The organism is Desulfosarcina sp. (assembly GCF_046496365.1).
In the GTDB taxonomy this organism is placed as follows: domain Bacteria; phylum Desulfobacterota; class Desulfobacteria; order Desulfobacterales; family Desulfosarcinaceae; genus Desulfosarcina.
In genome coordinates, this window is the sequence record NZ_JAWOHB010000086.1 from 1 (window position 1) to 40,431 (window position 40,431).

At 56.8% G+C, this 40,431-nt stretch carries 34 protein-coding genes and 2 pseudogenes; 16 read left to right on the forward strand and 20 right to left on the reverse strand.

What is annotated here, in order from left to right; translation table 11 throughout:
* The 3 genes and pseudogenes from R6V78_RS07020 to R6V78_RS07030 form a co-directional block, all read left to right on the forward strand.
* Nucleotides 1-313 (forward strand): annotated as a pseudogene (locus R6V78_RS07020) (alanine dehydrogenase); the annotation flags it as partial.
* A gap of 209 nt (nucleotides 314-522) precedes the next feature.
* Nucleotides 523-1,218, forward strand: a complete 696-nt coding sequence (locus R6V78_RS07025) for a GntR family transcriptional regulator (RefSeq protein WP_410288625.1) — start codon at nucleotides 523-525, stop codon at nucleotides 1,216-1,218.
* A gap of 29 nt (nucleotides 1,219-1,247) precedes the next feature.
* Nucleotides 1,248-1,925, forward strand: a complete 678-nt coding sequence (locus R6V78_RS07030; protein ID WP_410288626.1) for an HAD family hydrolase — start codon at nucleotides 1,248-1,250, stop codon at nucleotides 1,923-1,925.
* A 245-nt stretch (nucleotides 1,926-2,170) separates the two neighbouring features.
* Here R6V78_RS07030 and R6V78_RS07035 read toward each other — a convergent pair whose 3' ends face one another.
* The 11 genes from R6V78_RS07035 to R6V78_RS07085 all read right to left on the reverse strand — a co-directional run bounded on the left by R6V78_RS07035 (nucleotide 2,171) and on the right by R6V78_RS07085 (nucleotide 14,379).
* A complete protein-coding gene (locus R6V78_RS07035) occupies nucleotides 2,171-3,940 on the reverse strand; it encodes an acyl-CoA synthetase (protein ID WP_410288627.1) in 1,770 nt (589 codons plus the stop codon).
* A 152-nt stretch (nucleotides 3,941-4,092) separates the two neighbouring features.
* Nucleotides 4,093-5,625, reverse strand: a complete 1,533-nt coding sequence (locus R6V78_RS07040; RefSeq protein ID WP_410288628.1) for a B12-binding domain-containing radical SAM protein — start codon at nucleotides 5,623-5,625, stop codon at nucleotides 4,093-4,095.
* Complete coding sequence (locus R6V78_RS07045) at nucleotides 5,622-7,484, reverse strand: ABC-F family ATP-binding cassette domain-containing protein (protein ID WP_410288629.1); 1,863 nt, start codon at nucleotides 7,482-7,484, stop codon at nucleotides 5,622-5,624. Before R6V78_RS07045 ends, R6V78_RS07040 begins: the two co-directional genes overlap by 4 nt.
* Nucleotides 7,485-7,770: 286 nt before the next feature.
* Nucleotides 7,771-8,430, reverse strand: a complete 660-nt coding sequence (locus R6V78_RS07050; protein WP_410288630.1) for a cytochrome b/b6 domain-containing protein — start codon at nucleotides 8,428-8,430, stop codon at nucleotides 7,771-7,773.
* Between the two features lie 2 nt (nucleotides 8,431-8,432).
* The gene (locus R6V78_RS07055) at nucleotides 8,433-10,067 is read right to left on the reverse strand and encodes a tetrathionate reductase family octaheme c-type cytochrome (RefSeq protein WP_410288631.1); all 1,635 of its coding nucleotides are present in this window, start codon (nucleotides 10,065-10,067) and stop codon (nucleotides 8,433-8,435) included.
* A gap of 34 nt (nucleotides 10,068-10,101) precedes the next feature.
* On the reverse strand, nucleotides 10,102-11,250 hold the full coding sequence (locus tag R6V78_RS07060) for a rhodanese-like domain-containing protein (RefSeq protein ID WP_410288632.1): 1,149 nt from the start codon (nucleotides 11,248-11,250) through the stop codon (nucleotides 10,102-10,104).
* Between the two features lie 80 nt (nucleotides 11,251-11,330).
* The gene (locus tag R6V78_RS07065; protein WP_410288633.1) at nucleotides 11,331-11,675 is read right to left on the reverse strand and encodes a cytochrome c family protein; all 345 of its coding nucleotides are present in this window, start codon (nucleotides 11,673-11,675) and stop codon (nucleotides 11,331-11,333) included.
* Between the two features lie 55 nt (nucleotides 11,676-11,730).
* Complete coding sequence (locus R6V78_RS07070) at nucleotides 11,731-12,078, reverse strand: hypothetical protein (RefSeq protein WP_410288634.1); 348 nt, start codon at nucleotides 12,076-12,078, stop codon at nucleotides 11,731-11,733.
* A complete protein-coding gene (locus R6V78_RS07075; RefSeq protein ID WP_410288635.1) occupies nucleotides 12,072-12,203 on the reverse strand; it encodes a hypothetical protein in 132 nt (43 codons plus the stop codon). Before R6V78_RS07075 ends, R6V78_RS07070 begins: the two co-directional genes overlap by 7 nt.
* Nucleotides 12,204-12,280: 77 nt before the next feature.
* Nucleotides 12,281-12,568, reverse strand: coding sequence for a hypothetical protein (locus tag R6V78_RS07080; RefSeq protein ID WP_410288636.1), 288 nt, complete (start codon nucleotides 12,566-12,568; stop codon nucleotides 12,281-12,283).
* A gap of 101 nt (nucleotides 12,569-12,669) precedes the next feature.
* Entirely contained in the window at nucleotides 12,670-14,379 is a 1,710-nt protein-coding gene (locus R6V78_RS07085; protein WP_410288637.1) for a DUF3373 family protein, read from the reverse strand.
* A 242-nt stretch (nucleotides 14,380-14,621) separates the two neighbouring features.
* Here R6V78_RS07085 and R6V78_RS07090 point away from each other — a divergent pair, with 242 nt between their 5' ends.
* The 11 genes and pseudogenes from R6V78_RS07090 (at nucleotide 14,622) to R6V78_RS07140 (ending at nucleotide 26,471) form a co-directional block, all read left to right on the forward strand.
* The gene (locus tag R6V78_RS07090) at nucleotides 14,622-15,989 is read left to right on the forward strand and encodes a sigma-54 interaction domain-containing protein (protein WP_410288638.1); all 1,368 of its coding nucleotides are present in this window, start codon (nucleotides 14,622-14,624) and stop codon (nucleotides 15,987-15,989) included.
* Nucleotides 15,990-16,202: 213 nt separating this feature from the next.
* Nucleotides 16,203-16,595, forward strand: coding sequence for a helix-turn-helix domain-containing protein (locus R6V78_RS07095; protein WP_410288639.1), 393 nt, complete (start codon nucleotides 16,203-16,205; stop codon nucleotides 16,593-16,595).
* Complete coding sequence (locus R6V78_RS07100) at nucleotides 16,588-17,751, forward strand: homoserine O-acetyltransferase (RefSeq protein WP_410288640.1); 1,164 nt, start codon at nucleotides 16,588-16,590, stop codon at nucleotides 17,749-17,751. The genes R6V78_RS07095 and R6V78_RS07100 overlap by 8 nt, the downstream gene beginning before the upstream one ends.
* Nucleotides 17,735-18,361, forward strand: a complete 627-nt coding sequence (metW, locus tag R6V78_RS07105; RefSeq protein WP_410288641.1) for a methionine biosynthesis protein MetW — start codon at nucleotides 17,735-17,737, stop codon at nucleotides 18,359-18,361. Before R6V78_RS07100 ends, metW begins: the two co-directional genes overlap by 17 nt.
* Nucleotides 18,358-18,819 (forward strand): MOSC domain-containing protein, encoded by a 462-nt coding sequence (locus tag R6V78_RS07110; protein WP_410288642.1) that lies wholly within the window; start codon nucleotides 18,358-18,360, stop codon nucleotides 18,817-18,819. Before metW ends, R6V78_RS07110 begins: the two co-directional genes overlap by 4 nt.
* Nucleotides 18,820-19,144: 325 nt before the next feature.
* Nucleotides 19,145-19,408 (forward strand): phosphoribosyl-ATP diphosphatase, encoded by a 264-nt coding sequence (locus R6V78_RS07115; protein WP_410288643.1) that lies wholly within the window; start codon nucleotides 19,145-19,147, stop codon nucleotides 19,406-19,408.
* Between the two features lie 99 nt (nucleotides 19,409-19,507).
* Nucleotides 19,508-20,356, forward strand: coding sequence for an ATP phosphoribosyltransferase (gene hisG, locus R6V78_RS07120; RefSeq protein WP_410288644.1), 849 nt, complete (start codon nucleotides 19,508-19,510; stop codon nucleotides 20,354-20,356).
* 187 nt (nucleotides 20,357-20,543) lie between these two features.
* On the forward strand, nucleotides 20,544-20,960 hold the full coding sequence (locus R6V78_RS07125; RefSeq protein WP_410288645.1) for a rhodanese-like domain-containing protein: 417 nt from the start codon (nucleotides 20,544-20,546) through the stop codon (nucleotides 20,958-20,960).
* A gap of 58 nt (nucleotides 20,961-21,018) precedes the next feature.
* Nucleotides 21,019-21,522: pseudogene (locus tag R6V78_RS07130) on the forward strand (thioredoxin domain-containing protein); the annotation flags it as partial.
* Nucleotides 21,523-23,221: 1,699 nt separating this feature from the next.
* The gene (locus tag R6V78_RS07135; protein WP_410288646.1) at nucleotides 23,222-23,713 is read left to right on the forward strand and encodes a SoxR reducing system RseC family protein; all 492 of its coding nucleotides are present in this window, start codon (nucleotides 23,222-23,224) and stop codon (nucleotides 23,711-23,713) included.
* Nucleotides 23,714-23,855: 142 nt separating this feature from the next.
* Entirely contained in the window at nucleotides 23,856-26,471 is a 2,616-nt protein-coding gene (locus R6V78_RS07140; protein ID WP_410288647.1) for an ATP-binding protein, read from the forward strand.
* A 52-nt stretch (nucleotides 26,472-26,523) separates the two neighbouring features.
* Here the strand turns inward: R6V78_RS07140 and mutY are convergent, their stop codons facing one another.
* Nucleotides 26,524-27,633 carry an A/G-specific adenine glycosylase gene (gene mutY / locus R6V78_RS07145; RefSeq protein ID WP_410288648.1) on the reverse strand — a complete coding sequence of 370 codons (1,110 nt, stop codon included), beginning with the start codon at nucleotides 27,631-27,633 and terminating at the stop codon, nucleotides 26,524-26,526.
* A 203-nt stretch (nucleotides 27,634-27,836) separates the two neighbouring features.
* Between mutY and R6V78_RS07150 the strand changes: the two genes are divergently transcribed.
* The gene (locus R6V78_RS07150; protein ID WP_410288649.1) at nucleotides 27,837-29,546 is read left to right on the forward strand and encodes a response regulator; all 1,710 of its coding nucleotides are present in this window, start codon (nucleotides 27,837-27,839) and stop codon (nucleotides 29,544-29,546) included.
* Between the two features lie 167 nt (nucleotides 29,547-29,713).
* Here R6V78_RS07150 and R6V78_RS07155 read toward each other — a convergent pair whose 3' ends face one another.
* The 8 genes from R6V78_RS07155 to R6V78_RS07190 form a co-directional block, all read right to left on the reverse strand.
* Complete coding sequence (locus R6V78_RS07155; protein ID WP_410288650.1) at nucleotides 29,714-31,486, reverse strand: sigma-54 interaction domain-containing protein; 1,773 nt, start codon at nucleotides 31,484-31,486, stop codon at nucleotides 29,714-29,716.
* 105 nt (nucleotides 31,487-31,591) lie between these two features.
* A complete protein-coding gene (locus R6V78_RS07160) occupies nucleotides 31,592-31,786 on the reverse strand; it encodes a hypothetical protein (protein ID WP_410288651.1) in 195 nt (64 codons plus the stop codon).
* Between the two features lie 99 nt (nucleotides 31,787-31,885).
* Nucleotides 31,886-33,235 carry an NADP-specific glutamate dehydrogenase gene (gene gdhA / locus R6V78_RS07165; protein WP_410288652.1) on the reverse strand — a complete coding sequence of 450 codons (1,350 nt, stop codon included), beginning with the start codon at nucleotides 33,233-33,235 and terminating at the stop codon, nucleotides 31,886-31,888.
* Nucleotides 33,236-33,462: 227 nt separating this feature from the next.
* Complete coding sequence (locus R6V78_RS07170) at nucleotides 33,463-35,046, reverse strand: FMN-binding glutamate synthase family protein (RefSeq protein ID WP_410288653.1); 1,584 nt, start codon at nucleotides 35,044-35,046, stop codon at nucleotides 33,463-33,465.
* A 281-nt stretch (nucleotides 35,047-35,327) separates the two neighbouring features.
* Nucleotides 35,328-36,086, reverse strand: a complete 759-nt coding sequence (locus R6V78_RS07175; protein ID WP_410288654.1) for an ANTAR domain-containing protein — start codon at nucleotides 36,084-36,086, stop codon at nucleotides 35,328-35,330.
* Between the two features lie 86 nt (nucleotides 36,087-36,172).
* Nucleotides 36,173-37,318, reverse strand: coding sequence for an NAD(P)-dependent oxidoreductase (locus R6V78_RS07180; protein WP_410288655.1), 1,146 nt, complete (start codon nucleotides 37,316-37,318; stop codon nucleotides 36,173-36,175).
* Between the two features lie 18 nt (nucleotides 37,319-37,336).
* Nucleotides 37,337-38,089: a 16S rRNA (uracil(1498)-N(3))-methyltransferase gene (locus R6V78_RS07185; protein WP_410288656.1), complete on the reverse strand. Its 753-nt coding sequence runs from the start codon at nucleotides 38,087-38,089 to the stop codon at nucleotides 37,337-37,339.
* 244 nt (nucleotides 38,090-38,333) lie between these two features.
* Nucleotides 38,334-39,482: a ribonuclease D gene (locus R6V78_RS07190; protein WP_410288657.1), complete on the reverse strand. Its 1,149-nt coding sequence runs from the start codon at nucleotides 39,480-39,482 to the stop codon at nucleotides 38,334-38,336.
* A 122-nt stretch (nucleotides 39,483-39,604) separates the two neighbouring features.
* On the opposite strand from R6V78_RS07190, the gene R6V78_RS07195 reads away from it, so the two are divergent.
* A partial coding sequence (locus R6V78_RS07195; RefSeq protein ID WP_410288658.1) for a TGS domain-containing protein occupies nucleotides 39,605-40,431 on the forward strand: 827 nt, incomplete at its 3' end.

A 40,431-nucleotide genomic window follows, 5' to 3' on the forward strand; every position in this document is an offset into this window, starting at 1 on the left:
CGACCAGGGGGGCTGTTTCGAGACCTCCAAGGCGACCACCCACGGCAATCCCACCTACGTGGTGGACGGGGTGATCCACTACTGCGTGGCCAACATGCCCGGTGCGGTGGCCAAGACCTCAACTTTGGCCTTGACCAACGCCACCTTGCCCTATGCAGTCCAGATCGCCAACAAGGGCTGGAAAAAGGCCATGCTGGCAAACGAAGAGATCCGGTTGGGCGCCAACGTGATCGACGGCAGGGTCACCTACCGCGCCGTCGCCGAGGCGTTCGACCTCGAATACACCCCTGTGGAAAAAATGATCGGCGGCTGAACCGAGAGCCATTGCGGGCAGCTCACCGATAGTCCTTCTTTTTGTGAGGGGATGCCGGGCCAGTACCGCGATTTGCAGCGTGGTAATGGCCCAGTGCATCTTGCGACCTCCCAATCATTGTGTCAATGAATCCAGTTGAAGATAAAATGTATCGCACGCCCATTCGAAGATGGTTAAATTAGCTATATTAAATTAACCGGGGAACAAAGATGGAAGGCCTGATAGAAACCAGATCGCTGCGGGAGCAGGTATACGAGTATCTAAAGGGTGAGATCCAGGCCGGAAGACTGGTACCCGGTTCATTCATCAACCTCAATGAAATCAGTACGCATCTGGGTGTCAGCAAAACACCCTTGCGAGATGCGATCATTCAGATGGAATGTGAAGGGTTTGTCTCCATCCTACCGCGCAGGGGCGTATTGCTTAACCGATTGACGCTGGAAGAGATTAAAGATGTTCTGGAAATTGTCGGTGCCCTCGAAAGTGCAACCATTCGGTCGGTGTTCGACAAAATTACTTCCAGCCACATTAAAAAGATGGAAAAGCTTAACCGAGAGATGCGCTTGTGCATCCAAAAAAAATCCTTTGAAAGTTTTGACCCCCAGTACTATGCGCTGAACATTGCCTTTCACGATGTGTTTCTTGAACTGTCTGATAACGCTGCCATGAAACATTTGATTGGAACCATGAAACGGCGGCTTTATGATTTTCCCCGCCTGGCTTATATGAAAAACTGGGAGTGGTCCAACTGCGATGAACATGAGCTTTTTATCAGTTATATCCGAAATGGTGAAAAAGAAACGGCGGCCATGTTCTGGCAGGGGACGCATTGGGGCTTTGAGGCGCAGGAAATCTATATCCGGGAATTTTATGCTCAGCAAGATAAGCATATCCAGCAGAATTAGATGGCCTTGAACCTTAATATGGAGCGAGCATGAAAAATCCTATAACCAAAGGTTTTCAGGCTATTATCTTCGATCTGGACGGCACATTGCTGGACACGCTGACGGACATCGGGGATTCGGTTAACCTGATGCTGGCGGAATACGGCTTTCCCGGCCATGCCACCGATGATTACCGGCGCTTTATCGGCAATGGGATCCGGATGCTGGTTATCCGGGCGCTGCCCGTCGAGGGCCGTTCCGAGGAGCTGGTAGCTGCATGTGTGCGCCGGGCACGGGAAATATACTGGAAGAACTGGAACCGCAAGACCCGGCCATACGACGGCATCACCGATCTCCTGGACCACCTGGGGAAAAAGGGTCTTGCGCTGGCGGTGCTCTCCAACAAGCCCCACGACTTTACCGTGCGGTATGTAAACGCCTATTTTGATTGGGTGGAATTCAAGGTGGTCATGGGGCAGAACGACAATTTCCCGGTCAAGCCCGATCCGCGTTCGGCCCTGGAGATCGCCCGTCAGATCGGCCTGGCGCCGGAAAAATTTCTCTTTGTGGGGGACAGTGCCGTGGACATGCAGACGGCGGCCGCTGCCGGCATGCATGCCGTGGGTGCGGCCTGGGGGTTCAGGGGGCCGCAGGAACTTGTGCACAGCGGCTGCCAGACCCTGGTCAACCACCCGCTGGAAATTCCGTTGCTGCTGGAAAGACGCTGAAGATTCAATCGGCGATCGCGACAAGAGCGTGTTGGATCTAAGGGCATGAAAAGCACTATCCCCTGCTGACTGCGCCGGCATTCCCCGCCGCGAATGGCGGTGAATGCCGGCGCAGTCACGGTTCAAGGGAGGCTTGAAACCGTTGACGCGGATAAGGGCTGCGAAGGCGCAAGCCGGCGACATGCGTATCCCGCACCGGTTGAAAGCGAGGAACGCATGGCCGGCCTGTCCATCCTGTCAGATCCCTAGTTCTTTAATTTGGAACTCAATTCCGGGAAATCCCAGTAGAAAAATTCGTTGGTCTGGGGCCCGTGGCCCTTCTCCTTTCGGGAAATTTCGTTTTCGCGCAGCTCGATGCGCCGGATCTTCCCACTGATGGTTTTGGGAACCTCGGTCACAAATTGGATGATTCTGGGGATTTTAAATTTGGCCAGAATATCCATGGTGTGTTTGAAGAGCTCAAGCGCCAATTCGCGGGATGGTTCATGACCCGCATTCAAGATGACATAGGCCTTGACCAGCTGATGCCGTTTGGGATCGGGTGCGCCGACAACGGCTGCTTCCGCTACGGCCGGGTGTTCCACCAGCGCACTCTCGACCTCGAACGGCCCCACGCGGTAGTCGGACGATTTGATCACGTCATCCGCCCGGCCCACGAACCACCAGTAGCCGTCGGCATCGCATGAGGCTCTGTCGCCCGTGTAGTAGTAGTTGTCCACAAAGACGCTCTTCATCTTCTCCGGGCTGCCGATATATTCGGTGAAAAGTCCCATGGCGCGCCAGCGATCAAGCCTTACCGCGATGTGTCCGGGTTCATCGGACGCGGTGACCTCCTTGCCCGCATCATCCAGCAGCACCACATCGTACATATACGACGGGTAGCCAAAGGAACCACTGCGCATTTTACCAGCCATCCAGGGCGGGTTGCCGATCATGGCGGTGGATTCGGTCTGCCCGTAGAAATCGCGGATTTCGGTTCCGGTATGCCGCTTCCATTGGGTAATGACCTCGGGATTGAGGGGTTCGCCGGCACTGATGGACTGGCGCAGGGCGGACAGGTCGAATTTTTTAATATCCAGATTGATGAACATGCGCCAGGCGGTCGGCGGCGCACAGAACGTGCTGACCTTGCACGACGCTACGGCCTTGAGGTACTGATTGCCGTTAAGGACGGAAAAGTTGAACCCGGTTGCCGTGGCACCCACATTCAGGGGCGCAAAAAAACTGCTCCAGGCCCACTTGGCCCAGCCCGGTGCACTGAGGTTGTGATGTACATCATCCGGCCGGATGCCGATCATGACGGCAGTGGAAAGATGGCCGACGGGATAGGATGCAGCGGTGTGGCCGACCTTTTTGGGAAGGCCCGTGGTTCCGGAAGTAAAAAAGCAAAAAAGGAGATCATTTGGCCTGGTGCGGGCGGCTTGGGCTTGAGCCGGCTCCTTGTCCAGTTCGCTGTAGCTGACCCAGCCATCCTTTTTGCCGAGAACGATTTTGATTTTCGGCTTGACGCCGGTAACCTTTATGGCCTCGTCCATGAGGTCCGTGTAAGCCGTGTCAGAGACGATGGCATCCGGTGGGAAGCTTTCAAAGCGATACTGCAGTTCCCGCATGGTCATCGTGGTGGCTGTGGGAACGATAACCAGCCCTCCCTTGATGCACGCATAGCTTGAAAACCATGTCTCCGGCACAATGGGGACCATCATATACATGTTGTCCCCTTTTTGGATGCCGGCGTTGCGAAGGCGGTTGAGGCACTGGTTGCCTCGGTCGGCGAATTCACGGTAAGAGAAGCTCTTTTTTTCTTCGGTGGCGATATCCGTCCAGATCAGGGCGGCTTTTTCACCGTGCTCCTTGACGTGAAGGGATTCAAAAATCTCGTCCGCCCAGTTGAAGTGCTCGGGGAGCGGCATGGCGTTCAATTTTTTGAAAAAAGCCTTGGCAGCGGCCTCCTTCTCGGGGGTGTCCGCCATCATGTTGAGTGCCATGACCTCCTTGTACAGCTTGTCCATGCTCATACGATCACTCCTTAATGTTGGGGTGTAAATTTCTAAGCATGCATCATTATGGAAACCAGACCAGAATGGCAATCGGCCCGGGGACGATTTTTGTGTGGTGAGGCGCCCTATTAAAAAACAGGCTGCAAACCTAGGTATGGTCGGTTTTAGGCCTACCGGTTGGCCAAATTGAAAAAAGGCGCATGGTTGGAGGTGAAAAAGGGCGGGTCGTTGTTGAGGATTGTGCGGATGGCCGCCGGTTTCTTGAATGTTCCGGACAGAAAACGCCGTACCCGATTGCGGCTCCATCCCCGCGGATGAATAAACTCCCGATAGAGCGACAGATCCCCGGCATAGAAATCTAGCGTGTTCAATCCCAGGGCCGCCTCACTGGCAGCGGGAAGATTGAAGATCGCCAGATTCAAAAAATTGATGCATGCTGCGTGGCGCAGTGTGAAATCAAGGGTTTTCAATGCGCTGGTCTCATCTTCCACGGGTGTCCCGAAAAGCAGGTACACGTACGTGGCGATGCCCGCCCGATGAAGCGTCTCGAGCACCCGGGATGCGGTGCCGAGGTCGATGCCTTTACCAAGGGCATCCAACACGTCCTGATCACCGGATTCAACACCCAGTTTCAACATGGCACACCCGGCCGCCTTGAGCCCCTTGACAAAACCCGGGTCGGCTAGGTGCCGGGTGATCCGGACAAAACCGTACCAGGGTAAACCCGGTGGATGATCGATCAGATGGCTCAGCAGCCGGGGAGCGAGTGCGTTGTCCAGGAAATGGAACAACCCCGCCGAGGCGTTCGCCGCCATCCGTCGCAGATCTTCTCCGATCGTCTGGGGGCCGCCGGTGATATAAGGCGCATCTTCAGCGGTTTCCGGACAGAAGGCGCATTTTTTCCAGTAGCACCCCCGGGAGGCGCTGTAGGGCAGCACCCGCAGCGGTGAAAAATAACGCTCAGGATCATTGCAAGAATAATCATAGCCGGTCACGGGCGAATGGACCCCTTGTATGCCGGTGCACATCTGGGTGAGCCGGTTTTCGCCCGGGCCGCAGACCAATTCGTCAACCAGACCGCCAAAGGGGTTGCTGAATTTGGGAATGTTCAGCCATGAGGATACAAGCCCCCCGCCGCAGACGATCTTTACTCCCGGCAAGCGCCTGCGGATAAAACCGATCATGGCAAAGGCGCATAGGGCCTGGCTCATGAAATTGATCGACAGACCGATGATGTCCGGCTCCTGCAGGGAAAGAGCGGCATTCAACCTTTCTGAAAAGGTCGGGAAAAACGGGTTGGATTCGAATTTTTCGGCCGCCTGCAGTAAATCTGAACTGCGAACCGGTGAAAGGGCTGAGGATTCGTAGTTGGACAGGGAGATGGCGGCGCCATAAGGTCGGCCTGCCACGTGAAGAAGTCGATTGGTGTCCATTACCGCCCGTTTGTAGCGGTCCCGGTTACGGAAAAGGTCCACGGATCGAAGCGCGGCGAGGTTGATCGACCGGCTGGCCAGGGCGCGCCGGGACCAGGTGTCTCCAGCCGTCGTCGGCTGGTGGATCAGTCCCAGGATGCCGTCCAGACTGGCATCGTATACCCGGCAATCGACTCCCTGGGCGCGCAGGGCCCACGCGAGTTTTGCCAGGCCCGCCGGAGGTTCGCAGGGCTTGGAGACCGGCGGGGAAATGAGGAGGATGGATTTCATCCTTCCAGTTCGGCCAGGCGCTTTTCAAATTTCTTGTCCAGCCGTTGACGCTGTTCGTCCATCTGCTCCATTTCGGCGAAACGGGTTTCGATGATCGCCTGGCAGCTGCGGATTTGTTGGGAAAGCGGCCCGATCCGGGCACCATCGCCCTGCTTGGATGCTGCGACCATTTCCCGGTTCAACTGATCGAGCCGGGCCTCGTTTTTTTCAATTGCATGTTCTGCCGCGGCGATCGCATCTTCCATGGGCTTGAGCACCTTGGATTTCTCGGTGATGATTTCGGACCGCAGGCGCCTGAGTTCTTTCTTGTTGAGGCGGGGCAATGCGGGTGCAGCGTCATCTTCAACCGCCTCACGGCGGCGGGTCATGGATGCATCATCCCCCCAGCCTTCTTTTTCCAAGAAATCCTGGTAGCGGCCGTCGAACATGCGGGCACCGGCATCATCGAAAACAATCAACCGGTCGGCCAGGGCGTGCAGGAACATCTCGTTGTGAGTGACCATGATCACCGCCCCGTCGAAATTGTCGATGGCGGCCAGCAGAGCGTCACAGGCGTCCATGTCCAGATGGTTGGTGGGTTCGTCCAGCATCAGGAGGTTTACCGGGGTCACCAGCAGCTTTCCCAGCATGACCCGGCTTTTCTCGCCACCGGAGAGGACGCCGATCTTCTTGAGGGCGCTGTCGCCTTCGAACAGCATGGACCCGCAGATGTTGCGGGCTTTCTGGCGGTCCACATCCGGCTGGGCGTAGAGAATCTCCTCTTCAACGGTGCGGCTGTCCACCAGGCTCTGGATGTTGGTCTGTTCGAACACGCCGGACTCGACCTGCGGGTTGAAGGTGATTTTGCCTGACAGGGGGGGCAGGTGGCCGGAGAGCACTTTCAGCAGGGTGGTCTTGCCTTTGCCGTTTTTGCCAACCACACAGATCCGCTCGCCGGCCAGAATGGAAAAATCCAGACCCGCAAACAGGGGGCGGCCAGCCCCCCAGGCAAAGGAGAGATCTTCCACGGTGCACACCTGCTTGGCCTTGAAGGGCTTGGTGCGAAAGGAGAACTCCAGGCTCTTGGCCTGCTCGAGCTTATCTTTTTTTTCCATTTTGGCCAGGGTTTTGACGCGCGATTGGACCATGTTGGCCAGCCGGGCCTTGGCCCGAAACCGGGAGATGAACAGGCGGATCTCCCTGGCGCGCCGCTCGTCGTTGAGCCGTGTCTTTTCGTAGATCTCTTCATCCTGGGCGATGCGGTCGTAATACTTTTCGGTGTTGCCATCAATCTTGCGGGCCTTCTTGCGGTGGATGCCCACGGTGTGCGTGGCCAGCTTGTCCATGAACCCCCGGTCGTGGGTGATCAGCATCAACTCGTGGGGCCAGGAGAGCAAAAAATTTTCGATCCAGCGGATGGAGGTGATGTCCAGGTAGTTGGTGGGCTCGTCAAGCAGCAGCAGATCCGGCACCGAAACCAGGACCTTGGCAAGGTTGAGACGCACCTGGAACCCGCCGGAGAAGTCGTGCGGGCTCCTGACCATGTCACCGTCGGAGAAACCCAATCCGGCAAGGATTTTTTCGACTTTCCAATGGTGATCTTTTTCCGCTGCCATCAGGCCTTTCATGCCCTCGGCCAGCACGGTGTTCTCGGTAAACTGAATGTGCTGCTGCACGTAACCGATGCGGTACCCCTTGGGCATGCTGATGGTGCCGTCGTCGTAGCCTTCCTCACCGACGATGATGCGAAACAGGGTGGACTTGCCGTGGCCGTTGCGCCCCACCAGGCCTACCCTTTCCTTTGCGTTGATCTTGAAGCTGACCCCGTCGAAAAGCACGCGGCCGCCGAAACTCTTGTTTAGATTCTCGATACTGATCATGGTCGTTTCCGTTGTGATGACCCTGGTTGTGCCCGGTCGATTCCGGGAACGCAGGTTCCGGGTGGTGGTATAGAGGAAGCCGGCCCTGCTGTCAATGTCAGGACCCGGGGAACAGGGTAACCGCATTTGTACGGCTCAACGGAATCGTTCAAGCCATTGGATTGGGGGTGAGTGCCGGATGACAAAAATTATACAAAAAAGATGCGGCGGGATCGGTAAGGCCCCGGGCCGGCCTGAGCCGGCTCCGGGGCATTGGGGTGCTCCAGGTTGCTTCGCGGTTGACGGTTCAGGGGGCGGGTTGTCTCTGGCCTGCTTTTTCCCACTCCTGCACTTCACTCTCTTCCACATCCTCCCAGCCGGTGATCATGGCTTTGGCATGGGCGGTGACGGTGTGCCCGGTGGTGGTCATGTAAACATGCACGATGATAAAACACAAGATGGCGAAGGCCCCGGCCGTATGGACAAAGGCGATGGTGTCCAGGGTGAGCCAGTCGAGCCCCCAGGCTTTCCATGAGTTGTATCCCCAGTAGAGCAAGCCCGAGGCCATCTGCACGGGCAACAGAAATGCGGCCAGTGACAGGTAAACCAGCCGCTGAAGGGGATTGTGTTTGGCCTCTTTGCGTTTGGGCACCGGGTGGCTTTCGCCCCTGAATATGCCGTAACTGTAATACAGGACCACCTGGAACATTTTTCGGGTGGTGGGAATGTACTGCTTCCACTCACCGGTGGTGAAGACCCAGAACATAAAAAAGGCGAAGGCTACCAGCCAGGTGAGCCCAACGGTATTGTGGACATCCACGGCCTCGTCGAAGCCCAGGAAGGGGAAAGTGCCGTGGACTTCGAAACCGGTGACCAGCAACACGAAGATCAAAACCATCTGCAGCCAGTGCCAGAAGCGTTCATAGCGGGTATACAGGTACATGGTGATCATTTTTTTGGCAGGCATGGCTATTTGCCCTCCTTTCTGCCGTTGGTGAACATCCGGGTCAAACCGTGGATGGCAACCCCCAGCAGATGGCCCAGCACCAGGATCCAACCCAGGGAATCCAGCAGTGAAAAATGATCCCGCCCGGGCATGTAGAAGCCGGCAAGGCTGGCCAGGCGGCTGTCGCTGCGGGTATGGCATTCATTGCAGGCGACCACGTTCTCCTTGGGGGCCACCATGTGGGTGATGGGAAAGACGTAGGTGGTCTCCACGAAGTCGAACTCGCCGGAAAAAGGAATGTCCAGCGTGGCATTGCCCACGGTCAGGGCACGGGTCCAGTCGAGGGTATCCCAGTAGCCATCGGGCCCGGATAGCATGGGTGCCAGCAGGGTCTTGTGAACCTTGTCGTAGGGCTGCTTGCCCCGGTGGACCTTGAAGGGGAATATGCGCGCGTTTTCGTCATCCCGTGAACCCATGGGGTGACTCACCTGGACGATTTGTCCTGGATCGATGGGGTCTTTGGCGGTGACGCTGCTGATGGAGCCGTTGTACCAGAAGTACCCCGGTTGGACATTTTTGGCCCACTGCATCTGGCCCTTGATGGACAGGTAGCTGTCCTTGCCGAACTCGTCCTTGGTCTTATAGGGTTTGCCATCCTTGGTTTTGCCGGCCTGGGACCAGTCCCAAACCATTTTGGTGGGGTTTACCCGGGCAAATTCGGGGATGTGGCAACTCTGGCAGGCCACCTTGTCCGTGTGATCGTTGGCCTTGGACTCGGCTTTGTGCGGCTTACTGCTGTGGCAGGACTCGCAGGTGATCTTGGTGGTGAGGTCATCTTCGATCAGGCTCTTGCGATCCGTCGCTGCCGGCCGGGTGTAGACCCGGCCGGCCACGTTGTGCAAGGTGGTGGTATGACAGCGGGTGCATTGAAAGTTCTGGCCGTCGCTGCCCATATGGACATCCAGGGCCTTGTTGGGTTTGGTCAGCGAGGTGTCCAGGTCGCCGTGCTTGACCCCGTCGCCGCCCCCGCCCTTGAAGTGGCAGGCACCGCAGTTCTGGCGTTCTGGCCTGATTACCGACTGCACGGCCGCCTGGATGTTGCCGCGGATCTCCCTGGCGATCTCCTGCTCGTCAGGGTCCTTGGATTCGGCAAAGGCTTCCAGATCCTCGAAGGACTCCTCCCAGTTGATGGACTTCTGGCCGTGGCAGTTGAGGCAGTTGACCACCTCGGTCTCGGTGCCCCAGCCGGGGTGGCAGCTCAGGCAGCCCTTGTCCTGCATGTTGTTGGCCGAGATGCAGAAGTTGTTGATGGAATCACCGCCTTTGCCGAAAATTTGGCCCTTTTCGTCGGTGTAGGCCTTCCAGGTCCAGTGGATCGTCTTGTGAAACTGATCCGCCGCCTCGGTGTGGCAGGAGAGGCAGGCCTGGGTGACCTCCGGGCCGGATCGGAAATCCTCTTGAAGCTCCTTGAGACGTGCATGGTCGGTGGTAATCCACAGTTTCTTCTCTTTGGTGGCCTGATCCGCCAGGGTAATGCCCGGCGCCTGCGCCTCCGTCTCGTCCGTCGCGGTGCTGGTTGCGGGCGTACCAAGAAACGTGAGCACGAACAAAAGCAGGCTGCATGGCACGGTTAACCGTCGCCCTCTGATTGCCTTCATCGTTTCCCCCTTATGGGTCCTGAAAATAATCGGTTTAGATCGGTTTCTTGAGGTCGAACGAGCCATCCTTGTTGATGGTCATTTCACCGTCTATGTAAAAGACGTTTTTCAGTTCCGGCCGGACATCCTGGACCATGTAATAGGATTCGCCGCTGCGTGCGCCGGTGCCGCAGATAAATACAACCGGTTTGTCGGCGGGCAGGGTCTTGATTTTTGCCTCCAGGTCGTCCACCGGAATGTTGACCGCCGTCTTCAGGCTGCCTTTCTTGAATTCATCCGCATCGCGAACATCCACCAGATAGATCGATTCGGGACTCTCGGCCACGATCCGACGAAATTCGGCATGATCGATGCTGCCCTCCTCGGCTCCCCCCTTGATGGCGGTTCCGGCAACGGTCGCTGTTGATGCTTTGCCTGCATAGGCCACCCAGGCCGGGTAGCCTTCGGTAAAGACCTTGACGTTGGTGTAGCCCAGGTCGATGGCCTTGGCGGCGCTCTTGTGGCTCAGCTTGCAGTCCAGTCCGCCGCAGTAGAAAACCAGCAGTTTATTCCTGTCTGCAGGCAACTGGTCCTTCTGCTTGTCGAAATAGGTGTCCGGGATGCTGATTGCCGAGGGAATGTGTCCTTGGTCATATTTTGCTTTCTTGGGACGGGAGTCCACCAGCACCATGTCCGCCCCCTGGTCGATCTGGCTCTTGACCCATTCGGCCGATACCGACGGGTAGTGGGCCTTGTCCGCCACCCATTTGGGGTAGCCTTCGGCAAAAACCTTGACGTTGGTGTACCCCAGTGCTTCCGCTTTCATGGCGGACTTGTGGCTCAACTTGCATTTCAGGCCCTCGCAGTAAAAGATCAGGAGGCTGTTTTTATCCGCCGGCAGCCGGTCGGTCATTTTATCGAACTGGCTGTCGGGAATGCTGACGGCCATGGGGATGTGGCCCTGGACATATTTGGGCTTATAGGGCCGGGAGTCGATGAGCATGACGTTGTCGGCCATGGGGATGGAGACGTGCTGCTGTACAAAGGCCATGTCGACGATGTCGTGAAAGGGTTCAAATGCGGGTTCGGCCGATGCGTTGGCCGCAGCTTGGACCGGGGTGGCAGGTTGCTGAGTGGCGCATCCGGACAGTGCACCGATGAAAAAAAGAATGGCGAATAGTGCGGTTATCATTCGATAAGGCATTGTTATCTTCTCCTGAATGGGATTGCGGGTAACCCGACCGGGAGCCGGGTTACCCGGAGTGGTCAACAACCAGCCACATCCTATTTGCACTTGGCAGGTGTGGGGGAGTCCGCTGCGTGGCCGTGCAGGTAGGCGTAAATGTCCATGAGGTCCGCTTCAGGGAGGTTGTCCCACTCTGCTTTGCAGCCGAAATCGGCGAAATCCTTTTTATCGAACACGCGGGTCCACTGAGCCTGGGTTTTGGCATCCGGGCTGATGGGCGGTTTGGGGGAGTCCACCTCGCCGCGCTCATTGCAGGCCTTGTAGACCTTGCGGTAAGTGTACTTGCCTTTGCGGTCGTTGCCTTTTTCCAGGGCAAAGGCGACGCCGACAGCGGAGAACAGAAAAATCAGAGCGGTTACAATAAAAAGTCCTTTTTTAAACATGTTGCCTCCTTCATTAAAATAAAACGTTTCAGGGTCAAAGGGGTTATAACCTTTTTTATAAAACCAGATGGCGGTCCGCGCTGGCCAGCATCTGGGCGTTCTTTGCCTGGGTCACGAAGTCATGCAGCGTTACCCCCGGCACCTCTTGTTCCCGGCCATGCAGACCGTTGGCCCGGAAGCTGACATCGCATATGCTCACTGAGGCCTTGCCCACCAGTTTTTTAAACTGCGGCCTGATTGTCAGCAGGACACCCTTTCCAGTGAAAAAGAGGCTCACCTGTTTGCCTTTGGCAAAGGCGGCCGTGGTGAGCTTGACCACATGGTCCAGATGTTTGTCGGTGCTGACCAGAATGGCCAGGGACGCCGTCGCGGATACGGCGGCTTTTTTTTGGGAAATCACCACCAGCAGATCACCTTTTCGTTTTCGAAAATCCTGTCCACCAGTGACGGCCAGTCTACCGGCTCCTCGTAAAGCATGACCACCGACGCCGTGTTGTCCATGGACAGGGCCTGGGTAAATTTTTCCACTGTTTCGTCCGGCTCGGATCGCAAGATGTGAAGAATTTTCACCGGCAACCTTTTTTGTCACCTTTTCAGGTTTATGGTCAAAACGGAATGACGATATCCGCGTGCTGGATCTTTTCCGCCGCCTGGGCGATGGTCACGTGGGTAAAACCATACTTTTCGGCGTTTTCCGAGTTGTTGGAAAAACGCATCCCGCCGATTTCGTCCAAAAAAGCCATGTTGTCACGGTAGGCTTCATCCATGTTTTCAATTTCATGCTGCAGCACGAACATCTGGACCCTCATGCCCTCCAGCAGCAGACCGACGCTGGTTCGCAGGCCTTCGTACTGCTGCCGGAGATCCTTGATAATAATCGCTGCCCGTTTCATGGTGGATACGCTCAGCTGTTCTGTGCGGCCATCCGCATCTTTTTTCAGGTTCGACGTGGAAGCGGCTTCCGCGCCGGACGGGTTCAGGTTTCGGTCGACGGCTAGTAACGGAAGGTCAGGGAGATATAGCCATCCCAGACTTCGTCGATTACCGGATTTAGGGCATTGAGTGAACTGAGCGCGGCGATCTTCATGGGCTCGCCCATGGGATTGCCGCTGCCGGTGTACTCATAATCGTAGTATCTCACCCCGATGGTGGCGAAGAAGTTGTCGTTGAAGATGGGCTGGTGCCAGTAGCCTTCGTAGACACTGCCCCGCACGGCCAGCTTGCTGCCCACCAGGGAGTCTTCGGCACCGGTGAAGTTGAACCAGTACTGGGAGCCGTAGTTGTATTCCAGGCCGAACTTGGCATCCCAGGGCATGGGGAAGACCGCACCCAGGTAGATCATGTAGCCGTCGCGATCCTCCAGCTCACCGTTGGAGTTGAGCAGGCCCATGCCCATGATTTTATAGAAGGGGTTGTCCGATGTCCGGGACGGTCGGGTGTGGCTCCATGAACCGGACAGGAACAGGTCGATGTCCTTGTCGAACCGCTCGGTGAGGTTGGTCCGCAGCAGCAGGGAGGCGGCATCCCAGTCACCGATTTCAGTCGTCGGCTGCAGCCGTGAAATGTAGCCGCCGGTATTCTGTTCAAAGGCGAAGGTGCCGTCGGCATTCTCGTTGACGATGAATGGCATGACGGTCAAACCGGTGAACCCGTCGGTGATGTCCCAGGCATGGGCCCAGTTGAGCACGGCACTGGTCGAGTCGTTGTCGAACAGGGTGGCGATAACGCCGAACATGTGCACGTCATCCACATCGGGCTGCTGGTTACCCAGGGCATAGGTGTTGCCCCAGTCGCCTTCGAAGCCCACCCCGTAGCACATCTTGAAGGCTGCCCCGGGAATACCGGAGACATCTTCAAGCCCGAGGTTGTAGGAGGCGCCGTCGAACTGCCAGTTGATGATCGTGGCCAGGGGCGAACCGCCTTCGAGGCTGTTGTTCAGGTACTCCAGGGGCGGCCCGTCGGTGGAGGGCCGTCGCCCCAGGGAGAAGTTGGTGGGCACGCGCCCCAGGTCCTTTTTATAGTTGAAGTAGGCCCGCTCCAGGCGGATGGTGTCCCCGTGGGGCAGGCTGGACGTGTTGCCGTCCAGGGTGACGTCTCCCAGGCTGCCCTGGTTGACTTTGACCTCGGTGCTGTCACCAAAAACTTTGTAGGCCGCCAGGCGGCCAGTGAAGCTCAATTGGTCGTTGACCTTGGCATTCATGTTCAGCCGGAACTTGTTGGTCAGGATGATGTCGTTGGTGGCGTCATATTTTTCGGTGGGGGGGATCATCCCGCTTGCGGCCATATTGCCGATTGCCTGCTGGATCTGGGGCAGGGTGGCATTGTTGAACCCGTTGGGATAATCCACGAAGAATCCGCCCACCAAGGAACTGGGGGCCACCTGAATATCTTTGTATTGGAGCGTATCGGCTCGGGTGCGAAGCTCCACGCCGAAGGAGACCTTGTCGGTGGCCGTATGCAGTTCGGCCTGGTTGAGCCGCGTGTCGATTTCCCCGATCTCTTCTTCCTTGGTCTGGTTGTTCTTTTCCAGGTCCTCCAGCTTTTTCTGGACCGATTCCATCTCCTTCGACATCTGCTCCAGGCGTTGTTTCAAAAGTTTGACGTCATCATCGGCCGCAACGATTCCGGGCAAGCTCAGGCTCAACAAAAAGACGATTCCTGTCACCGTGGCCAGGGCAGTTCGCATCCATCCTTGATTGTCCATCTCTTCTCCTTGGGGAACGTGTTAACGGCTGCCGATGCATTGCTTGATCAAACCTGAATATAGCAACCGGTATGCCAGGTGCTCGGATAGGGCGCGAAAATTTTTATCTTATTGATTATAAATGTAAAAGATAGGGATTGAATTATGCTTGCAAAATGGCGTCGAAGCGTTTAAGTTAACAGATGTTAAGTTAACAGGTTAGCATGTTGCCTTGACAGGGTTAACAAGTTAGTGGGGGATTCATGGATATTGCCAAATACTGGAAAACCATTGTGGACACCCTGCAGGACGGGTTGATGGTTGTGGATCCGATGGGTCGAATTATTGCAGCCAATCCGGCCGCAGAGCGGGTGACCGGCTACACAGCCGATGAACTGATCGGCAAGTCCTGCCGAATATTAAATTGTACCGGATGCAAAATCATCGGGAAGGGTGCCGGCACGCAGTGGTGCGGTCTTTTCAGCCGGGGTGCCATCAAGGAGAAGAAGTGCCTGATCACCAACAAGGACCGCCATTCGGTGCATATCATCAAGAGTGCCTCGGTGCTGCGCAACGAAAAGGGCGAAATCATCGGTGCCGTCGAGACGCTGACCGACATCACCGAACGGATCCGCCAGCAGCAGGAGATCGTCAGCCTGCGCAAGACCTTTCACCTGGACGAGGGCTACCACGGCATCCTGGGCAAGTCCCCGGCGATGCTGAACCTCTATGAGATGATCGAAAATGTGGCCCAGTCCGACACACCGGTGATGATCCAAGGCGAGAGTGGCAGCGGCAAGGAACTGGTGGCCCGGGCCATCCACCGGGCCAGCGGACGCAGCGACAAGCCCTACGTCAAGGTCAATTGTGCGGCCTTGAACGAAAACCTGCTGGAAAGCGAACTCTTCGGTCATGTCAAGGGGGCTTATACCGGTGCGGATCGTACGCGCGTGGGCCGTTTTGAAGCCGCCCATCAAGGTACCATCTTTCTGGACGAGATCGGTGACATCCCCCCGGCCATCCAGATCAAGCTGCTGCGTGTGCTGGAGGACCGCAAGATCGAACGGGTGGGGGATAATCGGTCTATCCCCGTGGATGTCAGGGTGATTACCGCGACCCACAAGAATCTGGACGCCCTGATCGAAAAGGGCCTGTTCCGCGAGGATCTTTATTTTCGGATCAACGTCTTTCCTCTGCACTGCCCTCCCTTGTGCGAGCGCCGGGAAGACATCCCACTGATCGCCCAGAGTTTCATCCGTCGCAATGCGGTGAACAGCGGCAAAAAGATCATCGGTCTGACTCCCGACGCCCTTGAAACCCTTATGGATTACGCCTGGCCGGGCAATGTCCGCGAATTGCGCAATGCCATCGAGTACGCCTTCGTCCTCTGCCAGAGCGGGGGCATCGGCGTTCAGCATCTGCCCCACAAGATGGTTCACGGTATGCTCGACCCAAAGGAAACCTGTGAACTGGACCCTGGGTGCGTCAAGGATCGGGAAACCCTCATACAGGTGCTGCGGAAGGCCGACGGCAATCAATCCAAAGCAGCCAAAATGCTGGGTGTCAGCCGGGTGACCGTCTGGAAGCGGATGAAGCGGTTCGGGATCGATATCAAGCAGGATGTGGTCTGATCGCGACCGTCCTGTCTCGGTTAAAAGCGTTGACTTTTATACCACGATGTGACAGATGTGGGCAGAGATGATTTTATTCTCGTAAATTCGATAGGTTAGTTTCCTAATTTCATCGGGTTGGGGACATCTTGTTGCTTGTGGCCTTATTCACCGCAATGGAAAAGACCTGTCGGCGGCAGCTACTCATGAAAATGGAATCAGAGACGAAAAGCCATGCAAGCAAAAGAGTTCAGCGCACTGCGGAAAAAGCTGGATAAAACCCAGAAACAGATGTCCCAGCTTTTGGGCACTTCCATCAAGGCAATCCACAGCTATGAGCAGGGCTGGCGAACCATTCCCGTACATGTGGAGCGGCAGCTCTATTTTCTGCTCAGCCGCAAATTGTTAGGCGATAACGGCCTTCAGACATGCTGGGACGCGCGCGCCTGTCCTTTGGAGCAGCGCGAACAATGCCCGGCCTGGGAGTTCTCCAGCGGTGACCTGTGCTGGTTCATCAACGGCACCATTTGCGACGGAACGGTCCACGATTCCTGGCAGCAGAAGATGGAGCTGTGCCGCACCTGTGATGTGTTCAAGGCCGTCCTGACCCTGACCGACTATGAGTGAATACATCCAGCACGATCAACAAGGGGCCTCGGTAGGACGGGTAGAAAAGCGGACATTCACGTTTGCCCACCCACCGGCACCCATGACGCTGGCCTGTGGCACCACCATCGGGCCGGTGGCGATTGCTTTTGAAACCTGCGGCCGCCTCAATGCAGACGGGACCAATGCGATTCTCATTGTGCACGCCCTCTCCGGGGATGCCCATGTTGCCGGCACCTACACCGACAGCGACGACAAGCCTGGCTGGTGGGATTTTATGGTCGGGCCGGGAAAGGGGATCGATACGGACCGTTATTTCGTGATCTGTTCGAACATCCTGGGCAGCTGCATGGGGTCGACCGGCCCCGCATCCATCAACCCGGCCACGTCCAAGCCCTACGCGCTGAGTTTCCCCGTGGTCACCATCGGAGATATGGTGGCCGCTCAAAAACATCTCATGGACTATCTGGGGGTTCGGCGGCTGCATGCCGTGATCGGTGGATCCGTCGGCGGCATGCAGGCGCTGGAGTGGAGCGTACGCTATCCGGACATGGTTGCGTCCGCTGTGCTGCTGGCCACCACCACCCGGCACAGCGCCCTGGCGATTGCCTTCAACGAGGTGGCCAGGCAGGCGATCATGGCCGATCCCAACTGGAACGGCGGCGATTACTACGACGGGAAGAAGCCGGACCTGGGCCTGGCCGTGGCCCGCATGATCGGACACATCACCTATCTTTCGGACGAATCCATGCGGCTCAAGTTCGGTCGGCGGCTTCAGGATAAGGCCGATTTCTCATTCAATTTCGATGCGGATTTTCAGGTCGAGAGCTATCTGCGCTACCAGGGCCGAAAATTTGTGGACCGCTTTGATGCCAACGCGTTTCTCTACATCACCAAAGCGGCGGATTACTTCGACCTCGAGCGGCATTTCGGCAACGGGTCGGCGGTAGCGGCCTTTTCCAGCGCCCGGGCCAGGTTTCTGGTACTCTCCTTTACCTCGGACTGGCTCTATCCGACCTACCAGTCACGAGCCATGGTCAAAGCCATGAAAAAGAACGGTCTGGCGGTGAGCTTCTGCGAAATTGGGGCCCAGTGGGGTCACGACGCCTTCCTGCTGCCCAGCGACCGCCTGGCCGGTATCATGAAAGGATTCCTGGACGGTGAAGCGGTCGGATAACGGCATTCGATACGACCTTCAGCTGGTGGCCTCCTGGATTCCCCAGGGGGCCCGGGTGTTGGGTCTGGGTTGCGGGGACGGGGCGCTGCTTGGTTATCTGAAAAACCGTAAAAATGCGGTTTGTACCGGCATTGACATCGATGAGGGCTGCGTGGCGCGCTGCATTGAACGGGGATTGACCGTGCTGCAGGGAGACATCAACGAAGAGGTCCGGGACTATCCGGACGCTGCCTTCGATTTCGTGATCCTGGCCCAGACGCTGCAGCAGATATACGACCCGGCGCCGTTGATCCGGGAGATGCTGCGCATCGGACGGCAGAGCGTGGTGAGCTTTCCCAACTTCAGCCACTGGCGGGTGAGGCTGATGCTGGCGTCGACGGGACACGCACCGGTAACGCCCCAGCTGCCCTACCAGTGGCACGATACCCCCAACATCCGGGTGATCACGCTGTCCGACTTCAGGCGATATGCCCGGCAGGTGGGTTTCAGGATTAAAAAAGAGGTGGGTATCAATACCGACCGGGAGGATCGCTCCGGTCGGATCGTTCGGTTCCTGCCGGATCTGTTCGCCACGTATGGCCTTTTTCTTATCGCCAAGGAGGCACCGTGAAAATTGTATCCATTGCCGTCAGCCGGAAAAAAGGTACCCGGAAAACCCTTGTGGGCCGGGCCACCGTCGTTGAAAATCATGGCTTGGAAGGCGATGCCCATGCCGGTCCCTGGCACCGGCAGGTCAGTTTCCTGGCAGCGGAAAGCATTCAGGGGGCACGGGAAAAAGGGCTGGATGTGGACTTCGGCGATTTTGCCGAAAACGTGGCCACCGTCGGCGTTGACTGGCCGCATCTGCCTGTGGGAACGCAGGTGAAGCTGGGGACGGATGTCATCGTCGAAATCTCCCAGATCGGCAAGACCTGCCACAAACCCTGCGCCATTTACTACCAGGCCGGGGACTGCATCATGCCCCGGGAAGGGGTCTTCGCCCGGGTGCTCCGGGGGGGCGAGATCGCCTGTGGGGATGCTATTGAACTCATGGCGACATCGGGTGCCGCAAGCGGGCCTCAAAAATAATTACCACATTGTGGTAATTTATCCTTGACAGGACAAACCGATCGGATTATATTCTGATCAACCCCATAAGTACTACTCAATCCCTCTGCCCTCGGCGGCTCTGCTAAACTACCCCACAGAAGCAGAGCCGCCCCTCCTTTTTATTGCAGATTCTTTACCCCACACGCAGGTGTCACCCGCCGGGTCGGTTCCGAAACCATTGTGGGAAGTCGTTTTTTCTGTTAATGGAGGCCAAAAATAAAGATCATGAAGATCAACCCCAACCCCCCCGCCGCGCATGTTGATCCAGGGCGGGCGACAGCGCGCTCAAGGAATGCCCCCTGCGATGAAATCATTTGAAGCCCTGTTTAGCGAACTCAAGGACAAGGCCGTGCGCAAAGATCCCCGTTCGGGAACCGTTCGGCAACTGGAAGAAGGCATTCACGCCATTGGCAAGAAAGTGATCGAAGAGGCCTGCGAGGTGTGGATGGCCGCCGAGCACGAAGGTCGTGATCGCACCGCAGAGGAGGTTTCCCAACTGCTCTACCACATTCAGGTGATGATGATCGCCTGTGATCTGGATCTGGAAGATGTCTACCGCCACCTGTAGATATCTCTTGACCGCTCATGCGCCGCCAACACATCAGAGGCATAATGGGTAACTTTTGCCTCGTGTCGAGCCGATGGCCTTAAAAGGAAACGCATTGTCATGTTAAAAATAGCCCTGCCCAACAAGGGATCCCTCTCCGAAGAGGCCGTGCAGTTGATCCGCGAGGCCGGCTATAACTGCCGTCGATACAGCCGCGAACTCATCGTATTGGACAATGCCAACCAGGTGGAGTTCGTTTTTCTGCGTCCCCGGGACATCGCCATCTATGTGAGCACAGGCATCTTGGAGATGGGCGTGACCGGCCGCGACCTGGCCCTGGACAGCGGGGCGGATGTGGTTGAACTGCTGCCGCTGGGATTTGGCCGATCTGATTTCCACTATGCTGTGCCGGCGGATACGGATCTGGATCCGGACCAATTTTCCGGGAAACGCATTGCCACCTCATATCCCCGATTGGTCGGTGCTGACCTGAAGCAGCGGGGCGTTAAGGCGACGGTCATCCGCCTGGACGGGGCTGTTGAAATTTCCATCCGTTTAGGGGTTGCCGATGCCATCGCCGATGTGGTTCAGACCGGGCGGACCCTCCAGGCGGCCGGTCTCAAGGTGGTTGGACCGCCGCTGCTGCACAGTGAAGCAGTCCTGGTGGCCTGCCCCCGGAACCTCGAGCGGCAGGATACGGTGCTCACGTTTCTGGACCGGATCCGTGGCATCGTCGTGGCCCGGGAATACGTGATGGTCGAGTACGATATCCCTGAGACCATGCTGGAGATGGCCTGTGTCATCACACCGGGCATCGAAGCCCCCACGGTCTCCCCGCTGAGTAAAAAAGGGTGGGTGGCCGTCAAATCCATGTCAAAGAAGCGGGATGTGAACCCCATTATGGACAGCCTGAGTAAAATCGGCGCCAAGGGGATCATCGTCACCGACATCCGGACCTGCCGGATATAGGTCGAGATAAATAAAATATAGATCGCCCGATTCCGATTGGCTTCAATTTTGACCTCAATACGCATGGTGCGATCCATTGAAAAACCCGAATCGGTCCTTACCTTCAGCACATTGTGGTATATTTGTCCGAGGTAATCCATCTGGACATGCGTCAAATACTGGTGGTGATCTACTTGAGGGCCGAACGATGTATCCAAGACGATCGATATGGATTGCTGCGCTGTTGATCTTGTGGATCAGCGCATCCGCGTGCATGGCATCGACAGACAGGGCGGCCATGCAGACCATTTCTCCGCGCCAGTTCAAGGCGTTGCTCGACCAGCATCGGGACAACCCGGATGTCGTGCTGCTGGACATCCGCACGCCCAGAGAGTTCGCGGATGGACACATCCAAGGGGCTTTATTGCTGGATTATTATGCCAGCGATTTCGTGGAACGGCTCAAGGCCTTAGACAAGGATAAAACTTATCTGATTTACTGCCGCAGCGGCAACCGCAGTGGCAGGAGCCTCGCTATTTTCGAAAAATTGAGGTTCCCGCGAGCCTATCATCTTGACCGGGGCGTGATTGGCTGGTCACGGGAAAACTATCCCCTGGTGCATTAGCTCAGGCCTTTTCGATCCCGGAGGTGACACCATGACCCTTGAGAATGAATTCCGGTCGATGGCCCAACGGCGGGGCGAGGCCTATCGCCCCAGAACCCGCCATCTCGACGGTCAGGGCCGGCCTGTATACACCAACCGGCTGTTTCTCGAATCGAGTCCCTACCTCCTGCAGCATGCCCACAATCCGGTGGACTGGTACGCCTGGGGGGATGAGGCGTTCGACGCCGCCCGGCGCCTGGACCGGCCTGTGCTGCTGTCCGTGGGATACGCTACCTGCCACTGGTGCCACGTCATGGAAGAGGAGTCTTTCGAAGACGAGGAGATCGCCGGTTTTATCAACGCCAGCTACATTGCCGTCAAAGTTGATCGTGAAGAGCGGCCTGACGTAGATGCCGTTTACATGAGTGCCGTCCAGACCATTACCGGCCGAGGCGGATGGCCCATGACGGTATGGTTGACCCCAGACCGTAAACCGTTTTACGGGGGGACCTATTTTCCTGCCCGGGACGGGGACCGGGGTTCAGTCGCGGGGTTCCTTACGCTGCTGAAAAAGATACGCCAGGGCTATGACGGGCAACGCAAACTGGTGGACCATTCGGCTGGCGAGCTCTCCAAGGCGATTCAGCAGATGCTGGCGCCGGTCGCCGGAACCGGGCCACCCTCGGTGCGATTACTGGATCGTGCTGTCGCGGCCAGCAAAGCCCGCTTTGACAACCTGCATGGCGGCATCGCCGGGGCGCCCAAGTTTCCCAGTTCAATGCCGATTCGGCTCTTGTTGAGGCACCATTGGCGCGGCGGTGATCCGGAAAGCCTGAACATGGCCTCCCTGACCCTGGAGAAGATGGCTGCCGGCGGTCTGAACGATCAGGTTGGCGGTGGATTTCACCGTTATTCCACCGATGCAGAATGGCTGGTTCCTCACTTTGAAAAAATGCTCTACGACAACGCGCTGCTGGTGCCGGTTTACATCGAGGGTTGGCAGGCCACCGGTAATTCCCGATTCAGGCAGGTGGCCATAAAAACCCTGGACTACGTGGCTCGTGAAATGACCGCTCCGGGGGGGGGCTTTTTCTCCGCCACCGATGCAGACAGCCCGACACCCTCGGGCGACCGCGAGGAAGGCTGGTTTTTCACATGGACGCAAGCGGAACTTGACGATGCGCTTGGGGTCGCGGATGCCCGCATTGCGGCAACGGTGTACGGCGTCGAAGCAGGCGGCAACTTCGAGGGGAGAAGTGTTTTATTCCAGCCCCGTGAGCTCGGCAAGCTGGCTTCAACCCTTAACCTGTCGACCGAGCAGCTCACTTCAAAGATGGACCGGATCAATGCGTCGCTCTATGCACACCGTCAAAAACGTCCGGCGCCGCTGTGCGACGACAAGATCCTTGCCGCATGGAACGGGTTGATGATCTCTGCATTCGCCCGTGCTGGGTTCGCCACAGACGATTCATCCTATCTCGACCGGGCCAGGCGGGCGGCGAGCTTTGTTTTGGATAAGATGGTTGTCGGCGGCCGGCTCAAACGAACTTTCAAAGACGGTGCCGTCGGTGGCAACGGGTTTCTCGATGACCATGCGTTTTTGATTGCCGCGCTGCTGGACCTTTTCGAAGCAACCGTCGACCTGCACTGGCTGGAACATGCCGTTGAACTGCACCAGACCTTGATAGAACAGTTTGCGGATGTTGATGACGGTGGGTTTTTCATGACCGCCCACGATCACGAGACACTCATTGCCCGCGAAAAGCCGTCCCTTGACGGCGCCCTGCCATCGGGCAACGCCGTGGCCCTGAAAAATCTGCTGCGCCTGAGCACGTTGATTCCCGATCCATCCTATCTGCAACGGGCGCAACAGGGTTTGCGCGCCTTTTCAATCGTCATGGACGCCAATCCGTCCGCTTTCGGCGAAATGCTCCAGGTAGTGGACGATTTTGTGCACCCGCCCCATCAGGTGATCGTCGTCACCCCGGCGGACCCTGGAGCCGCAATTTTCTTTGAACGGCTGCGGTCCGAATATTTACCCGGCAGTCTGGTAATGATCCTAACTGAATCAGCTGCCTTGCAATTGTCCCGGCGCTCGCCCCTGTTCCAGGGAAAAACCGCCGTCGGCGGCAGGGCTGCGGCCTATGTGTGCCAGAATGGAGCCTGCCGGCTGCCGGTCACAGATGTGGATGCACTGATGCAGCAATTAAAGGTCTGCTAGGCGGTGGTTGCAGCCGCAACCTTGACAAAAACTTTACGGCCAGGGCCGCAGGAGGTGGACGATGGCACAGACAATCGCTCTTGTGGTAGAGACCGGCAAGGACGGCCGGGCCATGGTGGTGGCTGAAAAGGGCCAGGGGTGCGGCAGCTGCGGGGCCGTTTCCCAGTGCCACGGCGGACGCGCAGCCCGGACCGAAAAGATGCCGGCATTCAACCCGGTCGGTGCGGCTGTGGGGGACCGGGTGACGCTGACGGTGGAATCCGGTGCCCTCCTGTCCCGCATGGCGGTGCTCTACCTTGTTCCGGTATTCGGGATGATGACCGGCGCCTTCATGGGTGCTTTAATGTCCGGCGGGGTTGATGCCGCCGGCAGCGGTCAGAGCGTCATCTTCGGTTTGGCGGGATTTATCCTGGGATTTGTTTTCTCGGTAGCCGTTTCCCGGATCTGGTCCACGGCCCGGCCGATCACACCAATTATTACCCGGATCATAAATGCCCGGTCGGTTTCTGCGTCTTCTCGCCCGTCGGCGGGATGCGGATATGGCGGCAACTAGTATTTTCCGGGTCCTACCTCAACTCCCCATGTCGGCTAAAAAAACTATCGTTGCGCCCCTTACCTGCCGATAAGTCTCATCGGATCAGGCACTCAAATTGATCGCACCCGCTCATTCAGGATAAAAAGGAACTGTCACTGCCATGCCGTCGGCTGATTCCAAAAAGGCTGCGCTTCATCTCTGGAGCCAATCCGGAAGCCGTTCCCAACGGACTTTGTACCGCGATCTGATCGTGAATATCCTGATCGTCGCGGCTGTTGTTTTTGTCATGATCGTCTCCCTGGCATACGGCTATCTGTCCCACAAGGAGAAGGATGCACGCGCCGGAACCCTCAAAGCCTTCAGCGACTGCCTGCAAGTTTCCCTTGAACTTCCCATCCGGAATATCGACGAGGAGGGAATTAAAAAAATCTGCAATTCGTTTTTCGACAATGCTCTGGTGGAGAAACAACGCCGGCTCATGGGGTTCAGCATGATCACCCTTGCAGCCGTGATCCTGGTGCTGTGGATAACCCTGCGGATCGTGCTGAACGTATATCTCATCGCCCCATTGAATCAACTGATCCAGCGTACCGAGCAGATATCCCGGGGGGAATGCGAGTTTATCGATCTTGAGGCACCTCAGGCGGAAATCAGGACCATCGTTACCCGCTTCAACACCATGGCCGACCGGATTCAACGCCGTGAGCGATCCTTTCAGGCCTTGAAGCAACGCCTGGAGAGCGAAATTCTCGAACATCGCGACGCAGAATCCGCACTGTTAAACTCCCAGGAGGAGTTAAATTCGATTATCCGCTCGACACCCGATGTGATCTACCGGCTCGATACCATGGGCCGATTCACCTTTGTCAGTGATGCGATACGGCGTTATGGGGTGACCCCCGACGAACTGATCGGGCGGCCTTTTCTTGATTTTATCCATGCAGATGACAAAGATAACGCCAGGGACCGGATCAACGAGCGGCGCACCGGCAGTCTCAGCACCAAGCGCCTGGCCATCCATGCTTTTGGCGACTACAGTGGCCGGAAAACGGATGCTGCGTCGGCGGTGCAGCGGGATCCTGTTTTCCTGGTGGATGCAGAGGGGCTTTACGTCTCCGGCGAGTCCGGGGTCAAGGTCTTTGTTGGCACTCAGGGGATCGCCCGGGACATCACCGAGCAGCGCCAGATGGAATCCGCCCGCCTGGAGAGTGAAGACCGCCTTCTGCTGGCACTGGATGTGAGCGGTGCCGGAATCTGGCAGCTGGATTTGAAATCCGGCGCATTTCGGGTTGACGAGCGCATCTATAGCCTGTTGGGATTTGGCCGGCAGGAGCAGGTCGAGGGATTCAGATTCATCCGCGAAAGAACCTCTCCGGAGACATGGGAGCTCCTGATGCAAAAATACAACCGGCATGTGGCCGGTTACGCCCCGGTGTTCGATCATGAGTTCGAGCTGCAATCCGGGCAGGGCCAGTGCAAGTGGTTTCATACCAAGGCCAAGGCGGTTCGGTTCGACAAGGATGGCCGCCCGGAAACCATGGTGGGAATCATCATCGACACCAGCGACAGGAAAAAATCGGAAGCCGAACGAGAACACCTGGAGTTGAAGCTTCAGCAGGCCCAGAAAATGGAGGCCATTGGCACCCTGGCCGGCGGCATCGCCCATGATTTTAATAACATCCTCGGGGCGATTCTCGGATATGCCCAGCTCACCCAGATGCATACCGAAAATGACCCCCGGGTCCAGGGTTATGTGGGCAACATTTTCAAGGCCAGTGAACGGGCCAAAGGTCTGGTGGAGCAGATTCTTACCTTTACCCGGCAGGGCAAATCCCAGAAGGTGCCCTGCGATATCGCCATTGTGCTCAAGGAGGTGGTCAAACTGCTGCGCGCCTCCATTCCCTCCACCATTGAAATCGCGCAGAAGATTCCCTCCAACCTGGGAACCGTTATGGCCGATCAGACCCAGATTCATCAAGTGGTGATGAATCTGTGTACCAACGCGGCCCACGCCATGGAAATAAAGGGGGGGCAGTTGACCGTGACCCTGGAGGATTTTCTGATGGAAGAGAATTCGGAAGCTTCCGGGGATGGCCTGCAATCTGGCCGCTACCTGCAGCTTTCGGTCCGGGACACGGGCACCGGCATGGAAAAATCATTGTTAGATCGGATTTTCGAACCTTACTTTACCACCAAGGCGGTGGGGGAGGGGACCGGCATGGGGCTGGCGACGGCGCACGGCATCGTCAGCGACCATGGCGGACGGATTTTTGTCGAGAGCGTGGCAGGGGAAGGCTCGGTATTTCGTGTGCTCTTCCCGGTTCTGGAGAATCCGGCTGAGGCGGCGGTCAACCAACCTGCGGCATATCCCCGGGGAACCGAGCGCATCCTCTTTGTTGACGACGAGAATTTATTGGTCGAATTTGGCGTTGAGATGCTTAAGGACCTTGGCTATGATACCGTCGGAACCACCAGTGCCCCCCAGGCCCTGGAGATGTTCAAGGCCAGGCCGGACGGCTTCGATCTGGTGATCACCGATATGACGATGCCTGGTATGACCGGCGATCAGCTGGCGGCCCAGATTTTAATTCACCGACCCGACATTCCCATTATCATCTGTACAGGATTCAGCAAGCGAATGTCTCCGGAGTTGGCGGCATCATTGGGGATCCGTGCACTTGTAATGAAACCGGCTACGGTCCAGGAACTCTCCCACACCATCCGTGGTGTGCTGGACCAACCGGGTGGCGCCAGGACTGCGCTCTCAAACCTGTAGTCGTATTGCGCTTGCAGCAGCGCAAAGGCGCGGAATGCCCGGCGCCGACCATTCATGGCGAAGCGGCCCCCCGGACTTCATCCTCTGCCTCGGCCAGCGCTTCCGTCAGGGCAGCCAGAAACTTATGGTTGGCCTTATGCAGGGGCAGGCGCGTCAATGAACCGAGGGCAAGCCACTGGTGGGCTTGGGCGCTCTTCAAATGAACACTGCCGGACACATGCTGGCACAGGTAGACATCGCCGGTGAGTGTGAAATGCGTATAGGCATGCCGAATCCGGGTCAGCCGCCGGTCCACTGCGATCTCCAGGCCGGTTTCACCCGCAATCAAATCCTTAAAACCCCGATTGTCCGTTTGTCCCGCACTGGCCGGGACTGAGGGAAATTCCCACAGCCCCCCCAAAAATCCCTCCATCGGCCTCCGGACCAGCAGCATTTTTCCCTTTTTGCGGATCACGGCGATGGCGACATGCCGATGGGGAATTTTTCGGGATGCATCACGTTTTGGGTACGCCTCCGTCTGGCGGTGCCGGTTTGCCCGGCAAAGGTGGGCAAGGGGGCAGGATCGGCAATCGGGTTTTTTCGGGCGGCAGATCAAGGCGCCCAGTTCCATCATGGCCTGGTTGAAGTCTGCCGGCTGTTTCGGGCAGATGAGATCCATGGCCGGCACTTTGAAAACCTTGTGGGAACCGCTGCGGTTCACCGGGGTGTCAATCTCCAGCAGGCGTGCCAGCACCCGTTTGACGTTGCCGTCGACCACCGCAAGCACCCGGCCGAAAGCGATGCTCAGCACAGCGGCGGCGATGTAATCCCCCACGCCGGGCAGGGACTTGAAAGTTTCCGGATCATCGGGCACCTGGCCGTTGAATGCAACCGTCACCATGCCGGCCGCCCGGTGCAGGTTGCGCGCACGGGAGTAGTATCCCAGGCCTTCCCACAGCTTGAGCACCTCCTGAATATCGGCAGCGGCCAGGTGCGCGGGCGTGGGGAAGCGGTCCATAAAACGCAGGTAATAGGGTATGGCGGTGGCCACCTGGGTCTGTTGAAGCATCACTTCCGAGACCCATATGGCATAGGGGTCCGAGGTTGTCCGCCAGGGCAGGCGGCGCTGATGGGTGCTGTACCATTGCAGCAATTTTCGGCGAACGGTATCCGGTCGGATCATGGAAAAGTCCTGTCTGCTTTTCGTCAGCCTGCGCATGTAACATAATTTTTCCGTTCCGGCCAGGTGAAGGATCAAGTATCCGTTCAAAGCGGCGATAATATCCTTGTCCGTGTTACCGGCGAGACAACCGAAAATGCAATCATCCAAAAACTGTGAACGCTGCAGTCCAAGTAGAAGGTGGGTAGACAAGGGGCACGTTGAGCATGCCGAAGATAAATGCCGGAGATTTTATTGAAGAACTGCGCTTCGATATTCGTCAGAAGGATGTGATCAAAGCCAAGCTGGTGCTTTCCAAAATCGGTGCCGTCGATGGCGACGCCTGCAAGATGGCCCTGTTTGAGCTGAATCGGTCCGATGACGCTTTTGCGATTCCGCTGATTGTCAATCTGATCGCCGAACACAGGGGCCTGGCCCTGAGCCATCCCCAGTTCAAAGAGATCCTGTACGCCAAATCCCTGTACCATCCGGATCTGCTTTTATCCATGCTTACCCGTGAGCGCAAGCGGGAGAACCGTGTGGTCCTGGTGGAGGTGGCCGGTGAGATCCGTCTGGAGGGTGCGGCCGCTCAGCTCATTGGCATTCTCAACGAGGATGCGGACCAGACTGTCATCAAAGCGGTGATTGCAGCACTGGGAAGGATCGGTCATACGGCGGCCATCACTCCCATATCTGAATATTTGTACTCCGGAAGCCTGGAGCTGACCATCGCCGCCATCTCTGCCCTGGGGCGGCTGGCCACCCCCACGGCCTTCCAGCGGCTGGCGGAAAAGCTGGGGGCCGATTCGGATCTGGATATCATGATTCTGGACGTGTTTGCTGCCGACCAGAGCACCGAGGCCATTGAGCGGCTCAACGAAGCGCTCGCCTCCCACTACGCTCATCTGCGCAATGCGGCCAAACAACGCCTTCGGGATTTGGGCGGCAAAGCCGTTCCGATCCTGATCCGTAATCTGCTCCACGACAATCCGGATCTGCTTATCCACACCTTGAATGTGTTGGGAGAGAGCGGGGATGAGAGCGCAATTGTACCCATCCGCAAACTGCTGCACAACGAACCCAGAGACCCCAATGTGCGCTTTGCCGCTTTTGAGGCTTTGGGACTCCTGCCGGTGGAAAAGGGGGCCGTTGCCCTGGCCCAGGGTTTATCCGACCCGGTGGAAAACGTGCGGGCGGCCGCTGCGGGTGCCATCAATCGCAATTACAACCCCATGCTGGCGGCGGGACTGAAAAACCTCATCCGCTCCGGGGATAGGGAGGCGAGGCAGGTCACCGAAACGGTGCTCAATGCCGGCTGCGAGACGATTTTTCTGAATCTTCTGGAAGAAGCGCCCTTTCAGCTCTGCGCTGTGGATTTTTTGAGCCGGAGGGCCCATCCGGATCTCCGTACCTATTTTGTCCGGCTGATGGAGACAAACGGCCATGCCAACCTGGCGTCCGAAGTCACCGATCATGCCGGCAGCGTGGAAAAACCGTCCCTGAAGGTTTTTGTGGTGGACGATTCAAAGATGATCCTGAACGTCTACCGGGGGATTTTGCACAGCCTGGGCTGCGATTCGAAACTCTTCCAATTCCCAGCCGAAGCGCTCAAGGCCGTTAAATCCGACACACCGGATCTGATCTTCACTGACCTCAACATGCCCCACATCAACGGAATCGAGCTCATCCGGGAAGTGCGCCGCCATTTCGACAAGCGCATTCTACCCATCGTCATGGTGACAACCCAGAACGAAACTCAGGACAACGTGGCTGCATTGGAGGCGGGAGTCAATACTATCCTGCATAAACCGTTTGGCGCCGGGGATCTGGGCCGGGTGTTAACTGATCTTGGTCATTTGCTTCGTAAGCAGACGGGCAGGGACCACGGTTCTCTTGCGGCAGAGAGTTGGGGAGGTAGGCGGGCATTTGCTTTCTGAGCGTGTGGTCAATAACCAGGGAAAATCACGCGTGCAATATCGGCAATCTCCTTTTTTGACGAACACCGGCTGAAGCCTCAGTTTTCTAAAGTGCACAGGGTCTATCCCATTGTTATCGATAATAAATTGATTGTGGGCGCAATCGCCCAATACGGGCGTTTTGGCACTTATGTCGGCGGTGTTTTCCGAAAAAGCGCTCGACGGGATATGCCCAGCAAGGCGGCAGCCCGGGTGCGATTACCACCCGTCTGGCGCAACGCCTTTGAGATGAGGGATTGTTCCAGTTGCTGGGCAGCTTCCCGAAGGTTCAATTCAGTTGCCAGGGGTGTCGATTTCATTGTTGAATCTGGCGAAAGAAACTCCAGGTGTCCAAGGGTTACATATCGCTGCAGGACATTTCGCAGCTCGCGAACGTTGCCGGGCCAGTGGTACCCGTTCAGTGTGTCCATGATATGACCGGGGACCCACCCTCTATCGGAAGGGACTTTCAGCTTGCGCAAGAAGTGCTCCACCAGCAGAGGGATATCCTGTTTGCGTTGCCGCAACGGGGGCAATTGGATTCGGATCACCTGGACACGATAGAAAAAATCATTGCGCATGCGGCCGCTGCTGACCTTATCATCCAAGGCAGTGTTGGAGGCCGATATAATACGAAAGTCAGCCAAACTGATCTCCGTGCTGCCGACGGGCCGGTAGCCCCCGCCTTCGATTGCTCTCAATAGCTTGGCCTGCATATTGACGGTCAACTCGCCGACTTCATCAAGAAACAAAGTCCCCCGGTCGGCCATATCCAGATAGCCTGGAGAATCCGCATGGGCACCTGAAAACGACCCTTTGCGGTGCCCGAAAAACTCACGTTCGAACAGGGTCTCCTGGATGGCTCCACAGTTCACTGCGACAAACCGCTCCTTATTTCTGTGGCTGTGTTCGTGGATGGCATGTGCCACCAACTCTTTGCCGGAACCGGATTCCCCAAATATGGCGACACTGGCTTCCGTTGCGGCCGCTTTCAAAATAAGCTCGTAAACTGCCTGCATGGCCGGCGAGCGGCCAAGGATATCGCCGAGACGATATCGTTCTTTCAACGAGGACCGCAAGACCCGGTTTTCACTGTCCAGCAGGTCGGCCATTCGCTGTGCGGCCATCTGCTGTTCTTTGATCTCGGTGATATCCTTAAAGGTTGACAACAGCGCCGCTCGGCCCCGGAAAGTGATCGGACTGTGGCAGACCTGGATCCAATAGGTCTTGTCGGATCGGGTAATCTGATGGACCTGCTCGACCTTGGTTTCAATGATACCGTCACCCACTGACCCAAAGAGTCTGGCCATGTCACCTGCTTCCCCCGCAGGGGGATGGTGCACCGGTCTGTCGTCCATCTTCTCGGCCGAAGGGATGTTGAATATCCGGCAAAAAGCCGGATTGACGTAGCAAAAGTGATTATCTTGAACCAGTGCGACACCTTCGGCGACCTGCTCGGTAAGCACCCGATAGCGCGATTCGCTTTCTTTCAGCGCCTCTTCTGAGCGCTTAAGCCACAGCACTTTACTCAACCGTTCGCCAATTGCTCTCAGCAGGCGGTCTTCTTCTTCCAGAAATGGTCCATCATGACACGGCGGTGGTTTTTGCACATAACAGACATCCACGTCGCCGACATGTGCACCGTTTAAAATGATTTGCGTGTTCTGGTGCCAACGGGTCGCTTTGAAATTCCCGGAGACGTATTCGCATCCGTCCAAACGGATACGTGCAGAGGCGATTTCAGGATACTGCCAGGCCGCCGGAATCAGCTCAACGGCACGCTGCATGATCCATGACAGAGATACATCCTGGTTTTCAAAAAGGTTGGAAATGCCATACAGGCAGTTGAGCTCCTTGATCCGTTCGGTCAGGGCGTTCGGTGCGGTAGAAACCGGCAAAGGCCCGGCGGGATTTACAGGCATCCATTTTGCCTGCGGTTTGAGGGATGAGCGTGAAGCGTCGTCGGTGGATTTAGATTTCATTTTTACCCGGGGCAAAGCCATTTCCAAAATTCGATGGTCTGATCATCAGTGCCGGCGCGTCTGGGTGGTCATGTCCCAGCGCTGCAGATGGTGGTCTGAAGAACCCGCCAGGGCGCCGATACACGCCACTCTGCTCGTGGCGCAATGGGTGCCCTCGAAGGTCACCAGCAGGTTCTTCACATCGGGTATGCCGCCTGCCGCCACCACGGGGATATGTTTAATCCCGGCCACCAGATGCATGGCCCTGCGCTTGATCAGCCGGTCTTAGACACGGTTTCACCCGGTGCGTCCGACCACGATGGCAGGGTACCCGCTGCCGCACGCCTTGCAAAACCCCTGTTAGACAAGTCCCTGATCCAGCATTGCATTGACCACTTTGACAAACCCGGCAATGTTGGCGCCGATGAAATAGTTGCCCGGTTCCCCGTATTCCGCCGATGCATCCAGGCAAGTCTGGTGAATGCTTCGCATGATGATTTTGAGGCGCTCGTTGACCTCTTCGCGCGGCCAGTTCAGGCGCATGCTGTTCTGGGCCATTTCCAGTCCGGAAACAGCGACACCGCCGGCGTTGGCCGCCTTCCCCGGTGCATACAGTATTTTTTTGTCCAGAAAACTGTCGATCGCGCCCGGCGTGCACGGCATGTTGGCCCCCTCGCATACCAGCGTCACTCCGTTGCGGACCAGGTTGCCGGCGTCTTTTGCGTTGATTTCGTTCTGGGTGGCGCTGGGGAAGGCGCAGTCGGCCGCGTGGTCCCACAACGGGTTGTAGTCCAGGGTTGAGTCCACTTCGACGTAAACGGCTGCCGAGTATTTGTCGATGTACTCCCTGATTCTGCCTCTTCTCAGGTTCTTGAGGCGTTTTACGTAGTCGAGCTTGTCCCGGTCGATCCCTTCCTCATCGAATATGTAACCGGAAGAGTCTGAAAGGGTGACCACTTTGCCGCCCATGTCAATGAGTTTTTCAACGGTATGCTGGGCCACGTTTCCTGAACCCGAAACCAGGCAGGTTTTCCCCTCCAGGGTATCATTGTGCGTGGTCAGCATTTCCGATGCAAAATAGACGACACCATAACCGGTTGCTTCAGGTCTGACCAGGCTTCCACCCCAGCCCAGACCCTTGCCGGTGAGTACGCCGGTGAACTCGTTGCGCAGCTTTTTATACATGCCGAACAGAAAACCGATTTCTCTGGCGCCTACGCCGATATCGCCTGCCGGAACGTCCGTATTGGGCCCGATATGCCGAAACAGTTCCGCCATGAAACTCTGGCAGAACCGCATGACCTCATTGTCCGACTTGCCCTTGGGATCGAAATCGGAACCGCCTTCTCCACCACCCATGGACAGGGTTGTCAACGCATTTTTGAACACCTGTTCAAAGGCCAGAAACTTGAGGATGCTCAAATTCACCGAGGGGTGGAAGCGAAGCCCGCCTTTATAGGGTCCGATGGCGCTGTTCATTTCGATTCTGAATCCCCGGTTGACAATCGACATCCCCTGATCATCCATCCAGGGAACCCGGAACATGATCACTCTTTCGGGCTCGGTGATCCTCTCGAGAACAGCACTGTGGCGGTACTCCGGGTTTCTGTCAAGAACCGGTTTTACCGATTCAAGGACCTCGTTCACCGCCTGCTGAAACTCTTTTTCAGCAGGATCCCTGGCCTCAATCGTTTTAAGGATGTTTGACATTAACGCCTCCTTTTAGAATGTTGATGGCTGATTTCACACACAATCTTCAGGCTGCGCATACAGGCAGCCGATCCGGGTTGCCCAGTGCGACAAGTTACAAAGGGACGCATCGTCTCTGTATAACCGATACTAATGTAATATGCAAAAAATGAGTGGGACGGAAAATATGAAGAGGGGCGGTTCGGCACCGCCCCTTTTGGTGATTCGCAAGTTGTTGGCCGGAAACATCAGGCGTCGATGATCTGGAGTGCTTCCTCACGGTAAGCATCCATCACATAGGGAATCCTTGTAACCTTCGCACACTCTTCGGTCAGCGAGAAGATGTCATTTCTGGAGATGTAGGCCACCTTCCAGTTTCTGGCGCCGGCCATAATCTGCTGAAGGCCGACCTTGATCTTGTCAACCGCACTGAAGATGCCCACCGCTCCCAGGGGAAGTCTGGCTGCTTCGGAACCATATTTTTCCTTGAGCACTTCGTAATTCATGAAGATCTCTTCCTTGGTTGAGCCGAATACGGACACCGTTGACGGAAGTCCTCCCTGTTCACCCCTCAACCATTTCTCCGTGTTTTTGCCGACCATCCCGGGTATCATCAAGGCGCGCCCCATGCAGACGGCCTTGCAGAAAGGGGCACCCAGCGCCAATGCTTTGAAAACGTGATCCTCCGATGAAAAGCCGCCCGCGAAGGCGATATCCGGCACCGGTTTTCCCCGTTGGGCCAGGCGGCTGCACAGTTCGTAAGCCATGGAATGCAGGTAGATGGACGGAACTCCCCACTCGCACATCATTCTCCATGGGCTCATGCCTGTGCCGCCCGGCGCGCCGTCTATGGTGAGCAGATCGATGCCGGCATCACTGGACCAGCGGATGGCCATGGCCAGTTCCCGCATGGGATATGCCCCGGTCTTAAGTGTAATTCGCCTGGCGCCCAGCTTGCGCAACCGTTCCACTTCATTCATGAACCCTTCCTGGTCAATGAATCCTAAGCGGGAATGCCGTTCGAACTGCTTCAACGGTCCGGATTTGAAGGCTGCCTGGAAGGCAGGGCTTTCCGGATCGGGGGTGACGATATAGCCGCGTTTTTTTAACTGAATGGCTCTCTCCAGCGAGTTGACCTTGATTTCTCCGCCGATGCACTTGGCCCCCTGACCCCATTTCAGTTCGATGGTTTCGACCCCGAGCTTGTCGATAACATACTCGGCGACGCCGTTGCGGGTGTCCTCCACGTTCATCTGGACCAGAATGTCGCCGTAACCCTCGTGATAGCGGCGGTACTCCTTAATCCGGCGGTCCATCTCCGGTGATTTGGCCACTTTCCCGCTGGCATTAAATTCGAGTTCCGGGTCGATGCCGCATACGTTTTCGCCGCATACCAGGGTAATGCCGCTGATGGCGGCCCCGATGGCGAAATGCTCCCAGTTGTTGCGCGCGATATCCGTGCTGCCGAGGGCTCCCGTGAAGATCGGCACTTTCATTTTTACTTTGCTGTCAACGCCAAAGGCGGTTTCGGTGTCCACATTGGGGAAGGTGGCCATGTCGGGGTTGGCTTCGATCCCCTGGGCACCCAGGGCATAGCCGTTGATATTCAGATGGGAATAGTCCACGGGATAGTCCTTGTCCGCACCTGCGGTGATGCTGCCGAAAGGTTGGGGATAAAGCAGCTCCCGGCCCCTGAAGGTAGCGCGGAACAGGTCGCAGTTGCCTTTGCACCCGTCAATGCAGCGGCTGCATATTCCCGACTGGGGGGCGACATTGCGGGAACGATTTTTCGTTTCAAGTGCATCGTTGGCATTGGGTCTTTGAAAATTCATCTTTGCATTCCTCGACAGTTAAATGTTCGACACTGGTTTAAACCGCTTGATTGGCAGCTGTTTCTGGTTGGCGGTTTCAAAACGCCAATAAAAAAGGCGACTGTTTCCTCCCAAAGGAGGGTCGCCCTGCAAAAATACAAAAAGGCGTCTTTCCCCCTGCTTCGGAGACAACAGACGCCTTTGTCGGTTGATTGACCGTTTCACACGCCATTGTATGAAACGCATTCGATGGTCTGACCGATATCAGCGGGTATGATTAATGTCAAGCGGCAAGTTAAGTATCACTTACTTGGTGTCTTTTTCAACGCGTGGGGAATGCTCGAGTAATATCCCAGATCCTCAGACAGCAGAATGGCTTCAGCGACCTCGCGCATGGATTTCCGGCTGTCCATGCTGCGTTTCTGAATCCATCGAAACGCGCTGTTGGTATCCAAACTCCGTCGGCGAATCAGAATCTCCTTGGCCCGTTCAATGAGCTTGCGGGTTTCCAGTTCTTCCTGGATCACTTTGTTCTTGAGCATCAGCTCTGTGTTCATGATGGCCAATGCCGCCTGGTTGGCCACTGCGGTCAGCAGGTTGATCTCGGTCGTGGAAAAGGCGTGCGGGGCCGACGTAAAACAGTTGAGCACACCAATGACCTTGTCATCCTTGAGCTGGAGCGGGACACCAACCATGGAAACCAATCCGAGTCTGCGGGCCATCGCCTTTTCCTTGAAACGTGGGCTGCGCTGCAGGTATTTAATGGTGATGGGGCGTTTGCCGGAGACGACCACCCCGACAACCCCTTCGTCAAGGTTCAGGGAGCGGTCCTTGACATATTCCGGGTCGATTGACTGGGTGGCCTTCAGCTTGATTTTGGGTGGTTTCTGATTTTCGTCAATGAGCCAGAGGGAGCAAATCTCCACACCGGTGGCCTTGGCGGTGGCCATGACAATGAGCTTGAGCAGATCTTCCAGAAGCAGATCCGATGTGATGGCGCGGCTGATGTCCGTCAGGGCCTTGATATAGCCATCGTAGGTGGCTTGTTGGGTCGTTCCCATGGATCGGTTTTATCCGTTGGCAGATAAAATTTTCAAGGGCTTGTTTAAAACCATGCCCAAGGAGCAATTCCTGAAACTGAAAAGGGTTAACTGCGTCGATTCAGCTTTCCCAGCGCGTCGGCATTGACGATGCTCGGAATAGCGCAGGGCGGGTCTTCAGCGAGAAACGGCAGAATGTCCGGCTGACGCCAAAGGGGATAACCGGCGAGGATGCCGGCTACATTGCAGGCGGCCAGCACAGCCATGCCTTCCCGGGTCCAGCGCGTGGCCGAGGCGATATGGGGCACGAGGAGGACATTGTCCAGTTCGGTCAATCCGGGTGCCAGGGCCGGTTCGTTCTCGAACACATCCAGTCCGGCGCGAAAATCCGGATGGCGCCGGCAGTGATCCACCAGGGCCGTCTCGTCGATGACCGGTCCCCGGCTGGTGTTGATCAGGATGGCATCGGGCTTCATCACGGCCAGTCGTCGGGCATCGATGAGGTGGTGGGTCGCTTCGTTCAGCACCGTGTGGATGCTGACACAATCGGCGGCCTCCAGAAGCGCCTCTAAAGATTCAGCGCGGCGGCAGGCCACCGGTGATTGACGATGAGAGACCCGAAAAAGGCTGAGGTCGGCCACCAAGGATTCCAGGTCGCTGTTGGTGGCAAGGTCATGGTAGACCAGTTGCATGCCATGGCCCTGAACCATCATGCGGGCGTACGCGGCACCGATTCTGCCGGCGCCGATGATGCCCAGCGTTTTGCCCTGCAAAAGGGTTCCCAAAAAAAGATCGGGCAGCCAGCCGGTGTACCGGCCGGCGCGCAGATACCGCTCCGCCTCCCCCACGCGGCGGGCTGCTGCGAAGGTGAGCGCCACGGCCATTTCGGCGGTGGTTTCGGTCAGTACCCCCGGCGTGTTGCCCACCGGCATGCCGGCCCGGTTGGCTGCATCCATGTCCACGTTGTTGTACCCCACGGCATAATTGCTGTAGGCGGTTCCGCCGGCGGCCTTCAGCGCCTCGAAGAGCGTTTCACCCCAAGGTTCGGTGAGTTGCCCGATGGCGCCGTCACATCGACGGCCGATGGCCAACCGGATGGTCTCGGTATCCAGAACCGATTTGCTTTGGCAAACCTCAACGCGGCAATCGGACGCCGTGAGAACATCGAGCCATCGTCTCCCGGGAAGCGCCTTGGTGACGATAACGCGAAATTTTCCATCAGGGTTGTTGACCTGCCACGCATGTCGGCCCATCTGATCTCCATTTAAGGTTCAGCTTCCGGGACCCATGTCGCCGAATCGATATTGCAAGAGGGTGCAGGCGGCCAGGGTGGCGGTTTCCGACCTCAGGATGCGTGGGCCCAGACCGGCGGTGAAAAATCCACACGCCTGCGCCCGTTGGATTTCTCCGGCGTCGAAGCCGCCTTCGGGTCCTATCGCAAGCATTATTTTTTTCGGCTTTAACGGGGCTGTCCCGTTAAGACCAAACGCCTGCGCCGCCTCTTCCCAGAAAATGATTTTCAGGTCGTATTCGTCCGATGCAGCCAGCATGTCGTCAAAATCTCGCGCCGGCGCAATCCGGGGAACGCGTCCGCGCCGGCACTGCTTGACTGCCTCCAGGGCGATCTTCTCCCAACGCGCCAGTCGCGTTGCCGATTCTTTTTTTGCCTGCAAAGGCACTGACCGTGCCGCATAAAATGGCATCCACCGGTCGAGGCCCAGTTCGGTCAATTGACGGATGAGGTCGTCCATTTTGCGGTCCTTGAGAATTGCCTGGGCCAGGGTGATATGAACCGGCGATTCTGCCAGCAGCGCAAATTTCTTTTCGATACTGAATGCGACGCGCCTGGGTGAAGCCGATGTGATCTTCGCCCGGTAGCCGTTGCCCGCGCCGTCGAAGAGTTCCACGGCATCACCGGGTGAAAGCCGCAGTACCCGGCAGATATGGCCGGCGTCGGATCCGGTAATTTCCGGTTGCAGGCTGCCGATCATCTCCGGTGCGAGGTAAAATCGTCTCAGGGACATGGAACCGCTTTCTGCTCAATGGCTGCAGAGGCCTTCAGGCGTTGAAGGGTCATCGGCAAGCCACCGGGGATTGATGCGCTCACGGGGTTCACACTGATTTCATCAAACCGGTTTGCCTGTCAAGGTAATTGTTATCGCTAAACAGGGTCTATGACGGCCGTTCCGCTTCGATGTGCAGTCTGCTGCCGAAAGATCAGCGCCCGGCGGTCTGCCCCTGGGCAATTTAAAGTTCAAGGCTATGGTTTCAGGGCAGGGAGCATAAAACGTCAAGAATATCCTTGCCAAAAGCGTCCACCTGCCAGTTGCGCATATCCTCGACCATTCGCAAGCTCTGGATGTCCGAAGGTTTTTTGACTGCAATGGCGGTCATCAGCGCTTTGTTGAACATCAAGGCGGGGTCCAGCTGCAAACGGTCGGCCAATGCATCACGCCAGGACTTGATGGCCTTGATCCGATCGGGAACGTTGGGGGAAACGGATGGCCGCCGTTTGCGCGGATAGGTGGGCAGGTCACTGGCGGGCAGGTCGTTGGCCCGCTTCACGATGGCAGCCAGGGATTGACCATAAATGCGGATCTGCTTGGCGCTCAAGCAGCGGGCTGCTTCGATGGTCTGCTGGGTCTGAGCCATTTCGGTGGCGATTTTCAAAAGTGCCGTGTTGGAAAAGACCTTGAACAGGGGCCTATCCTTTTTGACGGCCAGCTCCTTGCGGTATTGCAGCAACCCCTCCAGCGCCGCCAGATTGCGCCGCGGCAGGTGTCCGGCGCCACGGAACCGGAGGAAGAGCGGTTCGCTGCCGTTTTCCATCGGTCTGACCTTGGACAGGTAGGCACACTCCTCCCTGACCCAGTCCAGACGCCGCTTTTGTTCCAATTCATCCATCAGCAGACGGGCCAGCGGGATCAGGTGAAACACGTCCGATGCTGCATATTCGACCATACCCTCGGGCAGGGGACGCTGGGACCAGTCTTTTTTCTGATAGCGCTTGTCCAGTTGGATGCCGAAGCGGTTGTTGACCACCGCCCCCAGGCTGGTCTCCTGTTCGCCCAGGAACATGCTGGCCAGCTGCGTATCGAACAGGTTGTCGATCTCAATTGAAAAATCCCGGTAGAGTGAGCGGACGTCGTAATCCGAACCGTGAAACACCTTGCAGACCCGCTTGTCCTTGAACAGGGGGGCCAACGGGGATAGGTCGTTGACTTCCAGGGGATCAATGACCACATTCTCACCGTTTCCGGCCATCTGCACCAGGCATACTTTTTCCTGGTAGTGGAACATGGAATCCGCTTCCAGATCCACGGCAAGGATTTTCTCCCGGCTGATCCGGTCGACAAATTGCTGCAGTTCGGCAGGTGTTCTGATCAGATGGTAAGAAGACGCAGCAAGGGTGTTCATATTTTTTTCTTGACCCGGCGAGGGTTTTTCCCTACGTTCCATAAGTTGTTTTTTTATCAATGAATTGTTTGGATATCCGGTATTTCGCCACGCACAACCTTTTTACGGAAGGCAGTTGAAAAATGGTTCATATCACACTTCCCGATGGAAGTCGAAAACCCTTTGACGATTATCCCACGGGACTGGCGGTGGCCAGGAGCATCTCCGAGGGACTGGCCCGGGATTGCGTGGCCATGGAGGTAGAAGGCAATCTGGTGGACCTGAACCGGCCCATTAAAAATGACGCCACCGTGCGGCTGATCACCACCCGGGACCCCGAAGCGCTGGAAATCATGCGTCACAGTGCCGCCCACGTCATGGCCCAGGCGGTGTTGAACCTTTATCCCGATGCAAAACTTACCATCGGACCGGTGGTGGAGGACGGCTTTTATTACGACATCGACATGGAGCCGCTCTCGGAGGAAGCCTTTCCTGAGATCGAAGCAGAGATGAACCGTATCATCAAAGAGAAAATTCCCATTGAACGCCACGAGGTACCCAAGGAAAGTGCGCTGGCGTTTTACAAGGATGAACCCTACAAGACGGAAATGATCGCCGCACTGGCCGACGGTACGATCTCATTTTACAAGCAGGGCGATTTTACCGATTTGTGCCGGGGGCCCCACGTGCCGCACACCGGTTTTGTAAGGGCCGTCAAGCTGATGCGCGTGTCCGGTGCCTATTGGCGAGCGGACCAGTCCAAGGCCCAGCTGCAGAGGATTTACGGAACCGCCTTTTTTGATAAAAAACAGCTCAAGGCGTATCTCAATTTCCTTGAGGAGGCCAAAAGACGCAACCACCGCAAGATTGGCGCGGCCATGGATCTGTTCAGCTTCCACGACGATGCGCCGGGCATGCCTTTTTTCCACCCCAAGGGGATGGATGTGTGGAACACCCTTTTGAACTTCTG

What these genes read in the sequence shown, in the direction of transcription:
- R6V78_RS07030 (WP_410288626.1), top strand. Translation starts at nt 1,248, where the DNA reads ATGAAAAATCCTATAACCAAAGGTTTTCAGGCTATTATCTTCGATCTG.
- R6V78_RS07090 (WP_410288638.1), top strand. Translation starts at nt 14,622, where the DNA reads ATGGATATTGCCAAATACTGGAAAACCATTGTGGACACCCTGCAGGAC.
- R6V78_RS07125 (WP_410288645.1), top strand. Translation starts at nt 20,544, where the DNA reads ATGTATCCAAGACGATCGATATGGATTGCTGCGCTGTTGATCTTGTGG.
- gdhA (WP_410288652.1), bottom strand. Translation starts at nt 33,235, where the DNA reads ATGTCAAACATCCTTAAAACGATTGAGGCCAGGGATCCTGCTGAAAAA.
- R6V78_RS07065 (WP_410288633.1), bottom strand. Translation starts at nt 11,675, where the DNA reads ATGTTTAAAAAAGGACTTTTTATTGTAACCGCTCTGATTTTTCTGTTC.
- R6V78_RS07025 (WP_410288625.1), top strand. Translation starts at nt 523, where the DNA reads ATGGAAGGCCTGATAGAAACCAGATCGCTGCGGGAGCAGGTATACGAG.
- R6V78_RS07160 (WP_410288651.1), bottom strand. Translation starts at nt 31,786, where the DNA reads ATGCATCTGGTGGCCGGGATTAAACATATCCCCGTGGTGGCGGCAGGC.
- R6V78_RS07115 (WP_410288643.1), top strand. Translation starts at nt 19,145, where the DNA reads ATGAAATCATTTGAAGCCCTGTTTAGCGAACTCAAGGACAAGGCCGTG.
- R6V78_RS07080 (WP_410288636.1), bottom strand. Translation starts at nt 12,568, where the DNA reads ATGAAACGGGCAGCGATTATTATCAAGGATCTCCGGCAGCAGTACGAA.
- R6V78_RS07150 (WP_410288649.1), top strand. Translation starts at nt 27,837, where the DNA reads ATGCCGAAGATAAATGCCGGAGATTTTATTGAAGAACTGCGCTTCGAT.
- mutY (WP_410288648.1), bottom strand. Translation starts at nt 27,633, where the DNA reads ATGATCCGACCGGATACCGTTCGCCGAAAATTGCTGCAATGGTACAGC.
- R6V78_RS07095 (WP_410288639.1), top strand. Translation starts at nt 16,203, where the DNA reads ATGCAAGCAAAAGAGTTCAGCGCACTGCGGAAAAAGCTGGATAAAACC.
- R6V78_RS07035 (WP_410288627.1), bottom strand. Translation starts at nt 3,940, where the DNA reads ATGAGCATGGACAAGCTGTACAAGGAGGTCATGGCACTCAACATGATG.
- R6V78_RS07085 (WP_410288637.1), bottom strand. Translation starts at nt 14,379, where the DNA reads ATGGACAATCAAGGATGGATGCGAACTGCCCTGGCCACGGTGACAGGA.
- R6V78_RS07050 (WP_410288630.1), bottom strand. Translation starts at nt 8,430, where the DNA reads ATGCCTGCCAAAAAAATGATCACCATGTACCTGTATACCCGCTATGAA.
- R6V78_RS07135 (WP_410288646.1), top strand. Translation starts at nt 23,222, where the DNA reads ATGGCACAGACAATCGCTCTTGTGGTAGAGACCGGCAAGGACGGCCGG.
- R6V78_RS07190 (WP_410288657.1), bottom strand. Translation starts at nt 39,482, where the DNA reads ATGAACACCCTTGCTGCGTCTTCTTACCATCTGATCAGAACACCTGCC.
- R6V78_RS07170 (WP_410288653.1), bottom strand. Translation starts at nt 35,046, where the DNA reads ATGAATTTTCAAAGACCCAATGCCAACGATGCACTTGAAACGAAAAAT.
- R6V78_RS07175 (WP_410288654.1), bottom strand. Translation starts at nt 36,086, where the DNA reads ATGGGAACGACCCAACAAGCCACCTACGATGGCTATATCAAGGCCCTG.
- R6V78_RS07055 (WP_410288631.1), bottom strand. Translation starts at nt 10,067, where the DNA reads ATGAAGGCAATCAGAGGGCGACGGTTAACCGTGCCATGCAGCCTGCTT.
- R6V78_RS07180 (WP_410288655.1), bottom strand. Translation starts at nt 37,318, where the DNA reads ATGGGCCGACATGCGTGGCAGGTCAACAACCCTGATGGAAAATTTCGC.
- R6V78_RS07155 (WP_410288650.1), bottom strand. Translation starts at nt 31,486, where the DNA reads ATGCCTGTAAATCCCGCCGGGCCTTTGCCGGTTTCTACCGCACCGAAC.
- R6V78_RS07185 (WP_410288656.1), bottom strand. Translation starts at nt 38,089, where the DNA reads ATGTCCCTGAGACGATTTTACCTCGCACCGGAGATGATCGGCAGCCTG.
- R6V78_RS07045 (WP_410288629.1), bottom strand. Translation starts at nt 7,484, where the DNA reads ATGATCAGTATCGAGAATCTAAACAAGAGTTTCGGCGGCCGCGTGCTT.
- R6V78_RS07140 (WP_410288647.1), top strand. Translation starts at nt 23,856, where the DNA reads ATGCCGTCGGCTGATTCCAAAAAGGCTGCGCTTCATCTCTGGAGCCAA.
- R6V78_RS07060 (WP_410288632.1), bottom strand. Translation starts at nt 11,250, where the DNA reads ATGCCTTATCGAATGATAACCGCACTATTCGCCATTCTTTTTTTCATC.
- hisG (WP_410288644.1), top strand. Translation starts at nt 19,508, where the DNA reads ATGTTAAAAATAGCCCTGCCCAACAAGGGATCCCTCTCCGAAGAGGCC.
- R6V78_RS07100 (WP_410288640.1), top strand. Translation starts at nt 16,588, where the DNA reads ATGAGTGAATACATCCAGCACGATCAACAAGGGGCCTCGGTAGGACGG.
- R6V78_RS07040 (WP_410288628.1), bottom strand. Translation starts at nt 5,625, where the DNA reads ATGAAATCCATCCTCCTCATTTCCCCGCCGGTCTCCAAGCCCTGCGAA.